At 60.9% G+C, this 56,712-nt stretch carries 55 protein-coding genes and 1 tRNA gene (2 of these 56 only partly in view); 39 read left to right on the top strand and 17 right to left on the bottom strand.

What is annotated here, in order from left to right; translation table 11 throughout:
* The 12 genes from QM694_RS15820 to QM694_RS15765 all read left to right on the top strand — a co-directional run.
* Positions 1-553 carry the final stretch of an FAD-linked oxidase C-terminal domain-containing protein gene (locus QM694_RS15820; RefSeq protein ID WP_415007884.1) on the top strand. Its footprint begins 938 nt before the window's first position, so only the last 553 of its 1,491 coding nucleotides appear in the window; its start codon lies off the left edge, out of view; it ends in the stop codon at positions 551-553.
* Positions 553-1,692, top strand: coding sequence for an FAD-binding protein (locus QM694_RS15815; protein WP_415007883.1), 1,140 nt, complete (start codon positions 553-555; stop codon positions 1,690-1,692). The genes QM694_RS15820 and QM694_RS15815 overlap by 1 nt, the downstream gene beginning before the upstream one ends.
* Entirely contained in the window at positions 1,692-2,975 is a 1,284-nt protein-coding gene (gene glcF / locus QM694_RS15810) for a glycolate oxidase subunit GlcF (protein WP_415007882.1), read from the top strand. The genes QM694_RS15815 and glcF overlap by 1 nt, the downstream gene beginning before the upstream one ends.
* A 1-nt stretch (position 2,976) precedes the next feature.
* Positions 2,977-4,569, top strand: coding sequence for a malate synthase A (aceB, locus tag QM694_RS15805; protein ID WP_415007881.1), 1,593 nt, complete (start codon positions 2,977-2,979; stop codon positions 4,567-4,569).
* Entirely contained in the window at positions 4,566-5,351 is a 786-nt protein-coding gene (locus tag QM694_RS15800) for an urease accessory protein UreD (protein ID WP_415007880.1), read from the top strand. The genes aceB and QM694_RS15800 overlap by 4 nt, the downstream gene beginning before the upstream one ends.
* Positions 5,352-5,360: 9 nt before the next feature.
* Positions 5,361-5,663 (top strand): urease subunit gamma, encoded by a 303-nt coding sequence (locus QM694_RS15795; RefSeq protein WP_415007879.1) that lies wholly within the window; start codon positions 5,361-5,363, stop codon positions 5,661-5,663.
* A 4-nt stretch (positions 5,664-5,667) separates the two neighbouring features.
* A complete protein-coding gene (locus QM694_RS15790) occupies positions 5,668-5,973 on the top strand; it encodes an urease subunit beta (protein ID WP_415007878.1) in 306 nt (101 codons plus the stop codon).
* Positions 5,970-7,676, top strand: a complete 1,707-nt coding sequence (gene ureC, locus QM694_RS15785; protein ID WP_415008646.1) for an urease subunit alpha — start codon at positions 5,970-5,972, stop codon at positions 7,674-7,676. The genes QM694_RS15790 and ureC overlap by 4 nt, the downstream gene beginning before the upstream one ends.
* Entirely contained in the window at positions 7,676-8,119 is a 444-nt protein-coding gene (locus QM694_RS15780) for an urease accessory protein UreE (RefSeq protein WP_415007877.1), read from the top strand. Before ureC ends, QM694_RS15780 begins: the two co-directional genes overlap by 1 nt.
* A complete protein-coding gene (locus tag QM694_RS15775; protein ID WP_415007876.1) occupies positions 8,103-8,870 on the top strand; it encodes an urease accessory protein UreF in 768 nt (255 codons plus the stop codon). The genes QM694_RS15780 and QM694_RS15775 overlap by 17 nt, the downstream gene beginning before the upstream one ends.
* On the top strand, positions 8,867-9,475 hold the full coding sequence (gene ureG / locus QM694_RS15770; protein WP_415007875.1) for an urease accessory protein UreG: 609 nt from the start codon (positions 8,867-8,869) through the stop codon (positions 9,473-9,475). The genes QM694_RS15775 and ureG overlap by 4 nt, the downstream gene beginning before the upstream one ends.
* 134 nt (positions 9,476-9,609) lie before the next feature.
* Entirely contained in the window at positions 9,610-9,870 is a 261-nt protein-coding gene (locus QM694_RS15765) for a hypothetical protein (RefSeq protein WP_415007874.1), read from the top strand.
* On the opposite strand, the gene QM694_RS15760 is transcribed toward QM694_RS15765, so the two are convergent.
* The 4 genes from QM694_RS15760 to QM694_RS15745 form a co-directional block, all read right to left on the bottom strand.
* Positions 9,814-12,537: a caspase family protein gene (locus QM694_RS15760; protein WP_415007873.1), complete on the bottom strand. Its 2,724-nt coding sequence runs from the start codon at positions 12,535-12,537 to the stop codon at positions 9,814-9,816. The two genes, QM694_RS15765 and QM694_RS15760, sit on opposite strands and share 57 nt — an antisense overlap.
* A 95-nt stretch (positions 12,538-12,632) precedes the next feature.
* On the bottom strand, positions 12,633-15,191 hold the full coding sequence (locus tag QM694_RS15755; protein ID WP_415007872.1) for an HWE histidine kinase domain-containing protein: 2,559 nt from the start codon (positions 15,189-15,191) through the stop codon (positions 12,633-12,635).
* Position 15,192: 1 nt separating this feature from the next.
* Positions 15,193-15,735, bottom strand: coding sequence for a biliverdin-producing heme oxygenase (locus tag QM694_RS15750; protein WP_415007871.1), 543 nt, complete (start codon positions 15,733-15,735; stop codon positions 15,193-15,195).
* 71 nt (positions 15,736-15,806) lie between these two features.
* Complete coding sequence (locus tag QM694_RS15745) at positions 15,807-16,670, bottom strand: NAD-dependent epimerase/dehydratase family protein (RefSeq protein WP_415007870.1); 864 nt, start codon at positions 16,668-16,670, stop codon at positions 15,807-15,809.
* A 90-nt stretch (positions 16,671-16,760) separates the two neighbouring features.
* Between QM694_RS15745 and QM694_RS15740 the strand changes: the two genes are divergently transcribed.
* The 4 genes from QM694_RS15740 to QM694_RS15725 all read left to right on the top strand — a co-directional run bounded on the left by QM694_RS15740 (position 16,761) and on the right by QM694_RS15725 (position 19,046).
* A complete protein-coding gene (locus QM694_RS15740; RefSeq protein WP_415007869.1) occupies positions 16,761-17,057 on the top strand; it encodes an XRE family transcriptional regulator in 297 nt (98 codons plus the stop codon).
* A gap of 69 nt (positions 17,058-17,126) precedes the next feature.
* Positions 17,127-18,014, top strand: a complete 888-nt coding sequence (locus QM694_RS15735) for a cation diffusion facilitator family transporter (RefSeq protein WP_415007868.1) — start codon at positions 17,127-17,129, stop codon at positions 18,012-18,014.
* 26 nt (positions 18,015-18,040) lie between these two features.
* Complete coding sequence (locus QM694_RS15730; RefSeq protein ID WP_415007867.1) at positions 18,041-18,610, top strand: NAD(P)H oxidoreductase; 570 nt, start codon at positions 18,041-18,043, stop codon at positions 18,608-18,610.
* Positions 18,611-18,686: 76 nt separating this feature from the next.
* Positions 18,687-19,046, top strand: a complete 360-nt coding sequence (locus QM694_RS15725; protein WP_415007866.1) for a hypothetical protein — start codon at positions 18,687-18,689, stop codon at positions 19,044-19,046.
* A gap of 20 nt (positions 19,047-19,066) precedes the next feature.
* On the opposite strand, the gene QM694_RS15720 is transcribed toward QM694_RS15725, so the two are convergent.
* From QM694_RS15720 to QM694_RS15695, 6 genes are all read right to left on the bottom strand, one after another.
* Entirely contained in the window at positions 19,067-21,046 is a 1,980-nt protein-coding gene (locus QM694_RS15720) for an ABC transporter permease (protein ID WP_415007865.1), read from the bottom strand.
* Positions 21,043-22,122, bottom strand: a complete 1,080-nt coding sequence (locus QM694_RS15715; protein ID WP_415007864.1) for a quaternary amine ABC transporter ATP-binding protein — start codon at positions 22,120-22,122, stop codon at positions 21,043-21,045. Before QM694_RS15715 ends, QM694_RS15720 begins: the two co-directional genes overlap by 4 nt.
* 4 nt (positions 22,123-22,126) lie before the next feature.
* On the bottom strand, positions 22,127-23,095 hold the full coding sequence (locus QM694_RS15710) for an ABC transporter substrate-binding protein (RefSeq protein ID WP_415007863.1): 969 nt from the start codon (positions 23,093-23,095) through the stop codon (positions 22,127-22,129).
* Positions 23,096-23,189: 94 nt separating this feature from the next.
* Positions 23,190-23,417, bottom strand: coding sequence for a hypothetical protein (locus QM694_RS15705; RefSeq protein WP_415007862.1), 228 nt, complete (start codon positions 23,415-23,417; stop codon positions 23,190-23,192).
* Between the two features lie 36 nt (positions 23,418-23,453).
* Positions 23,454-23,530, bottom strand: a tRNA-His gene (locus QM694_RS15700).
* 129 nt (positions 23,531-23,659) lie between these two features.
* Positions 23,660-24,097, bottom strand: coding sequence for a phasin family protein (locus QM694_RS15695; RefSeq protein WP_415007861.1), 438 nt, complete (start codon positions 24,095-24,097; stop codon positions 23,660-23,662).
* A 227-nt stretch (positions 24,098-24,324) separates the two neighbouring features.
* Here QM694_RS15695 and QM694_RS15690 point away from each other — a divergent pair, with 227 nt between their 5' ends.
* The 3 genes from QM694_RS15690 (at position 24,325) to QM694_RS15680 (ending at position 28,582) form a co-directional block, all read left to right on the top strand.
* On the top strand, positions 24,325-26,778 hold the full coding sequence (locus QM694_RS15690) for a PAS domain S-box protein (protein ID WP_415007860.1): 2,454 nt from the start codon (positions 24,325-24,327) through the stop codon (positions 26,776-26,778).
* A gap of 107 nt (positions 26,779-26,885) precedes the next feature.
* Complete coding sequence (locus QM694_RS15685) at positions 26,886-28,079, top strand: MFS transporter (RefSeq protein ID WP_415007859.1); 1,194 nt, start codon at positions 26,886-26,888, stop codon at positions 28,077-28,079.
* A 119-nt stretch (positions 28,080-28,198) separates the two neighbouring features.
* A complete protein-coding gene (locus QM694_RS15680) occupies positions 28,199-28,582 on the top strand; it encodes a VOC family protein (protein WP_415007858.1) in 384 nt (127 codons plus the stop codon).
* Here QM694_RS15680 and QM694_RS15675 read toward each other — a convergent pair.
* Positions 28,572-30,530 (bottom strand): acetoacetate--CoA ligase, encoded by a 1,959-nt coding sequence (locus QM694_RS15675; RefSeq protein ID WP_415007857.1) that lies wholly within the window; start codon positions 30,528-30,530, stop codon positions 28,572-28,574. The genes QM694_RS15680 and QM694_RS15675 overlap by 11 nt on opposite strands.
* Before the next feature lie 98 nt (positions 30,531-30,628).
* On the opposite strand from QM694_RS15675, the gene QM694_RS15670 reads away from it, so the two are divergent.
* From QM694_RS15670 to QM694_RS15645, 6 genes are all read left to right on the top strand, one after another.
* A complete protein-coding gene (locus tag QM694_RS15670; RefSeq protein WP_415007856.1) occupies positions 30,629-32,404 on the top strand; it encodes an AsmA family protein in 1,776 nt (591 codons plus the stop codon).
* A gap of 31 nt (positions 32,405-32,435) precedes the next feature.
* Positions 32,436-32,885, top strand: coding sequence for a molybdenum cofactor biosynthesis protein MoaE (locus tag QM694_RS15665; RefSeq protein WP_415007855.1), 450 nt, complete (start codon positions 32,436-32,438; stop codon positions 32,883-32,885).
* Entirely contained in the window at positions 32,882-33,394 is a 513-nt protein-coding gene (locus QM694_RS15660) for a thermonuclease family protein (RefSeq protein ID WP_415007854.1), read from the top strand. The genes QM694_RS15665 and QM694_RS15660 overlap by 4 nt, the downstream gene beginning before the upstream one ends.
* An 82-nt stretch (positions 33,395-33,476) precedes the next feature.
* Positions 33,477-35,438, top strand: coding sequence for an NAD(P)/FAD-dependent oxidoreductase (locus QM694_RS15655; RefSeq protein ID WP_415007853.1), 1,962 nt, complete (start codon positions 33,477-33,479; stop codon positions 35,436-35,438).
* Positions 35,439-35,566: 128 nt separating this feature from the next.
* Complete coding sequence (phoA, locus tag QM694_RS15650; protein WP_415007852.1) at positions 35,567-36,988, top strand: alkaline phosphatase; 1,422 nt, start codon at positions 35,567-35,569, stop codon at positions 36,986-36,988.
* A gap of 232 nt (positions 36,989-37,220) precedes the next feature.
* Entirely contained in the window at positions 37,221-37,877 is a 657-nt protein-coding gene (locus QM694_RS15645; RefSeq protein ID WP_415007851.1) for a DUF642 domain-containing protein, read from the top strand.
* Here the strand turns inward: QM694_RS15645 and QM694_RS15640 are convergent.
* Genes QM694_RS15640 through QM694_RS15630 form a run of 3 tightly spaced genes read right to left on the bottom strand, consistent with a single transcriptional unit; the run spans position 37,874 to position 40,924 of the window.
* Positions 37,874-38,890, bottom strand: a complete 1,017-nt coding sequence (locus QM694_RS15640; RefSeq protein WP_415007850.1) for a hypothetical protein — start codon at positions 38,888-38,890, stop codon at positions 37,874-37,876. The two genes, QM694_RS15645 and QM694_RS15640, sit on opposite strands and share 4 nt — an antisense overlap.
* Positions 38,854-39,639, bottom strand: coding sequence for a class I SAM-dependent methyltransferase (locus QM694_RS15635; protein ID WP_415007849.1), 786 nt, complete (start codon positions 39,637-39,639; stop codon positions 38,854-38,856). Before QM694_RS15635 ends, QM694_RS15640 begins: the two co-directional genes overlap by 37 nt.
* A gap of 4 nt (positions 39,640-39,643) precedes the next feature.
* The gene (locus tag QM694_RS15630) at positions 39,644-40,924 is read right to left on the bottom strand and encodes a chloride channel protein (protein ID WP_415007848.1); all 1,281 of its coding nucleotides are present in this window, start codon (positions 40,922-40,924) and stop codon (positions 39,644-39,646) included.
* 130 nt (positions 40,925-41,054) lie between these two features.
* Between QM694_RS15630 and QM694_RS15625 the strand changes: the two genes are divergently transcribed.
* Positions 41,055-41,444 carry a YccF domain-containing protein gene (locus QM694_RS15625; protein ID WP_415007847.1) on the top strand — a complete coding sequence of 130 codons (390 nt, stop codon included), beginning with the start codon at positions 41,055-41,057 and terminating at the stop codon, positions 41,442-41,444.
* A 35-nt stretch (positions 41,445-41,479) separates the two neighbouring features.
* Here QM694_RS15625 and QM694_RS15620 read toward each other — a convergent pair whose 3' ends face one another.
* Positions 41,480-42,487 carry a GlxA family transcriptional regulator gene (locus tag QM694_RS15620; protein WP_415007846.1) on the bottom strand — a complete coding sequence of 336 codons (1,008 nt, stop codon included), beginning with the start codon at positions 42,485-42,487 and terminating at the stop codon, positions 41,480-41,482.
* A gap of 123 nt (positions 42,488-42,610) precedes the next feature.
* On the opposite strand from QM694_RS15620, the gene QM694_RS15615 reads away from it, so the two are divergent.
* Together QM694_RS15615 and QM694_RS15610 are read left to right on the top strand one after the other, a co-directional pair.
* Positions 42,611-44,026, top strand: a complete 1,416-nt coding sequence (locus QM694_RS15615; RefSeq protein WP_415007845.1) for an FAD-binding oxidoreductase — start codon at positions 42,611-42,613, stop codon at positions 44,024-44,026.
* Positions 44,027-44,242: 216 nt separating this feature from the next.
* The gene (locus QM694_RS15610) at positions 44,243-44,617 is read left to right on the top strand and encodes a DUF6678 family protein (RefSeq protein WP_415007844.1); all 375 of its coding nucleotides are present in this window, start codon (positions 44,243-44,245) and stop codon (positions 44,615-44,617) included.
* 29 nt (positions 44,618-44,646) lie between these two features.
* On the opposite strand, the gene QM694_RS15605 is transcribed toward QM694_RS15610, so the two are convergent.
* Positions 44,647-45,117: a hypothetical protein gene (locus QM694_RS15605; RefSeq protein WP_415007843.1), complete on the bottom strand. Its 471-nt coding sequence runs from the start codon at positions 45,115-45,117 to the stop codon at positions 44,647-44,649.
* A gap of 262 nt (positions 45,118-45,379) precedes the next feature.
* On the opposite strand from QM694_RS15605, the gene QM694_RS15600 reads away from it, so the two are divergent.
* From QM694_RS15600 to QM694_RS15560, 9 genes are all read left to right on the top strand, one after another.
* The gene (locus QM694_RS15600) at positions 45,380-45,787 is read left to right on the top strand and encodes a VOC family protein (protein ID WP_415007842.1); all 408 of its coding nucleotides are present in this window, start codon (positions 45,380-45,382) and stop codon (positions 45,785-45,787) included.
* A 285-nt stretch (positions 45,788-46,072) separates the two neighbouring features.
* Positions 46,073-47,332 carry a tyrosine-type recombinase/integrase gene (locus QM694_RS15595; protein ID WP_415007841.1) on the top strand — a complete coding sequence of 420 codons (1,260 nt, stop codon included), beginning with the start codon at positions 46,073-46,075 and terminating at the stop codon, positions 47,330-47,332.
* Between the two features lie 65 nt (positions 47,333-47,397).
* On the top strand, positions 47,398-48,483 hold the full coding sequence (locus tag QM694_RS15590) for a hypothetical protein (RefSeq protein WP_415007840.1): 1,086 nt from the start codon (positions 47,398-47,400) through the stop codon (positions 48,481-48,483).
* Between the two features lie 174 nt (positions 48,484-48,657).
* Positions 48,658-48,873 carry a helix-turn-helix domain-containing protein gene (locus QM694_RS15585; protein WP_415007839.1) on the top strand — a complete coding sequence of 72 codons (216 nt, stop codon included), beginning with the start codon at positions 48,658-48,660 and terminating at the stop codon, positions 48,871-48,873.
* A 32-nt stretch (positions 48,874-48,905) separates the two neighbouring features.
* Positions 48,906-49,706, top strand: a complete 801-nt coding sequence (locus QM694_RS15580) for a hypothetical protein (protein ID WP_415007838.1) — start codon at positions 48,906-48,908, stop codon at positions 49,704-49,706.
* A 249-nt stretch (positions 49,707-49,955) separates the two neighbouring features.
* Positions 49,956-50,657, top strand: coding sequence for a hypothetical protein (locus tag QM694_RS15575; RefSeq protein WP_415007837.1), 702 nt, complete (start codon positions 49,956-49,958; stop codon positions 50,655-50,657).
* Between the two features lie 83 nt (positions 50,658-50,740).
* A complete protein-coding gene (locus QM694_RS15570; protein WP_415007836.1) occupies positions 50,741-52,468 on the top strand; it encodes a DUF927 domain-containing protein in 1,728 nt (575 codons plus the stop codon).
* Between the two features lie 304 nt (positions 52,469-52,772).
* On the top strand, positions 52,773-53,060 hold the full coding sequence (locus QM694_RS15565; RefSeq protein WP_415007835.1) for a hypothetical protein: 288 nt from the start codon (positions 52,773-52,775) through the stop codon (positions 53,058-53,060).
* A 67-nt stretch (positions 53,061-53,127) separates the two neighbouring features.
* Positions 53,128-53,775: a thermonuclease family protein gene (locus QM694_RS15560; RefSeq protein WP_415007834.1), complete on the top strand. Its 648-nt coding sequence runs from the start codon at positions 53,128-53,130 to the stop codon at positions 53,773-53,775.
* A 221-nt stretch (positions 53,776-53,996) separates the two neighbouring features.
* On the opposite strand, the gene QM694_RS15555 is transcribed toward QM694_RS15560, so the two are convergent.
* Entirely contained in the window at positions 53,997-54,878 is an 882-nt protein-coding gene (locus QM694_RS15555; protein WP_415007833.1) for a LysR substrate-binding domain-containing protein, read from the bottom strand.
* A gap of 108 nt (positions 54,879-54,986) precedes the next feature.
* Between QM694_RS15555 and QM694_RS15550 the strand changes: the two genes are divergently transcribed.
* Both QM694_RS15550 and QM694_RS15545 read left to right on the top strand, forming a co-directional pair.
* Positions 54,987-56,537 carry an ABC transporter substrate-binding protein gene (locus QM694_RS15550; RefSeq protein WP_415007832.1) on the top strand — a complete coding sequence of 517 codons (1,551 nt, stop codon included), beginning with the start codon at positions 54,987-54,989 and terminating at the stop codon, positions 56,535-56,537.
* Positions 56,525-56,712, top strand: the 5' end (the start) of a protein-coding gene (locus tag QM694_RS15545; protein WP_415007831.1) for a dimethylsulfonioproprionate lyase family protein. It continues 421 nt past the right edge of the window; only the first 188 of its 609 coding nucleotides appear in the window; the start codon lies at positions 56,525-56,527; its stop codon lies beyond the right edge, outside the window. The genes QM694_RS15550 and QM694_RS15545 overlap by 13 nt, the downstream gene beginning before the upstream one ends.

The following is a 56,712-nucleotide window of genomic DNA, read 5'->3' as shown; positions in this document are numbered from 1 at the left end:
TGGCTCAACCACGCTCCGCGTCTCGCAATCGGAAGCCGAGCGGCTGCTGTTCTGGGCCGGGCGGAAGGCTGCCTTTCCGGCGGTGGGGCGCATTTCGCCCGACTATCTCTGCATGGACGGCACCATCCCGCGCAAATGCCTGCCGGAGGTTCTGGCCGGCATGGAGGAGCTTTCCAAATTCTACGGCCTCCGGGTGGCCAATGTCTTTCACGCCGGAGACGGCAACCTGCATCCGCTCATTCTCTATGACGCCAACCAGGCGGATGAGCTCGACCGCGCCGAGCGATTCGGCGCCGATATTCTCAAACTCTGCGTGCGGGTGGGCGGCGTGCTGACGGGCGAACACGGCGTTGGCATCGAGAAGCGCGACCTGATGCCGGAAATGTTTTCGGAAATCGACCTCGCGCAGCAGCAGCGCCTGAAATGCGCCTTCGACGATGAGGGCCTGCTCAATCCCGGCAAGGTGTTCCCCACGCTTCACCGCTGCGCCGAACTGGGCCGCATGCATGTGAAGGCGGGCGCGTTGCCCTTTCCGGACATTCCGAGATTCTGATGGCGCATCTCACGCCTTCAACGCCGCAAGAGCTGGCTGATATGATTGCGCAAGCAACGGGGCCGTTCGAACTCGTGGGCCTTGCCAGCAAGCGCGGGCTTGGCCGCCCGGTACAGGCGGCTCATACGCTCGATCTTTCCGCCTTTTCCGGCATCATCGCCTATGAGCCGGAAGAGCTGATCCTCGAAGCCGGTCCTGCCACGCCGATGCGCGAGATCGATGCGCTGCTCAAGGCGCGCGGGCAGCAACTGGCCTTCGAACCGCCCGATCTTTCGCATCTCCTCGGCACGGACTGCGGATCGCTGGGCGGCGTCATCGCCTGCAATCTCTCAGGGCCACGCCGCCTGAAGGCCGGAGCAGCGCGCGATCATATTCTCGGCGTCTCCGGCGTGACGGGGCGCGGTGACATCGTCAAGGCAGGTGCGCGCGTCGTCAAGAATGTCACCGGCTATGATCTCCCCAAGCTCATCACCGGCAGCTACGGCACGCTGATGGCCATGACCTCGGTGATCGTGAAGGTGCTGCCCGCGCCCGAGACGGAACAGAGCCTGCTGATCGAGGGCCTGTCCGATGCGGAGGCTGTCAAGGCGATGAGCCTTGCCATGCAGTCGCCGTTCGAGGTTTCAGCCGCCGCGCATGTGCCGGGCCAGGGCACGCTGCTGCGGCTGGAAGGCGTTTTGCCTTCGGTGAACAAGCGGCGCGAGGAATTGCTGGCGATCATGCCATCGCGCACGCAGGTGATTGATGCGGAAGCATCATGCGCGCGATGGCTTGCGATCCGCGATGTCGAGATTTTCAAGGACCCCCGGCAGATGTGGCGGCTCTCCGTCACGCCGTCCGAAGCCCCCGCCATCGTGGCCGGGATTGCCGCCAAGGCCGATGCGCGCTGGTTCTATGACTGGGCGGGCGGGCTGATCTGGCTCGATCTTCCATCCACGGAGGATGCGCATGCGGCGCTGGTGCGGGGCGCGCTGACCTCCGGCCATGCGACGCTGGTGCGCGCCGAACCCGGCATCCGCGCGAACGTCGATGTCTTCCAGCCGCAGGCCCCCGCACTCTCCGCACTGGCGGCGCGCGTCAAGGCGTCGTTCGACCCGCAAGGCCTGCTCAATCCCGGCCGCATGGACAGGTCCCGCTGATGCAAACCAATTTTACCGCCGAACAGCTCAGCCTGCCGCGCATCGCAGAGTCCAACACGATCCTGCGCAAATGCGTGCATTGCGGGTTCTGCACCGCCACCTGCCCCACCTATGTGCTGCTGGGTGACGAACTCGACAGCCCGCGGGGCCGCATCTACCTCATCAAGAACATGCTGGAATCGGGCGAGGCCGCGAAGCCCGAAACCGTGAGGCATATCGACCGCTGCCTCTCCTGCCTCTCCTGCATGACCACCTGCCCCTCGGGCGTGAACTACATGCACCTGATCGACGAGGCGCGCGCGCATGTGGAAGAAACCTACACGCGGCCCCTGTTCGAGCGCCTGCTGCGCGGCGTTCTGGCTTTTGTGATGCCAAGGCCATCGCTGTTCCGCCTGTCGCTGATCGGCGCCAGGCTGGGCAAACCTTTTGCCGGGCTGTTGGGCAAGCGCGTGAATGCGCTCTCATCGCTCGTGCCGCCTGACCTGCCGCGCCCGGAACGCTTCGGCGCACCCGGCACCTACGCGGCGGAGGGCAAGGCGCGGGGCCGCGTGGCGCTGCTGATGGGCTGCGTGCAGAGCGTACTGGATCCCGCCATCAACGCTGCCACCATCCGCCTGCTCACGCGGCTGGGCTTCGAGGTTGTCGTGTCGGGGGAAGAATCCTGCTGCGGATCGCTCACCCATCACATGGGCAAAGAGCATGACGCGCTGACGCGGGCGCGCCGCTCCGTCGATCAGTGGACGGACGCCAATGTCGAGGCCGTCATCATCACCGCATCGGGCTGCGGGACGACGGTGAAAGACTACGGCCACATGCTCCGGCTCGATCCGGCCTATGCCGAGAAGGCGAAAGCCATCGCGGCCAAGGCAAAGGACATCACAGAATTTCTCGACACGCTCGAGCTGCCGCAAGGCGCGCAGACGCTGCGCCTCACCTATCATTCTGCCTGCTCGATGCAGCACGGGCAGAAAATCACCCGGCAGCCCTTGTCACTTCTGCGCCGCGCGGGCTTCACCGTGTCGGAAGTGCCGGAGGGCCATCTGTGCTGCGGCTCGGCGGGCACTTACAACATCCTGCAGCCCGACATCGCCTCCCGCCTGCGGGACCGCAAGCTCGCCAACATTGCCACCACGCAGCCGCAAGCGGTCGCCACCGGCAACATCGGCTGCATGGCGCAGCTGGCGCCCAAGCTCGGCGTGCCCATCCTGCATACGGTTGAACTGCTTGACTGGGCCTATGGCGGGCCTATTCCAGACAAACTTGCAACGACGGAGACCATCTGACATGGCGAAGCTGCCCAAGGGCATGACGATCACCGGCAAATCGAAACCCGGCTATGCCCGCGTGCTGAGCCCCGAAGCCCTGGCCTTCCTCGCCACGCTGCACCGCGCCTTTGAAGCCGAGCGGCAGGCGCTGCTGGCTCGGCGCGTGGCGCGCGCCAAGGCCTTTGACAAGGGGGCACTTCCCGATTTCCTGCCCGAGACGGCGGCGATCCGCGCCGGTGACTGGAAAGTCGCTCCCATCCCCGCCGACATTCAGGACCGGCGGGTGGAGATCACCGGGCCGACCGACCGCAAGATGGTGATCAATGCGCTGAACTCGGGTGCCCGCGTGTTCATGACCGATTTCGAGGATTCGAATTCGCCGACCTGGGACAACATGATCCAGGGACAGATCAACCTCATGGACCGCTGGACCAGCGACATGGAGTTTACAGACCCCGCAAGCGGCAAGCGCTATGCGCTGGGCCAGAAGCCCGCGGTTCTGATGGTGCGCCCGCGCGGCTGGCACCTGGACGAGGCCCATGTGAAGGTTGACGGCAAGGCGATGTCTGGCGCGCTGTTCGATTTCGGCCTCTATGTTTTTCACAATGCAAAAACTTCGCTCGCCAAGCGTTCGGGGCCTTACTTTTACCTGCCCAAGATGGAGAGCCATCTCGAGGCGCGGTTATGGAATCAGGCCTTCGTGCTGGCGCAAAGCCTGCTTGGCCTGCCGCTCGGCACCATCAAGGCCACGGTGCTGATCGAAACATTGCCCGCCGCCTTCGAGATGGACGAGATCATCTTCGAGCTCCGCGATCACATGGCGGGGCTCAATTGCGGGCGCTGGGATTATATTTTCTCCTTCATCAAGACGCTCAAGAACAACAAGGCCTATGTGCTGCCCGACCGCGCGCAGGTCGTCATGTCCAAGGCGTTTCTCGCGGCCTACTCCGCTCTGCTCGTCAAGACCTGCCACCGCCGCGGCTGCTTCGCCATGGGCGGCATGGCGGCGCAGATTCCCAACCGCAAGGATCCGGAGGCGAATGAGATCGCCCTCGACAAGGTGAAGGCCGACAAGGAGCGCGAGGCGCGGAACGGCCATGACGGTACATGGGTGGCGCATCCCGATCTTGTTCCGGTCGCCATGACGGTCTTCAACGACATGATGCCGACGCCCAACCAGCTCTATGTCACGCGCGAGGACGTGCAGGTGGGGCAGAAGGAGCTTCTGGAACTCCATCAAGGATCGAAAACCGAAGAAGGCTTCCGCGAAAACATCCGCGTTGGCGTGCAATATATCGAAGCCTGGCTTCGCGGGCGTGGCGCTGTTCCGATCTACAATCTGATGGAAGATGCGGCGACCGCTGAAATCTCGCGCTCGCAGATCTGGCAGTGGCTGCGCTTCGGCGCGAAGCTCGAGAACGGCAAGAAGGTGACGCGCAAATTCTTCGACGATTGTCTGGCAGAAGAAATGGTGCGGGTGCGCGAGGAAGTGACGCCCGCCCTCTATGACAAGGGCCGCTTCAAAGAGGCGATTGCCCTCTTCAAGATCATGTCGACGTCGAAGAATTTCGAGACCTTCCTCACGCTGTCGGCCTACAAGAAAATCGTGTGACGCCGCGCGCCGCCATCCAGCATCAGCGCGCGCGGGGGTCCGTGGCGCTGCGCATGGGGATGCATGGCGTCGAGCGCATCCGCGAGGCGGGGTCGGCCAAGGTGCGGCTGCCGCGCGGCTCGCGCGAGGCCATTCTCATCAACACCGGCGGCGGCCTTGCGGGCGGCGATGAGTTTGCTTTTGACATCGCGGCGGGGGACGGGGCGCAGCTGACCGTCACCACGCAGGCGGCGGAGCGCGCCTACCGGTCGCTGGGCGATGCAGCGCGCGTCTCGGTAACGCTGCATGCCGGAAAGGGTGCGCACCTTCATTGGCTGCCGCAGGAAACCATCCTGTTCGATGGCTCATCCATTGCCCGCACCATCACCGCCGATCTCGATGAAGGCGCGGAATTGCTGGCGGTAGAAAGCGTGATCCTTGGCCGCGAGGCGAGCGGCGAAACGGTGCGGAATGTTTCCTTCCGAGACCGCTGGCGCATCCGCCGGAACGGCAGGCTGGCCTTCGCAGATGACCTTGCCTTTTCCGGCCCGCCGCCCGCTTCCGCCGCCACGCTCAACGGAGCGCGCGCCTTCGCCACTGTGGTTCTCGTCGCTGACGATGCCGAACGCCATCTCGATCAGTTATGTGCAAACGTGGGAGAGGCCGGGAGCGCCAGTGCCTGGACTGGCAAGCTGGTTGCAAGGCTTCTCGCACGGGATGGTTTCGATCTTCGCAAGGCCCTGATTCCGGCGCTCTCGGCGCTTGCTCGGCCTGCGGGATTGCCCGGTGTTTGGTCATTCTGAGGAAAATTCATGCAGCTTACACCGCGTGAAAAAGACAAGCTGCTGGTGGCCATGGCGGCCATCGTGGCGCGCCGGAGACTGGAGCGCGGCGTGAAGCTGAACCATCCGGAGGCCATCGCCCTCATCACCGATTTCGTGGTGGAGGGCGCACGCGATGGCCGCGCCGTGGCCGATCTCATGGAGGAAGCAGCCTACGTCGTCACCCGCCATCAGGTGATGCCAGGCGTGGCCGAAATGATCCATGACGTGCAGGTGGAGGCGACCTTCCCCGATGGCACCAAACTCGTCACCGTCCATCATCCCATCAGGTGAAGCCATGATCCCCGGCGAAGTCATCACACAGGACGGCGAGATCGAACTGAATGCGGGCGCTCCGCGCGTCACGCTGGAGGTGGCCAACACCGGCGACCGTCCGGTGCAGGTGGGCTCGCACTATCATTTCTTCGAAACCAACGAGGCGCTGGCCTTCGACCGTGCAAAGGCGCGCGGCATGCGGCTCGACATCGCGGCAGGCACCGCCGTGCGTTTCGAGCCGGGACAGCGCCGCGAGGTGACGCTGGTGCCCTTGGGCGGCCTCCGCCGTGTCTATGGCTTTCAGCAGAAGATCATGGGGGCGCTCTGATGGCAAAAATCTCCCGCGCCATCTACGCCCAGATGTATGGCCCGACGGTGGGTGACCGCGTGCGCTTGGCCGACACTGACCTTTTCATCGAAGTGGAGAAGGACTTCACCCTCTACGGCGAAGAGGTGAAGTTCGGCGGCGGCAAGGTGATCCGCGACGGCATGGGCCAGTCGCAGATGAGCCGCGCCGCCGGCGCGCTCGACACGGTCATCACCAATGCGCTGATCGTCGATCATTCCGGAATCTATAAAGCAGACGTTGGCCTGCGCGACGGGCGCATCTCCGCCATCGGCAAGGCCGGTAACCCCGACACCCAGCCGGGCGTGACGCTCATCATCGGGCCATCGACGGAAATCATCGCGGGCGAGGGAAAAATCCTCACTGCCGGCGGCATCGACAGTCATATTCATTTCATCGCCCCGCAACAGATCGAGGAGGCGCTCTATTCGGGCGTCACCACCATGCTGGGCGGCGGCACCGGCCCCGCACACGGCACGCTCGCCACCACCTGCACGGGCGCTTGGCACACCATGCGGATGATCGAGGCAGCGGATGCCTTCCCGATGAACCTCGGCTTCATGGGCAAGGGCAATTCCTCTCTTCCGCAGGCGCTGGAAGAAATGATCCTCGCCGGGGCTTGCGGCCTCAAGCTGCATGAAGACTGGGGCACGACGCCGGCGGCAATCGACAATTGCCTTGCCGTGGCGGACGCGCATGACGTGCAGGTGGCGATCCACACCGATACGTTGAACGAGTCAGGCTTCGTGGAAGCCTCGATCGCCGCCTTCAAGGGGCGCACCATTCACACCTTCCACACCGAGGGTGCGGGCGGCGGCCACGCGCCCGACATCATCCGCGTGGCCTCGCTTCCCAATGTGCTGCCGTCCTCCACCAACCCGACCCGGCCCTATACGGTGAACACGGTGGCCGAGCATCTCGACATGCTGATGGTGTGCCATCATCTGAGCACGCAGATTCCGGAAGACATTGCCTTTGCCGAAAGCCGCATCCGCAAGGAAACAATCGCGGCGGAAGACATCCTGCACGACATGGGCGCCTTCTCGATGATTTCCTCCGACAGCCAGGCGATGGGGCGCGTGGGCGAAATCATCATCCGCTGCTGGCAGACCGCCCACAAGATGAAGGTGCAGCGTGGATCGCTTCCCGGAGACGGGACGGCGGATAATGCGCGCGTCAAGCGCTATATCGCCAAATACACCATCAATCCCGCCATCGCGCATGGGCTCTCGCATGAGGTGGGGTCCATCGAGGTGGGCAAGCGCGCCGACCTCGTGCTGTGGAATCCCGCCTTCTTCGGCGTGAAGCCGGAAATGGTGCTGCTCGGCGGCTCCATCGCGGCAGCCCCCATGGGCGATCCCAATGCCTCGATCCCGACGCCGCAGCCCGTGCACTACCGGCCGATGTTCGCGAGCTTCGGCAAGCTCCGCACCAATTCCGCAATCACCTTCGTGAGCCAGGCGGCGCTTGACGCCGATCTCGACAAAAAGCTGGGTGTGAACAAGAAAATGGTGGCGGTGGAAAACACGCGGGGCGGCATTTCCAAGGCATCGATGATCCATAACGGCGCCACGCCCAAGATCGACGTCGATCCCGAAACCTATGAGGTGCGGGCGGACGGTGAACTTCTCACCTGCGAACCTGCCGATGTGCTGCCCATGGCGCAGCGCTATTTCCTGTTCTGATGGCGGCGCGCGTCACATCCTTCCGCCGTGCGGCCTTGCCGGAAGATACGCTCTTTGACCGCGTGGTTCTCGACGCCGATGAGCGCCATCTCCGCCGCAAGCGGATCACGCTTGAAGGCGGAAACGATGTGCTGATCGATTTCGCGGAGCCTGTGAAGCTTCAGCATGGCGACCGTTTGGTGCTGGAAGACGGCCGCGTTGCCGAGGTGGTGGCGGCGGACGAGGATTTGATGGAGGTGCGCGGGCATGATGCGCAGCATCTGGCTCAGATCGCCTGGCATATCGGCAACCGGCATCTGGCCGCGCAAATCGGGGATGATCGCATCCTTATCCGGCAGGACGTGGTGATCGCCCGCATGCTGGAGGGACTTGGAGCAGCCGTGAAGCCCGTGCGCGAACGCTTCACGCCGGAACATGGAGCTTATCATGCCCATGGTCATTGAGGCGCGACAGCTCCTGCTTCTCCTCAACTGGATGTCGCCCGCTTTTCCAACGGGGCAGTTTGCCTATAGCCACGGGCTTGAATGGGCGATTGAAGACCATATTGTTCAGTCAGCGGATGATCTTGAACAATGGATTTCCGATCTCGTCACCCGCGGGTCGGGGTGGAACGATGTGGTGCTGTTTTCCCATTGCTGGGAAGATGATGCACGGGAGTTGAACGAACTCGCGCTGGCGCTCGCTTCATCGCGCGAACGCCACTTGGAAACGGCGCAGTTGGGGCGGGCATTTTCGATTGCGGTGGGTGTATTTCTGCCCTCTCCCATCGCGGGTGAAGGTGGATCGCGCGTTAGCGCGAGACGGATGAGGGGGCGGGCGGCAGGTATCAGCGCGACCCCTCATCCGCCCTCCGGGCACCTTCTCCCGCAAGGGGAGAAGGGCAATGGAGAGGACGAAATCGCCTATCCCATCGCGGCTGGCGTGGCCTGCCATGCGATGGGTATTCCAAAGGAGAACGCGCTGCTGGCGTTTCTGCAGGCCTTCTGCGCCGCGCTCACCTCCGTGGCCGTGCGGCTGGTGCCGATCGGGCAGACGGCGGGGCTCGAGGTGTTGCGCGATCTCATGCCGGTGATCTCAGCAACGGCTGAGCGCGCGGCTTCCTCAACGCTGGATGATCTTGGCAGCATCACGCTTTTCGCCGATGCGGCGGCGATGCGGCATGAGACGCAAACTTCACGGGTGTTCCGCACATGAGCCATGGGCCTTTACGCGTCGGCATCGGCGGGCCGGTTGGTTCCGGCAAGACGACGCTCACCGAAAAGCTGTGCAAGGCGATGCGGGAGAAATATTCCGTCGCCGCCATCACCAATGACATTTACACCAAGGAGGATGCGCTGATCCTCAACCGGCTGCAGGCTTTGCCGGAAGACCGCATCATGGGCGTTGAAACCGGCGGCTGCCCGCACACCGCCATCCGCGAGGATGCCTCGATCAATCTCGCGGCGGTGGACGAGATGGTGAAGCGCCATCCCGGCCTGGATGTGATCTTCATCGAATCGGGCGGCGACAATCTGGCCGCCACCTTCTCGCCCGATCTCGCGGATATTTCGCTCTACGTGATCTCGGTGTGCCAGGGCGAGAAAATTCCGCGCAAGGGCGGCCCCGCCATTACGAAATCTGACCTGCTCATCATCAACAAGGCAGACCTCGCGCCGCATGTCATGGCCGATCTCGATGTGATGGAACGCGATGCCAAAGCGCAGCGGGGATCGCGGCCTTTCGTCTTCACCGATCTGCTGCGGCTGAAGGGCGTGGACGAAGTTGTGTCATTTGTCGAAAAATCGGGCGGCCTCACGTGACGCGCAGGTCAATTTTACTTTCAAAATGTAATGAAATGAAAGTAATTTACCATCCACAGATGGTGAGATTGAAGATCGCTCCAATTCGGACGATGTAGTTCCCGTGAGGACGCAAGGTGTTGCGGGAGGAGGCCATGGGGAAACTGCCATTCCAGGTCGAGCGCAATTTCCAGCGCGGCAAGCCGGTCGCGCGGCAGGCGGTGGAGCGTGGCTATGCGAGCCAGCCCTCGCCCGCCGGCAAAGTGCGGCGGCTCGACCTGGTGTTGCTGGCGATGATGGTGATCACGACCAGCCTGACAGTGTGGACGAAGCCCCATCATCCCCGTACGCCGCTGCATTCACCGGCCGAGTTTTTTCAGACTTTCGTCGAAGGCCATCAATCCCCGCTCAAATGACGCGTCCATGTTGCGGTAGCCCAGCGCCTTGAAGGTGTTCCAGGCCGCGAGCACCGCCGCGCGGCCTTCGCGGATGCGCTTTGCATTCTTCGTCGCCTCGCCCAGATATTTGAGTGTCCAGCCCATATTGTTCTGCGTATTGGCCCAGCCGAGAGGATCTGCTTGGCGGGTGCGGATTTCGAGTGCGGCGCGATAGGCGGCCAGTGCATTGTTCAGGGCATCAATACCTTCAGGAATGCCCGCTCCCGCCTCGGCTTTTCCGAGCACCTGATAGGCATTGCCGAGATTGTTCTGCGTGCTGGCCCAATCGAGCGGAGCAGCTTCGCGCGTCCAGACTTCAAGCGCCGCGCTATAGGCTGTGACTGCCTCCGCCAGATGATTGCCGCCGGGATCATAAAGCGCAAAGCGGGTCTGCATGTTGCCAAGATTATTTTGCGTCGCGGCCCAGTCGAGCGGCACCCGCTCCCGCCTCCGTTCGAGCAGCGCGTTCCTGAGCGCTGTGATGGCATCGGGATAGGAGCGCGGATCGCCGGTCATCTCGGCCAGCTTGCCCAAGGCGATCCCCAGATTGTTCTGCGACAGCGCCCATTGCAGCGGCACCTTCTCGCGTGATTGCACCGAGAGCGCCAGCCGGCTGGCCTCCACCGCCTGCTGCATCATCTCCGCATTGTTTTCGCGCCCGGCGATCACGCGAAGGGCGTTGCCGCGATTGGTCTGGACGCGCGCCCAGGCCAGGGGATCAGCCTCGCGCGTGTAAACGCCAAGCGCCGCCACATCACCCGCCAAGGCTTGCGACAGTTCGTCGGTCCCGCCGCGCCGCTCGCCCAGCGTCTGCAGCACACTGGCGCGGTTGGCTTGCACCATCGCCCATTTCAGCGGATTGGCTTCGCGTGTGTGAACCTCAAGCGCCGCATCATAGGCTGAAACCGCGTTTTCCAGCGCGGCGGTTCCCTGTTGGCGGCCACCGAGAATTTGCAAGACGTCGCCAAGATTATTGTGCGTGGTGGCCCAGAGCGAGGGATCACGGGCGCGGGTATTGTCATCAAGTGCCGCTTGATAGGCTTCGATGGCGCGTTCGAGGTTTTCGGTTCCCGCTTCGCGCTGGCCGATCACTTCATAGGCGATGCCGAGATTGTTCTGAAGTTCCGCCCATTTCGACGGGTCGCTTTCGCGCGGCACCAGTTCCAGCGCCGTCTGATATGCCGCCACTGCGCCATCCAGCGCCGCGCGGTTGCCGCCATATTCGCCATATTGGCTCAGCGCATCGCCTTCGAGACGCTTGTAATGGCGGGCGAGCTTCGCATCCCATTTCTCCACCTGCGCAAAAGCTTCGGCATAGCTCGTGGCAGCCTGCGGGAACTGGAAGTTCAACTCATAGGCCTGCCCCAGCTTCTCCTTCGTTTCGGCGCTGGCGATGCGGCGGTCCTTCAGATTTTGTTCCGCCGTGTCGAGTGCGGCGTCGGCGGCCTTCTGCCGCGCGTCGGCCTCTTCCATGTATCTGACATTGGCAAGCACCGCACCATCGGCCAGCGCCTTGTCGGCAAGAGCGGTGAGCCGCGCCACTTCGGCATCCTGCCCTGTCAAGGCTTGCGCTGCCGCGAGGCGCTTCTGAATGGTTGCGGCCTGCAGCTTCAGGACCTCGGCCAGTTGCGCTGGGTCCTTCGGCGCTTCGGCCCCCAGCGCATGCAAGAGGCCATAGAGCGCATCCATCGGCACGCCGTCCATCTTCGCCGCCTGTTCCACCTGCTTTCGCGTGCCGTCATCAAGGCTGGCGATGGTGAGCAGCACCTGACGGCGTTCCGAGAGGATCGCGCCATCATCGCCCCAAGGCGCTGATTGAGGTGCTCCGAAATAGAGCAGCCTTGTGAGCGTTTCGTTCATCCATGGACGTTGCTGGCCTTCCGTCTTGAGATAGACCTCTTCCGTCACCATGCGCATCACGGTGCCGAATTCCGCCCCCGTGCTGGCGCCCAAATGGCGGAGAAGGGCCGCCGCATAGGGGCTGTTGCCATCGGGTGGGCCATCCAGCGCGGTATGGCCGGGTTCCGCCGCGAAGGCGATGACGGTGCCCAAGCCTTCCGCCGCCGGCGCGTTTCCGGCATCGGTGACGCCTTTGCCCAATCCCATGCCACCGGCGAGGCCGGGCAGTACAGCACCTCCCTTGCGCAACTGCGTTTGCGGCGGGAAGGGATCGGACCGGCAGGCATCGAGAAACAGAAGCGTCAGCGGAACGGTGGATTTGAGCTGGTCCATCACGTCGGAGAGCGGCACCAGCGCCTCCTGCGCATCCAGAATGCCGCCACGCGAGGTATCCACGGGCACCAGCCAGTTTTCACCGCCCGCCTCGATGCCGTGGCCGGAATAATAGATGACCGCCATATCGGCGCCTGCTGCATCATCGGCGAAATTGGCGAGATCGCGCTTCAGGCGCTTGACATCGCGGTCGGTGACGCTGGTAACGGCAAAACCCAGATCGCCGAACAGCCTCGCCATGGCGGCAGCGTCATTAGCGGGGTTCGCGAGAACGGGAAGCTCGCGGTATTTCGATTCACCGATGACGAGGGCGACGCCCTTCAGAGGCTTGGGAGCATCAGCAAAACCCGGCGCGGCAAGCAGCAGGACGGCAAGAAGTGCCGCCACGAAGCGCCGGAATGCCAAAGCCCGCATTGATCCGTCTCCAGCCCCGCTCACATGTGCTGCTCCCTGCGGAGGGCGGAGTTATGTCAGCAAATTGGTGGCGGCGCGGCAAGGGCGGGGCGCGCTCAGTGCCCCGGTGATCCGGCAGCGAAGGCGCGGCGCAATTCCTGCACCAGCGAATCGGCGCTGTAGGGTTTGCGGACGATAGGGACTACGGGGAAGGACGCCGCGATGTTGCCGCCATCGCCATAGCCTGTGGCGAAGACGAAGGGGATATTCAGCTTCTGCAAACGCTCCGCCACGCCAAGCGATGTTCCGTCGCCCAGATTGACATCGAGTATGGCGAGCGAGGGCGGCGCGCGGTCGATCAGTTTCATCGCCTCGGCCGCCGAATTGACGGTGCTTACATTGGCGAAGCCGCGGTCGGCCAGCATGCCCTCAACATCCATGGCGATCAGCATCTGGTCCTCGAGCAGCAACAGCCTGATGTCGAGCGGCACGTCCTGGGGCGTATTCCTACTGGTCTTTTCCTGCATGGAAGCAGCCTGATCCGAGTCTCCCTGCTTGCGCCGCACATGACGGGCGGGAATACGGAAGCTGGCGTTCAAGCCCTCCGGCAAATACTGCACCGTGCTTTCACCGCCCAGATCATAGGGAATGCTGCGGTCGAGCAATGCCGTGCCAAAGCCTTCGCGCGAGGGCGGCGACACTGGCGGGCCGCCACGCTCCACCCAACTGATGAGGCAGTCGCCGTTCTCCGATATATGTGATGTAACGGCCAGCTTGCCGCTTGCGGTTGAAAGCGAGCCATATTTGGCCGCATTGGTGGCCAGTTCATGCAGCACCAGCGCCAGAACCGAATAGGCGCGGCTGTCGATCCACACTTTTTCGACGTCGACCAGAATCTCATTCTGCTTCGTGCGGTAGGGCGAGAGTTCGGCTTTCACCAGTTGCGACAACGCACCCCCGCCTTCGCCGCGCACCACCTGGTCATGCGCGAAACTCAATGCCTGAATGCGGCCCCGGAGAGATGACACATAATCCTCGATGGTTCGCCCCGCCTGCACGGGCTGGCCGACCAGCGACTTGATCACCGACAGGATGTTCTTGACGCGGTGATTGAGTTCCTCATTGAGCATTCGTTGGCGCACATCCGCCTTGCTGCGTTCCTGCTCGAGAAGTTCATTGTGGCGCAGCGCCACCTCGACCAGCGAAGTGCGCGCGACACCGGCAATCTCGCGGTCGCTTTCCGTCCAGGGCTGCGCCTGGCGCTCCACCGTTTCCTTCCAGATGGCGAAACTTTTGCGCGGCGTCAGGCGGTCGCCCAGGGGGCCGGCGGTATAGGATTTGTCGGGATTGCCCGCCCAGTTCAGCGTCTGCACCAGCTCCTTGCGGAAGAAGAAAAGATAATCCCGCGGCGTCTGCGAGAGGGGGATGGCGAGCACGCCCGAGACATCCTGATAATAGGCTTCCGCCGCCGGATAATGATTGACGAGGGAATGGGTGGCCCAGATGCGGTTTTGCGCCACGGTGCCGATGAACTGCGCCAGCGCCGGCCCGTCGGCGGAGGAAGGCGCGGAACCGGCGCTCTTCCAGCGGCCGCCGAAATACAGCGCATAGCCGTCATTGGGAATGAGGTGGCCAATCTGGTCAAGGTTCTCGATCAGCACATCCTCGACGTTCTGGCTGCTTGCCAGTTTCAGCACGCGGTCGAGATAGCTCCGCGCTTCGGTTGCCACGTGAAGCTTCTCGCGCTGCTTCAGGGCATTGAGGTGCAGCGAGAAGAAATCGCCGAACATTTCCGCCGCGGCGCGCAGCGCCATCGGAAGGATGCGGGGCGAATAATGGTGGCAGGCGATCAGACCCCACAGCTCGCCATCGACGATGATCGAAATCGACATCGAGGCGCCAACGCCCATGTTGCGCAGATACTCAAGGTGGATGGGCGAGACGCTGCGCAGGTGCGCAAAGGTCAGATCCAGTGCCTCGCCGCTCAGATCGAACTGCGGAACCAGCGGGATGGGTTCATAGCTGGATGACGAGATGACGCGGATGGCATTCTTGAGATAGAGCGCCCGCGCCTGCTGGGGAATGTCGCTGGCGGGAAAATACTGGCCGAGAAAACTCTCAAGATCCCCGCGCTTCATTTCGGCGATGACCTTGCCCGCGCCATCGCGTTCAAACTGATAGATCATCACGCGGTCGTAGCCCAAAACGCCGCGCACCAGACGCGCGGCCGCCTGGATGAGGCGATCCGAATTGTCGATGCGGCGCAGGCGGTCGATCATCGCCTGCGCCACCTGCAGGGGCTGGTTGGCCGGGTTGCCTGCAGGTTCAAACTCGACAATGACGGAGGACTGATGCCGGTGAACGGCGATATCGAAATGGTTACCGCCGGAAAGCGCGCGGTTGAACAGCAGGGCTGGCCGGGACATCTCGCCCGCCGCGCCCAAGGCATTGCGAAGCGCATGCGTGGTCTCGCCGCCGAGCAACTCATCTGCACGGGCGCCGTTGATCGCGCCAGCCAAGGCCAGCATCTGCGGGGCATTGGCGGAATGGCGGAGGGCCTGGGTGAAGCTCACGTCGAAGGCGATCAACGCCCCATGCGGCTGAATGCTGCCGGGAATGTGAATGGGTTCACGGTCGCAATTGGTGAGATCGGTTTTGCCGATGGTGGCGTCCATCTCAGGCGGCTCCGAAGGCCGTCTGGGCCAACGCAAAGGTGTGCGAGGATGCCTCCAGCGCGGCGGCCAGGTCAAACGGCTCTGCCTGTTCTAGATGCTCCAGGAATCCGCGCCAGTTTTCGACATTGTTGCCGAGCACCGCCAGATGCCGCGCGCCATAGGTTTCCGACAGTCCCAACGCCTGCGCGCGCTGGTACAAGACCTGCGCACCCAGCGCTGAGCCTTCAAGCACATAGAGCGTTCCGAACAGCCCGAGGCCTTCAACCTGAGCGGCGTTTGCGATCTCCGCTTCTATTGCAAGCCCAAGATCGGCGAGATCAGCCAACAGCGCCGTTTCGATGAGGCGTGGACGCCATGCGCCCAGACCAGCGGGCCATGGCGCCGCCGTGATCCGCCTTTCAATTGGGATGCGAAAGGCAGCCGCCGATTTGAGATAGGCTTGGTACTCTTCAAGGGTGCGAAACGCGCCAATGCCGGCGTCCAATGCCGCATGGGCGTGAGCGGTATGCGCTCTCATTGCCCAGCGGCGGCTGTCTTTCTGCATCCCTGCCAATCCCGGCTTTTTTCAATCAGACCTTGCAAAACGCGCCAATTTTGAAAAAGTTCCCATGATGTTCAAGGCTTCCAGTCATACTCCGGCCTATAGCCCAGCACCCGCTTCGCCTTCTCGATGGAGATCAGCGATTCATTGGGCAAAAGCTTGTGCTTGCGCGGCGTGCCGGGGAATACCTCGTCCAGCAGCGCGTCATTGCCGCGCGTCATCACCGAATTGCTGTTGGCGATGCCAAAGACATGCGCGCCCGTGACCTTCGATTCAAGCGCCAGGCGGATCGCCTGGGCGGCGTCGCGCGCGTCGATATAGGTCCACAGGTTGAAATGGCGCGTTTTCGCATCCGCCTGATAGGATGGAAAATTGGCATAGTCCTTTTCTTCCTGCACATTGGAAAAGCGGAGTCCGATGATCTTGGCGGCCTTGTCCCAGCGGGCGAACTGCTCGGCCATCTTCTCGCCCATCAGCTTGCTCAGCGAATAGGACCATTGCGGTTCGGTGATTTCCTCATCGACGGGCACATAGGCCGGGCCTTCCTGATAGGGCACGCCGTAAAGCGTTTCGCTTGACGCCCATACGACATTGCGGATGCCAAGCCGCCGCGCCGCCTCGAAGACATTATAGGTGGAGATGGTGTTGACCTCGAAAATCTCATGATCCGGCGCTTCGCCCGGCGAGGCGATGGCGCCCAGATGCACGATGCCGGTCACCGGCTTTTCCACCCGCCCATTGATGCCGGAGAAGGCCGCCATCACCTGGCCGAAATCGGTGATGTCGGCGCGGGTGAAGTTCACATCCGTGGGCTTCGGCGGATTGGACAGGCCCGCAGGCCGCGCCTGATCGATCGAGGCAATGTCGTATCCCCGTTCCATCAGATGTTTGACTGCCGCCCGCCCCACCTTGCCGCTGCCGCCCGTGACGATAATCATGCTTCACTCCAATCCGGTCATGATCCGGACATCCAGATACGCGATCAACGCGGCCTGGCGAAGGGGGCCTTTCATGCTATGCTCAATTCCATGATCACCGCCGCACAATGCAGGGCCGCGCGCGCCCTGGTTGATCTCACCCAGCAGGCGCTGGCAGACGCATCGGGTGTCGGCCTTGCCACGCTCAAGACATTTGAAGGCGGCGGGGCCGCGACTGCCGCAACGGTTGAGACGCTCAAGACCGCGCTTGCAACGGCAGGCGCGGTGTTCATTCCGGAAGACAGCGTCGGCGGGGCTGGCGTGCGCCTGAAGTTCACCCGCTCGGTTGTCCGCCAGATCGACCGCCTTGAAAACGAAGGCGGCGCCGTGGGCGGCGACGACATCTGATAATCCGCTAAAATATGTGCGCCGCAGCATGGCCCGTGCTAGAAGGCCGTTTCACAACTGATCGTGCCAATGACCACCACTCTCAAGCTTGCCGCCGGAAGCCTTCTCGTGGGCCTGATCGTGCTGGGCCTCAAGGCCCTGGCATGGCGGCTCACAGGCTCCGTGGCGCTGCTGTCGGATGCGCTGGAAAGCACGGTGAATGTGGTCACTGCCGTTGTCGCGCTGATCGCCATCCGGGTGGCGGCGCAGCCTGCCGACGACAACCACCCCTACGGACACCACAAGGCGGAATTCTTCAGCGCCGTGCTGGAAGGCGTGATGATCATCGTGGCGGCGCTGCTCATTCTCAATGAGGCATGGCAGTCCTACCTCGCGCCGCGTGTGCTTGCCGCCTCATACAATGGCCTGCTGATCAACGGCGCCGCCAGCGTCATCAATGCCGTCTGGTGCTGGGTACTGATCAGCCGCGGGCGGCAGCAGCGCTCGCCCGCCCTGGTGGCGGATGGCTATCATTTGCGCTCCGATGTCATTTCCTCGGTAGGGGTGGTGATCGGCGTGGCGCTGGCCATGCTCACCGGCTGGGCTATTCTCGACCCCGCACTGGCCGCCCTTGTCGCCCTCAATATCCTGTGGTCGGGCTGGAAAGTCATGACCTCCTCGCTCAGCGGCCTGATGGACGAGGCTGTGCCGGAAGATGTGCTGAAAACCATTCGCGACACGATTTCGCAGGAGGCGGTGGGGGCGCGCGAGGCGCATGATCTCCGCACCCGCCATGCGGGCCGCGTGACCTTTATCGATTTCCACCTCGTCGTCGACGGGCAGACCACGGTGACGGAGGCCCATGACATCTGCGACCGCATCGAGCGGGCGCTCAAGGCAAATGTCGCGGATTGCCAGATCACCATCCATGTCGAGCCGGAAAACAAGGCCAAGCATACGGGCGTGCTGGTGGTTTGAGCTTCAAGGTCAGAAGGATTTTGCAAATGAATGTTCTGGTTGTCTTCGACCATCCCCGGCGGCAATCCTTCTGCGGGGCGATGCTGGACAACCTTGTAGAGGGGCTCGAAAGCGCCGGGCACAAGGCGGAGATTGCCGATCTGCGCGCCGAGGCTTTCGATCCCCGCCTGCCCGAGGCGGATGAGCCGGACTGGGCCGACGACCGCAAAATCTACAGCCCCGAGGTTTTGAAGGAACAGGCGCGGATCGCCCGCAACGACGCACTGGCCTTCGTGTTTCCCGTCTGGTGGTGGTCGTTTCCAGCCACCACGAAGGGCTGGATCGACCGGGTGTGGAACAATGGCTGGGCCTATGGCAGCGCCAGGCTGCCGCAATCGCGGGCCCTCCTCATCGGCGCCGCCTCAGCCAGCGCCGAAGCCTACAGGAAGCGCGGCTACGATGACGCCATGCGGGTGCAGCTCGTCACCGGCATCATGGATTATTGCGGTATCGCCAAAGCCGGTCTCGAACTCTTCCATGACGTGACCGACAACGCCGAGGCCGGGCATCAGGCGCTCAAGCGGGCGCGGCAGCTTGGGCTTACTTACTTTTCCTGATGACATAAGTTCATTTCTGTCCTTTCGACTCAGGCGATTCGTGTTATCGTTTTCGCCTCACGTCAGGGAGAGAAGAATGGCTAAGAAAGCAGCGAAGAAGAGCGCGGCCAAAAAGAAAACACCGGCGGCAAAGAAAAAATCGGCTGCCAGGGCGGGCGCCAAGCGCGCGGTGAAAGCCACCGCCCGCAAAGCCACGGCAAAGAAGAAACCCATGAAGGCAAAGGCAGCGCCGAAGCGGGTGCCCGCCAAGAAGCCCGCCGCCCGCAAAACGCCGTCCCGTTCGATGCGCAAGGCGAAGGCCAAAATCAGCCATCCCGGCATGATGGGCGATGGCACCGAGGAGCAAAACCTCAATGAGACGGGCGATCCTTCCGCCCGCATCACCCGGAGCGAGGTTGAAGCCGCCTTCAAGCCGGGCGAACCGGAGAATAAATAGAGGCAGGCAGGCCGTTTCACTCAGGCGGCGGCGCCTTGCCTGGCGCGCATGCGGGTGACCCATGCGGTGATCAGCCGGTCGGCGATGATGCCGATGAACGCGATCACCAGCCCCGCTACGAGGCCCCGGCCGGAATCCGCCTTGGAAAGCGCCTTGAATACCTCCTGCCCGAGATCGCGCGTCCCGATCATGGCGCAGATGATGATCATGCTGAGGGCGAGCAGGATGGTCTGGTTGATGCCAAGCATGATTTCCGGCAGCGCCAGCGGCAGCTGGACATGGTGGAACAACTGCCAGCGCGTGCAGCCCGATACCCGTCCCGCCTCGATCAATTGCACCGGCACCTCGCGGATGCCGTGATTGGTGTAGCGGATGGCAGGGACGATGGCGAAGGCAACTGTGGCGATCATCGCCGTCACATCGCCCACGCGGAACAGCATCACCACCGGAATGATGAAGCAGAACGACGGTATGGTCTGCAGCGTGTCGATGACCGGCTTCACGGCAGCCGCAACCCTATCCGAGCGCGAAGCCCACAGGCCGATGGGAATGCCGAGCAGGCAGGCGATCAGCGCCGAAGCGCCGCACAGATAAAGCGTCTGCATGGCCGGCACCCAGAGCCCGGTGGCGGCCGCGAAGAATGTCAGCACACCTACCGTCGCGGCCAGCCCAATGCCGCCCAGCCGCCAGCCCAGCGCGGCGATGATCAGCAGCACGCCAAGCCACGGCAAACCTTCAAACAGCGCCCGCAGCGGGTTGAGAAAATAGAGCAGAACGAAAACCCGCCCCGCCTCGATGGCGTCGAAGAAATTGACGGTGATCCAATCAACCGCGGCTTTCCAGTAGGGAGCCGTTGTCAGCGTCGCCGCCTTCGGCAACTGGTCGAGGGCGGGCACGGCCAGCCCGGCGAGCGTCGTCACGGCGAGGATTGCCAGCGCCAGCAGCAGATTGGCGTGGCGCGCGGCAAAACCTCCCCGGACAGGCGGCTCCGGCCGCTTGCGGGCAATGGCCTGGCTCAGGCGGTCCAGCACGATGGCAATGACCACGATGGCAAGCCCCGCTTCCATCGCCTGCCCGACTTTGAGAGCCCGGAGCGCCAGCAGCACATCATACCCCAGGCCGCCCGCGCCGATCATCGAGGCCACAATCACCATGTTGAGGGCCAGCATGATCACCTGGTTGATGCCGATCATCAGCGACGGCTTGGCGGAGGGAATCTGCACCCGCCACAGCTTCTGCGCCCTGGTGCACCCCGTCATGTCGGCGAAGTCGATGATTTCCTGCGGCACCTTGTTCAGCCCCAGGATGGTCGCGCGCACCATGGGCGGCGTGGCGAACAGGCTGGTGGCCAGCAGTGCCGACACGGGGCTTGATCCGAACAGCAGCAGCATCGGGATCAGATAGGCAAAGGTCGGCATCGTCTGCATGAGGTCGAGCGCGGGAGAAATGAAGAAGCGGTTCACCGCCGGCTGCCGATAGCCCCAGATGCCCACCAGCAATCCCGCCGCCACGCACATCGGCACGCAGATGATGATGAGCGCCAGGGTGAGCATGGCGCTTTCCCAAAGATTGAACAGGGCAAGCGCAAGGAAACCGAGCCCGCACAGCAGGGCGAGCCTCATGCCGCCATAAACCCATCCGGCCAGCGCCATGGCGCAGACGACGCCGGCCCAGGACAGCTTCGGCAGCAGCCAGGCTTCAGGCCCGGTTCCGATCTTGAATCCCTTCGCCAGAAGCCCGAAAGCGAAATTCAGCGGCACGGCCACGATGGCGGTGATCGACCGCGTGGCCCAGGTGAAATTCACCTTGATCCACGTCATCGCCGCGCCCAGCCAGTCCTTGAACGGGATGATGGCCCAGTCGGGATAGGCCGAAAGACCGGGCAACGCGCCGCGCGCCAGATAGAGGATGACCGCCGCCGCAACCGCCAGCGCGACCAGCCAGCGCAGGACTGGCGGCTCCGCGCGGAATGAAGGCCGGGCGAGCGCCAGCTCGCTCATGCAGCCTCTCCCGCCGCACTTCGCCCGGAAAGCAGGTCGATCACCGCCTGGGGAGCGATCTCGCCGATGATGCCGCCGTTCCTGTCGACGACCGCGAAGGGCTTGGGCGATACGACGATGTCGGCGGCAAAGCTCGTCACCTTGGCGGAGGCGTCGATCTGGCGATAGGTTTTGGCGGCAGGCGATTGCGGCGCCATGAGAGCCCGCGCCGAAAGCACCTTGGCGCGGTTCACATCGCGCGTGAACTCGGCCACGTAACCGGTGGCGGGATTCATCACCAGTTCCTCGGGGCTGCCGATCTGGATGATCTCGCCGTCCTTCATGATGGCAATGCGGTCGGCCAGCCGGATCGCCTCGTCGAAATCATGGGTGATGAATACGATGGTCTTCCGCAGCACGCTTTGCAGCCGCAGCAGTTCGGCCTGCATTTCGCGGCGGATCAGCGGATCGAGCGCCGAGAAGGGCTCGTCGAGAAACCAGATTTCGGGTTCGACCGCCAGCGAGCGGGCGATGCCGACGCGCTGCTGCTGGCCACCCGAAAGCTCCGACGGAAAACGCCGCTCGCGGCCCTTGAGCCCGACGAGATCGATCATCGCCTGGGCGCGCGTTTCGCGGCCGGCTTTTGCCACCCCCTGGATCAGCAGCGGAAAGGCGACATTCTCGATCACCGTCAGATGCGGCAGCAGCGCGAAGTGCTGAAATACCATGCCCATCTTGTGGCGGCGGATGTCGATCAGTTCTGCTTCGGTCGCCTTGAGCAAGTCCTTGCCGTCGAAAGCAAGTTCCCCGGCAGTGGGTTCGATCAGCCGCGACAGGCAGCGCACCAAGGTCGACTTGCCGGACCCCGAAAGCCCCATGACGATGAAGATCTCGCCTTGCCGAACCTCGATGCTGGCGCGCCGCACGGCGCCGACCAGATGCGCCTGTTCAAGGTCGGCGGCTGCGGCATCGCCGCCGCGCGCCGCCATGAACGCTTCCGCGCCCGGCCCGAACACCTTCCACAGATTGCGGCAGGAAAGCTTGACCGGGCGCGAATCCTCCGCGCCCGGCCCGTTTTTCAGCGTTTTGGCGCTCACTAGATTACTGCGCCCACGCTTTCCACTTGGCTTCGTTGGCGTCGATCCATGCCTTCGCCACGTCATCGATCGATTTGCCGTCGAGATCGACTTCACCCGACATCTTGTTCAGTTCGTCGGTGTCGATCTGATAGGCCTTGGCGACCTTGTAGGCGACCGGCCACTTGTCCTTCATGCCGCCCCAGGAGAATTTCCATATCTCGCCATGCGGCTTGCCGCAGTCATAGGCCTTGTCCGGGTTCACGCCCCATTTCGGATCGGTGTAGCATTCGGGCGTATATTCCGGAAACTGCACCCACTCGCCCTTGTATTTGGCCGGGGCCCAATGGGGCGAGTAGATCCACAGCATGATCGGCGCCTGGCGCTGATAGGCGGAATCAAGCTCGGCGAACATGGCAGCGTCGGTGCCCGCATGGATCACCGTAAAGGGCAGGTCCAGCGCCACCACGCGCTCGTCGTCAAATCCTTCCCATGTCACCGGGCCGCCGAGATAGCGGCCCTTGGGGGCCGTTTCGGGCGTGGAGAAGGCTTCGGCGCATTTGGGATCCTTGAGCGCTTCCCAGTTCGGCAGGCCCGGGCACTTGGCCTTCATATATTCGGGAAACCACCATTCCTCCTTGGCTTTGGGGCCAAGCATGCCCAGACGCTCCGTCTGCCCCGTGGCCTCCGATGCCTTCATGGCTTCGCCGGCGGTCGTGTCCCAATATTCGACGCCCACCGTGAGATCGCCGTTGGTGAGGCCGGTGGTGAGTGACGACAGATAGTCAGCGGTGGGATATTCGACGGTGTATCCCATGCGCTCCAGAATGCCGCCCAGGATCTTCGCGTTGATGTTGACGCTGGTCCAGTCGAACAGCGCGATCTTGATGGGATCGCTCGACTCGACGGCTTGCGCGGGCAGCGGCGATAAGACCGAAGCCGCGAGCATCGCAGCCCCGAAGGCGGCGGACCGCCAAAAACCATTCCTGATCATCTCTGTTTCCTCTCCTCATGATTTTACTTTGTCACGAGCGGGATCTTTGCCGTCCCGCCTTGGAAAGGAATGTCCGATGAAAAAGCGCGCCCTGTCAATGCGCTGCAATGCACAAATGTGGGAAATTCGCTGACTTGCCCGAGAGAGGCGCGGCATTCTGACCGAATCCGGCCCAAAGCGGCGGCAAACCCAAATCTTCCACCATGAAACTGTTGCACAACCGAATGCAATGCAGAGCTGATTTCTGAAAATCCGTCACCGGATCCGGCGCATTGCGCGGGATTGCAATGCCCTGCCGCCCCGAAGATGAGGCATCGGCCACGGCAAAACAACCCCGACTCTTTTGGCGATTGAAGGATGGTACAGCTGCCCCGGCTCGAACGGGGGACCCCTAGATCCACAATCTAGTGCTCTAACCAACTGAGCTACAGCTGCATCCAATGCGGGCTTCCTAATGGGAAGCGGGCAGGAATTCAAGACAACAAAAAGGCCCGTACCATGTACGGGCCTTCAGCCGGCGGAACGGTCAGGGAGGAGAAGACCGCGCGCCGTAAATTTCGACTCTCAGGCCGCCATCGACTTGGTGAGGTCGCCGAAGGTCTTGGAGAAACCGTCCTGCATGGGCTTCACGGTTTCCTTGGCGAGCAGCACGGAAAGCTCGTTGAGTTCGGCCGCCTGGCGCTGGAAGGCCTCGGCCTGCGCCTTGGCGAAATCCTGGTTGACGGCGAAGAATTCGGTGGGCTCCTTCACCGCGAAAAGCTTGCGGGCGAAGGCAAAGGCCGAGTTCACGTTGATCTGGGTGATTTCCATGGCCTTGAGCTGGATGTCGGCGAGACGGGCCTTGTAGGCGCTCGCAGCGGCATCAAACACCTGGGCATTGCCATGCACCATGTCATTGGCCTTCTCGAAGGCCGCCTGGGCCTGGTCGACGGACTTCTGGGCAAATGCTGTCACTTCAGCCGGAATTTCTGTGTTCATGTCTGTTTTCACCTTCTTTGCCATTGTTGGTCTCCTCGCGGCAGGCCTGGTTGCCCTGCATCTTGTTTAGGCAATATACGTTGGGTCATTGTGCATTGCAACATAAATCTTGCAATGCAGCACCCCTTATGCTGTTTCAAAGGGTTAACGAAAGGTGGACGCGAAAGCTCAAATCCGTCTAATTTGGCACAGAGGTGCCCGGCGGCGTTCTTGCATCGCCCTGCACGGGACTTGTGAGGGTGGGGTATCCGGTGGCCGAGGTGTTGACGCCAACACTGGAAGATTTGCGTGACATTCCAGAGGCCGCGTGGCTGTGGGACAGCGCGCGGGCGCGGATCGTCTGGGCCAACCGGGCGGGCATCGCCTATTTCGGCGGCCAGTCCCTTTTTGACCTGATCGACCGGCCCTTCGATTTTCTGGAACCGGGCGTCGAGCGGATTGCCGAATTGGGACGGAAGCTCCGGCGCGGCCAGGTGGAAAACTGCCTGCTGCATTTTCCCTCGTCGGGGGCAACGGCCCCTCTCGCCTGCAAATGCATGGTTCACGCGCTGCCGGATGGCAGGCCGGGCGTGCTTGCCGCCGCCATACGCAGCGCCGCGGATGCGGACAAGGTCGAGACAGCCGAAATCGCCTCCGCCTTCGATCTCCTGCCCTCGGCGGCCATCCTGATCGGGCGGGACGGCGCATTCCGTCATCTCAATGCGGCGGCGCTTTTGCTGCTGGGCGGCACGCAGCGCGCCAGCCTTTCAGGTTTTTTGGGTGCGGACGCCTCGGACCAGCTTCTGAGCCGCCTGGCACAGGCAGGAACCGTAAGTGAAATCCAGACGCTGGGCGTCAGGCTGGGCCAGCGCGATCTCAGGCTCACCGCGCGCCGTTTCCAGGTTTCGGGCGATGACGGCGCCTATGGCCTACTGCTCCTCGATGACGTGACCGAGCGCCGCGCGCTGGAGCGGCAGATGACCGGAACTGCGTCAGACGATGTGCCCTCCAGCGAGCCCGTAACCCCGACACCTGACAGCGAAGCCGAGGCTTTCAAGAAGCTAGGCGAGGTGTTGAAGCAGGAAACGGCGGATGTTCCGCCGCCCCGGCCGGCAGCCAAGCCGCCCGCCGCGCCGCGCCGCCCGCTGCCGCATATTCCCGATCCGGTGCGGATACCTCTCGATCGCATGGCCGATGCGGTGCTGATCGCCAAGGACGGCAAGCTGCTCTATGCCAATCCCGCCGCCTGCGCGCTCTTGGGGCATGACAGCGCCGAGGATGCGATCAACGACATCGCGCTGCTTGGCCGCTTCGGCCCGCTCGGCCAATCGCTGCCGGTCACCGATGTGGATCTCGATGGCGGGCGCAGCATCACCGTATCGGTGCAGATGGGCATCATCCCGTGGCTCGGCGGCCCGGCACGACAATTCATTCTCAGGAAATCCGACCAGCGTTCGCTGCAACTGGTGCCGCCTTCACCGCAGCCCGAACCGCCACCGCCGAAAGCTGAGGCCGTTGCGCCTGAAACTATAGAACCGCCACCGCCCCTTCCGACAGCCGATGTCATCCCCATGCCTGTACGGGTGCCAGCGTCTGCGCCTGTCGCGGAAGCCGATGACGAGCTGCGCGCCATTCTCGACACGGCGACAGACGGCATCATCACGCTCGACTCTCACGCGCTGATCCACAGTTTCAGCGCCGGGGCGGAAGCGATCTTCGGCTATCGCATCGCCGAGGTGGCGGGAAAGCCCTTCACCGATCTCATCGCCGCCGACAGCCGCAAGACGGTGCGCGATTATCTGGCCGCCCTTCAGGGGCCGGGGCTTGCCAGCGTGTTCAATGACGGGCGCGAGGTTTCAGCCGAGGTCAAGCAGGGCGGCACGGTGCCGCTGTTCCTCACCGTGGGCAAGATCGCCACGCCCAAATCGCCGGCCGCCTTCTGCGCCGTGGTGCGCGACATCACGCAATGGAAGAAAACCGAATCGGAACTGCGCGAAGCCAAGGAGCGCGCCGAGGAGACGAGCCGCCAGAAATCGGAATTCCTTGCCCGCATCAGCCATGAACTCCGGACGCCGCTCAACGCCATCATGGGCTTTTCGGAGGTCATGCGGCTTGAGCGCTTCGGCGAAATCGAGAACGAGAAATACCGCGGCTATGTGAATGACATTCATTCCAGCGGCAGCCATCTCCTGTCGCTCATCAACGACCTGCTGGATTTGTCGAAGGTTGAGGCGGGCAAGCTCGAACTGAATTTCACATCGGTGAGCCTTTCGGATGTCGCCGACCACGCGATGAAGATGCTGCAGGAGGCGGCGACGGCGGCGCGCGTCGTGCTGCGCAAGGCGATGCCGGCCGATCTTCCCAATGTGGTGGCCGATCTCCGCTCGATGCGGCAGATCATGCTGAACCTTCTCTCCAATGCGTTGAAGTTCACCGATCCCGGCGGACAGGTGATCGTCTCGGCGCAGGTCACAGCGGGCGGCGAGTTGAAACTGCGCGTCAAAGACACCGGCATCGGCATGAATGCCGAACAGTTGCAGGATGCGCTGGAGCCGTTCCGCCGCGTGACCACGGATGGCCGTGATGCGCCGGGCTCCGGGCTTGGGCTTCCTCTCACGAAAGCATTGGCGGAAGCCAACCGCACGCAATTCGCGATCTCCAGCGAACCGCGCAAGGGCACGCTGGTCGAAATCACCTTCCCCACCACCCGCGTCCTGGCGTCCTGAATCCGCCACGCCTTGCGCAGGGCAAATGGCCCTCATCACGTTTACGCATTTGCGAAATTACATGCTGCACCGCACTATGGTGGTTTGATTTCAGCCTGGATTCCCGCATGCCGTTTGATAGCCGTTCCGCAACGCCTCTGGCGCAAGCCCGCATCGCCGAACTGGCGCTGGCCATTGGCAGCTTCGCCATCGGCACGGGCGAGTTCGCGGCCATGGGGTTTCTGCCCAGCGTGGCCACGGGGCTTGGCGTCACGGTTCCGCAGGCCGGGCATATCATCAGCGCCTATGCGCTGGGGGTAGTCATCGGCGCGCCTGTCTTCGCAGTGCTGGGGGCGAGGCTCTCGCGCCACCGCCTGCTGCTTCTGCTGATGATGATTTTCGGACTGGGCAATCTGGTCAGCGCGCTCGCGCCCTCTTTCGCCAGTCTCACCGTTCTCCGCTTTGCCACCGGCCTGCCGCATGGCGCCTATTTCGGCGTGGCGGCCCTGGTTGCCGCCGGCATGGCGGGACCGGATGCCAGGGCCCGCGCGGTGGGCCGGGTGATGCTGGGCCTCACCATTGCCACGCTGCTCGGCACGCCCGCCGCCACCTGGGCGGGACAGGTTCTGGGATGGCGCGTGGCCTTCGCCTTCGTCGGCGCGCTCGGCCTTCTCACCGTGGCGCTGGTGTGGTTTTTCGTACCACGCGATGTGCCGGACCGGCTCGCCAGCCCGCTCCGGGAACTCACCGCGCTCCGTGAGCCGCAGGTGTGGCTGACGCTGGCCATTGGCGCCGTCGGGTTCGGCGGCATGTTCGCGGTGTTCAGCTACATCACGCCGACCCTCGTGAATGTCTCAAACGTTCCGCTTGCCATGGTGCCCTTGGTGATCGCCATTTTCGGCGCCGGCATGATTGCCGGAAATCTGGTCGGCCCGCGCTTTGCCGATGCGGCGCTTCTGCCGACCATCGGCGGCATGATCCTGTGGAACGTCGCCATCATGGTTCTGTTCGCCAGCTTCGCGCAGGTTACATGGGCGGCGGTGCTGCTGGTGTTCTGCGTCGGCACCGGCTTCGCTGTCATGCCGGCGCTGCAGACGCGCCTCATGGATGTGGGCCGCGATGCGCAGACGCTCGCCGCGGCGCTCAACCATTCGGCACTCAACATCGCCAACGCGGTGGGCGCGTGGCTGGGAGGTGCTGCGATTGCCGCTGGCCATGGCTGGGCCTCCACCGGCTGGGTGGGCGCGATCCTGGGCATTATGGGCCTCTGCGTGTTCGGCCTGTCGCTGATCACGCCCGAGCCCAAGCCCAGATTTGCCTGAGCGCCCGCCGCGCGCTATCCTTTCAGCGTGGGCACCGTCCCGCCAGATCACAACAGGAGCCAGCAGCGCGCGGAGCACCGTCTCCCAGCGTGTGATGCTCCCAACGCAAAGGTCTCGCGATGACAGACGCTTCCCATCCCGCCATCGGCTTCGGGCGCATTGCCTGCATGTTACCCGTCAAGGACATCAACACGGCGTATGACTTCTACGCCGGCGTTCTTGGCTTCACCAAGACATTCCAGAACGGCAATCCCGTCGGCTTCATGATCCTGAAGAACGGTGGCGCGGAACTGCATCTCACCCTGCAGCCCAAACACAAGGCGGCGGATTTCAATATCGCGCACATGATGGTTGACAATGTCGATGCCCTTCACGCGCTCTGCCAGCGCCATGGGCTCCGCATCATCAAGAGCCTGCAGAACAAGGACTATGGCCTCCGCGCCTTCGTGTTTGAAGATCCGGACGGCAACCGCATCGACGTGGGCCAGCCGATCAGGCCCTGAGTTCGGGCAAATCCTTGTAGAGGTCGAGAGCCTCGGGGTTGGCGAGGGCTTCCTTGTTCTTCACCACCCGTCCATGCACCACGTCGCGCACCGCGAGCTCGGTGATCTTGCCGGACTTGGTGCGCGGAATATCGGCGATGGCGACGATCTTCGCCGGCACATGGCGGGGCGAAGCGCCATCGCGGATCTTCTTCTTGATGCGCGCCGCCAGCGCATCGTCCAACACGGCGCCGGGTTTCAGCTTCACGAACAGCACCACGCGCACGTCATTGTCCCAGTCCTGGCCGATGGCCAGCGCCTCGATGACTTCCGGCACCTGCTCCACCTGGGCATAGATTTCTGCCGTGCCGATGCGCACGCCGCCGGGGTTGAGCGTGGCGTCGGAGCGGCCATGGATGATCATCCCGCCATGCGGGGTGATCTCGGCGAAATCGCCATGGCACCAGATGTTCTCGAAGCGGGCGAAATAGGCGTTGTGATATTTCGATCCGTCGGGATCGTTCCAGAACATCACGGGCATGGACGGGAAAGGCCGTGTACAGACGAGTTCACCCTTCTCGCCGCGCACCGGCTTTCCGCTGTCGTCAAACACGTCCATGGCCATGCCCATCATTGGCCCCTGGATTTCACCGCGCCACACCGGCGAGAGCGGATTGCCGCCCACGAAGCAGCCGCAAATGTCGGTGCCGCCGGAGATCGAGGCCAAATGCAGGTCGGGCTTGATGGATTTGTAAACATAATCGAAACTCTCCGCCGCCAGTGGCGAGCCCGTTGAAAGCATGGCGCGCAGGGAAGAGAGATCATGCGAGGTGCGCGGCGTCGCGCCGCTCTTCTTCACCGCATCGATATATTTGGCCGAGGTGCCGAAGATCGTCATCTTCTCCTGCTCGGCATAATCGAAGAGCGCGTGCTCCGAGGGATGGAAAGGCGAGCCGTCGAACAGCAGCAGCGTCGCGCCCGTCGCCAGCCCCGAGACCAGCCAGTTCCACATCATCCAGCCGCAGGTCGAGAAATAGAACAGCCGGTCGGAGGCGCGCGTGTCGGTGTTCAGCACATGCTCGGAAAGATGCTTCAGGAGAATGCCGCCCGCCCGGTGCACGATGCATTTCGGGATACCCGTCGTGCCCGATGAATAGAGAATATAGAGCGGGTGATCGAAGGGAAGCTGGGCAAAGCGCGGCGGCGCATCGCCCTGGCCTGAGAGAAACGCCGCATAGCTTGCGGCATGGGGCAAAGCTTTCGCCGTGCCGTCCGCATCGCCGATATAATCAATCACCACGGTATGCTGCACGGACGGCAGATGCGCCAGAACCGCAGCGATCTTTTCACGCAGCGCAATGGTCTTGCCGGCATAATAATAGCCGTCACAGGTGATCATCACCTTGGGCTCGATCTGGCCGAAGCGGTCGAGGATGCCGCGCTCGCCGAAATCGGGCGAGCACGACGACCAGATGGCGCCGATCGCCGAGACGGCCAGGAAGCTCACGATGGTTTCCGGCATGTTGGGAACGACGGCGCACACCCGGTCGCCCGCCACGACGCCGGCCTCCTCGAGCGCGCGCTGCATCCGCCCCACATCGCGGTTCAAGTCCGCCCAGGAGAGGCTGCGCTTCACCTTGTCCTCGCCACGGAAGATCAGCGCCGGAGTCGCATCATTCTTCACCAGCAGGTTTTCGGCGTAGTTCAGACTGGCCTCGGGAAAGAAGCGCCCGCCCGGCATCTTGTCGCCATCAATGAGCACGCGGGTGCCGCGCGCCGCCGCCTTCACGCCGCAGAAGTCCCAAAGCTCCGACCAGAAATTCTCCGGCTGCTCCACCGAGAAGGCGTGAATGGCCGCATAGCCTTCCATTGCCAGCCCGAAGCGGGCATTGATCGCCTGCGTGAAGCGGTGAAGATTCGAGGCGGCCTGGCGCTCGGCGCTGGGGGTCCACAGGGGCTTGGCGGTCATTCGGGTCGTCTCCGGTCGGGTGGGAGACGCCCCATAGCCCACGTCACGAAAGGGCCGCAAGTGCCGCAGAGAAGCAGGCAAATTGCCCGGGAGAGAGAATGCGCAAGGGTTTGATATGGGCGGGCGGAAGCCTGCTGGTTCTGGCGATGCTGGCCGCTGTGGTGTGGTTCGGCCTGCAGCCGGGCTGGGCCATTGCCATGCTACAGGAACGGACCCAGCAAGTCCTGGGCCGCGCCATGTTAGTCAAGGGCGGCGCGCATCTCGAACTCTCACCCACGCTCGCCATCCGTTTCGACGACGTGGCGCTGCCGGCCCCTTCGGGCTTTGATGATGCGCTGCTCACCGCATCGTCGATCCGCGTTCCCGTGACATTCTCCAGCCTGCTGTCGCACCGGCTTGAGGCAACACCGCTTAGCCTCGACGGGGCCGACATCAACATGGTGATCAACGAAATGGGCCAGGTGAACTGGCCCTCCACGCTGCCGCGCGATGGCGCCACGCTGAGCCTGCTGTTCAACGACGCCAGCATCAGCTTCCGCGACGGCCGCAGCGGCCAGACCCTCTCCGCAACGCGCGCCAATCTCGCCATTGATACCACCGCCGCCGGTGAAATGACGCTGAACGGCACGGCGGTCATCAACGAGCAGTTGGCGAAGCTTCAGGGCTATGTGAAAGACCCGTCGCGCGTCATCACCGATGGCTCTCCCGCCGAATTCACGCTGGACTCGCCGCCCCTGACGCTCGCCTTCAACGGGCGGCTGTCGACGGTGGGCGGCGTAGGCCTCGCCGGCACACTCACCGCATCAGGCCCCAACCTCCGCAATGCGCTGGCGTGGACGGGGGCGCCGTTGCAAGGCAGCCTTGGACTCAAGAGCTTTTCCGCCAGCGGCGCCCTTGATGCAACGGGCCGCGCGCTGGGGCTTCACCGCGCCACCGTGGCGCTTGATGATCTCACTCTCACCGGTGACCTGACGCTCGACTATCGCGCCGATGTGCCGAAGCTTCAGGCCATCCTCACCGCCGAGCAAATCGATCTCGACCGCTACATTCCCGCAGCCGGCGCAACAGCGGACAACTGGGGCCGCACGCCTTTCAATTTCTCCGTCCTGCGCGGCCTCGACGGTGCGGTGACGCTTGATGCCAAGGCGCTGACCTACGGCGGCGCGGCGCTGGGGCCAACCCGCATCGACGCGCAACTGGCGGGCGGCACACTACAGGCGACGATCGCATCGTCCACGGCGCTCACCACCAAAGTGACGCTCGATGGGTCCGGCGACGGCAATGTGCTGTCGCTCGGCATTGTGGGAACGTCAGCGCCCGTCACCGCCGAACTGGCGCCGCTGCTCGGGCGGACCATCATCACCGGAACGGGGGACTACGCACTGTCCCTCACAACCAGCGGGGCCACGCAGGAGGAGATGATGTCCAGCCTCAAGGGCACGGGGCGCATGTCGCTTCGTGATGGCGCGCTGGTCGGGCTCGACGTGGTGAAATCCCTCACGGCGGTGAGCCGCGAGGTGCAGGATGGCTGGCCCGCCGTTGGCCAAACATCTTTTTCCTCTCTCACCGCCGAGGCCGATTTTGCCGATGGCATCGCGACGCTGAAGAACGCGAAAATGGAAAGCCCTGCCCTCGTCATGTCCGCCACCGGCACGATCGACATGCTGCGCCGCGCGGTTGACCTTCGCGCCGATCCGCGCCTGGTGACTAATAACAATGGTGAATTGGCGGGGCTGCCGGTGGCGGTTGTCGTCAAAGGCGATTGGGCCGCCCCGCGCATCTATCCCGACATGGCGGACATTCTCACCAATCCCAAGACCGCCTATGAGCAGCTGAAGGCTGCGGGCCTTCCGCCCGCGCTCACCGGCAATTGATGAAAGCCGCCAAGAAGCGCATCATTGTCCCATGATCCGCATTCAGGAACAGCCCTTCGATATCGGCGATGAACTCAAGAGCCTGCGCGGCGGCAATCATGCCATTGGCGGCACGGTTGTCTTCGCCGGCAGCGTGCGCGATCTCTCGGACGGCCAATCGGTGAGCGCCATGACGCTCGAACATTATCCCGGCATGACGGAGAAGGCGCTGGAAGAGATCGAGCAGGAGGCAATGCGGCGCTGGCCGCTCGAAGCCTCGCTGATCATCCACCGCGTGGGCCGCATGGAACCCGGCGAGGACATCGTTCTCGTCATCACCGCATCGCCGCACCGCGAGGCCGCATTCGAGGCGTGCCATTTCCTGATCGACTGGCTGAAAACCAGGGCACCGTTCTGGAAGCTGGAAGAAAATGCTCAAGGCTCGGCGTGGGTCGAGGCCAAGGCCAGCGATGATGAGGCGGCCTCGCGCTGGGCGCGATGAGGGCTTCGCAGGGCGACTGGATCATCGTCATCGCCACCGTCGCGCTGTTTGCGGTGGGCGTTTATGAAGGCTGGTGGATGCAGCCTCAGTCCGGCGATTTCACTGCCATCGACGGCGATTCACTGCGAAAGGATGGTAACGATACACGGCTGTTCGGCATCGACGCGCCCGAGCTGCACCAATTTTGCGCCGCGCGTGATGGAAAGAGCTATGCGTGCGGACAGGATGCAAAACTTGCACTGCAGAAACTGGTGCGCGGCAAAACCCTCACATGCCGTCCCGTCGATACCGACCGCTATGGCCGCACAGTTGCGGTGTGCCGGGATGGCGGTCTCGACATCGGCCGCGAGATGGTGCGGCAGGGCTTCGCTATCGCCTATCTCCGCCACAGCATGGATTATGCGGGTGAAGAAGCGGACGCGCGCGCCGCGAAACGCGGCATCTGGCAAGGGGCGTTTGAAGACCCCGAGGACTGGCGCGCCGAACACCGGAGCGGCATCGGCGGCTAGGCCTTACAACAAAGTCATTGTCAGCCCGCGCAAAACAACTCTAACCTAGAGGCAACGAAAAACCGATATGGGAGAGTTGCACATGGCACCGCGCAAACAGGTTCGGGCTGGAGCGAAAAAGGGTCCAGCCAAAAAGGCTCGCGCCGCCAAGAGGCAGCCTCCCCCCGCCAAAGCCAAGCTGCCGCCGCGCGCCGCACGCCGGGCTGCAGCCGTCAAGGCGGCGAAGAAAGGGGCGCGCGCACCCGCCGCAGCGCCCCGCAATCCCACGCAGATCGCGCGCGCCTGGCTCAACCGTTTTTCACGCGCGCTCACGGCCGGGAACGGCAAGGCGGCAGCCAATTGTTTCGTGGCCGATTGCTACTGGCGCGACCTCGTGGCCTTCACCTGGAACATCAAGACCATGGAAGGCCATGACGCCATCGCGAAGATGGTGAATGCGCGCGCCGCAGAGGTGAAGCCCTCCAAATGGGCCGTCGAAGGCCAGGCCAAGCGCGGCGACGGCGTCATTGAGGCGTGGATCACCTTTGAAACCGCGGTGGCGCGCGGGCGCGGCCATCTGCGCCTGATGGGCGGCAAATGCTGGACGCTGCTCACCACCATGGTCGAACTCAAGGGCCATGAGGAGCCATCGGGAACCCGGCGCGTGATGGGTGCCGAACATGGCGCAACGCATGACCGCCGCAACTGGCTGGAGAAGCGCAAGGCGGAGGAGGAAAGCCTCGGCATCACCAAAGATCCCTATGTGCTGATCATCGGCGGCGGTCAGGGCGGCCTCGGGCTTGGCGCGCGCCTCAAGCGGCTTGGCGTTCCCACCCTCATCATCGAAAAGAATGCGAAGCCCGGCGACAGTTGGCGCAAGCGCTACAAGTCGCTCTGCCTGCATGACCCGGTGTGGTACGATCACATGCCCTACCTGCCCTTCCCCGATCACTGGCCGGTGTTTTCGCCCAAGGACAAGATCGGCGACTGGCTGGAAATGTATGCAAAAGTGATGGAGCTGAATTTCTGGGGCTCCACCACCTGCGACAGCGCCTCCTACGATGAAGAGAAGAAGCGGTGGACGGTGCATGTCACGCGCAACGGCCAGCCGGTGACATTGCATCCCACCCATCTGGTGCTCGCCACGGGGCAGGCCTCCGTTCCCGTCATGCCGAGTTATCCCGGCATGGAAACATTCGAAGGCGAGCAGCATCATTCCAGCGCCCATCCAGGTCCCGATGCCTATGCGGGCAAGAAGGTGATCGTCATCGGCTCCAACAATTCGGCGCATGATATTTGCGGCGCATTGGCGGAAGCGGGCGCCGATGTCACCATGGTGCAGCGCTCATCCACCCATGTGGTGAAATCAAACACGCTTATGGATGTGGGGCTTGGCGCGCTTTATTCCGAACAGGCGGTGAAGAACGGCATTGACCACAATACCGCCGATCTCATCTTCGCGTCGCTTCCCTACAAGGTGCTGCCGCAGGTGCAGATTCCGGCGTACAAGGAAATGGCCCGCCGCGATGCGGATTTTTACGAGCGGCTGAAAATGCGCGGTTTCATGCTGGACTGGGGCGATGACGGCTCGGGCCTGTTCATGAAATATCTCAGGCGCGGCTCTGGCTACTATATCGATGTCGGCGCGTCGGAAATGATCGCCGATGGCACCATCAAGCTGAAAAGCGGCGTCTCCGTGAAGGAGATCAGGCCGCATTCCGTTGTCTTCTCCGATGGCAGCGAACTTCCCGCCGATCTCATTGTCTATGCCACCGGCTATTCCTCGATGAATGGCTGGGCAGCAAAACTCATCTCGCAGGAAGTTGCCGACAAGGTGGGCAAGGTGTGGGGCCTGGGCTCCAACACCACCAAGGATCCGGGTCCGTGGGAAGGCGAACTCCGCAACATGTGGAAGCCGACGAAGCAGGAGAACCTGTGGTTCCACGGCGGCAATCTGCACCAGTCGCGCCATTATTCGCAGTTCCTGGCCCTGCAATTGAAGGCGCGCAAGGAAGGCATTCCGACGCCGGTCTATGGGCCGGCGGAGGTCTATCACAAGAGCTGACGCGCACGGGATTGGGCGGCGGCTGTCTGGTGCGGCCGCTGCCTTCGTTTCATTGTCAGCTTTCTGTCATGCGCCGGTAACGACCCGTCCGCAGAAACCCTCCGTTCCCATCATTCAGGAGGTTTCCGATGTTCCGGTCATTCCGTTTTTCCATTCTTGCAACAGCGGCGCTCACAGCGTTTTCATGCGCCGCCTCAGCCGATGACGCCTACCTCACACGCTCCGCTGCTGGCGATCTGAGCCAGCCCGGCGGCGCACGGCGTCTCGCTGGCGATGCAACGAAGGCTTTCCGCAGCCTCATTCAGGGCGGCGACGTCAAGAACGTCATCCTGCTGATCGGCGATGGCATGGGCGATTCCGAAATCACCGTGGCGCGCAACTATGCCGAAGGCGCGGGCGGCTTCTTCAAGGGCATTGACGCGCTGCCGGTCACCGGCCAGTACACGCACTATTCGCTCGAGAAGGATGGCAAGCCCAGCTACGTGACGGACTCCGCCGCTTCCGGCACGGCGTGGGCCACGGGCGTCAAGACCTATAACAACGCCATCGGTGTCGATATTCATGAAGCGCCGCACAAAACGCTGATCGAACTCGCCAAGGCCAAGGGCCTCGCCACCGGCGACATCACCACGTCTGAAATTCAGGACGCCACGCCTGCCGTGCAGGTGGCCCATGTGTCGCTGCGTTCCTGCTACGGGCCTGAAGCTACATCTGCCAAGTGCCCGAAGAATGCGCTGGAGAACGATGGGCTGGGCTCGATCAGCGAGCAGCTTCTCAACACCCGCGCCGACATCACCATGGGCGGCGGCATGAAGACCTTTGGCGAAACGGCGAAGGCCGGTGAGTGGAAAGACAAGACGCTTCTCGAGCAGGCCAAGGCGCGCGGCTTCACCGTCGTCACCAACGCGGATGAACTTGCCGCCGTCGCATCGGCCGATCAGACAAAACCGCTGCTTGGCCTCTTCGCGGCGGGCAACATGCCGGTCAGCCTTATCGGCCCCAAGGCCAGCTATCACGGCAATCTGGATCAGCCGCCGGTCACCTGTACTGCCAATCCCGACCGGCCCGCCACGCAGCCCGCGCTTGCCGCCATGACGGCCAAGACCATCGATCTCCTCAAAGCCAATCCCAATGGCTTCTTCCTGCAGGTCGAAGGCGCATCCATCGACAAGCAGGATCATGCCGCCAACCCCTGCGGCCAGATCGGAGAGACGGTCGATCTCGATGCCGCCGTGCAGGTGGCGCTGGCCTTCGCCAAGGCGGACGGCAAGACGCTGGTGATCGTCACCGCCGATCATGCCCATTCCAGCCAGATCGTCGAAAATGACACCAAGGCGCCCGGCCTCACCGAGGCGCTGCTCACCAGGGATGGCGCGGTGATGTCGGTCAGCTACGGCAATTCCGAAACCGACTCGCAAGGGCATACCGGCGCGCAGCTCAGGATCGCCGCCTATGGGCCGTGGGCGGCAAACTTTGCCGGCCTCACCGACCAGACGGATATGTTCTACACCATCCGCGACGCGCTGAAGCTCGAAGCCGCGACCCAGTAACGTCCCAAACCAGCGGAGCCCCGCCCCGTGGGGCTCCGTTTTCATGATAAGTAAATTCAATTGTTCCGATTTTACGCATTGCACCAACCATGTTGGCCTGCCGCTATGGTTTTCAGGAACTTGCCTTTAACCGCACAAAGAGAAGAGCCGAAACCGGAAAGGCTTTTTATTCACTTCGCGTCTATCTGGTTCTCATTCACAACGCCCAGACTTCACGCAACCGGGACATCACATGCCGAACCTCAAACAGATCGCCTTCCTTGTCCTGGCGCTCTTTGCAGCGAGCGGTTCCGCGCATGCAAACCTCATTTCCAACGGCAGCTTTGAAACGGTCGACAGCCGCGTGGGCAACCTCAACGGCATCGCCCTCGACCAGCTCGCCACCGGCAACCGCTGGGACATTTATACCTCGCTCCCCGGCGGATGGACCACCGTGTCCGGCTATCACGGCATCGAGGTGCAGAACAACACCGTCACTTCTGCGGCCGATGGCACCAAATATCTCGAGCTTGAAAGCGACGGCATCAGTTCGATCACCCAAAGCTTCACGGCCACCTTCACGGGAAAATATCTGCTGCAATTCTTCTATCAGCCGCGCACCAGCACGGCGGGCGACAATCTCGTCCACGCGACAATCGACGGCGTGACGGTGTCCACGTCGAATGGCGTTGCATCCGCCGGATGGTCGCTCGTCTCGGTGATCGTGACGCTGAATGCCGGCACGCACACGCTTGGCTTTGACGCCATCGGCGCCATCGACAATTCCGTGGGCGGCTTCATCGACAACGTCTCCATCACCGCCGTTCCCCTGCCGCCACCCGCCCTGCTGCTGATGAGCGGCATTGTGGGGATCGGCTATCTCGGCCGAAGAAGCCGGAAGCTTGCCTAAGACGCCAGCGCGTGGGTTTTCTCGACAAGAGCCCGCGCAACGATATCGAAGGCGCCGGTCTGGTCGATCATCTCGCGCCGTCCCAGTTCAAGCGCCAGCTTGCGGCCGTTCTTCTTTTCATCGCCGAGGATCAGCCTGATCTTGATGCCGCCCTCCTGCAGCGACGAAAAGTGCCAGGTGTTGCCGCCGGGGTTGCATTCCAGAAAATAGGGCAGCCCGGTGCGCGCCTCTTTGATGATGTCAACTGCCATCATGGGAATTTCCGCGAAGGTTTTGCCAACTGCCTTCGCCATCTCCATCACATCATCATCGACGCCCCAGCGGCGCTGCAATCCCATGCCCTGCACCGAGATGGTCGTAGTCTCGAGAACGTCATCCGGTGAATCGAGCGGCGGGCGGAGAGACGTATGCCCGCCATTGGCGGCATAGATCGGCTCGCCCAGGAAAGTTAGCAGCCGGTTGAAGGTGACGTGATCGCCGGTATCGATATAGCGCTGGACGATATAGCCTTCCGGATCATTGCGGATGGGATGATCCACGGGAAAATCGCGCGGGTGGATTTGCCCGGCCCGCGCCCGCCTGAAGAGATGCACGCCCTTGCCCGTCGAGGTCAGGGTCATGGGTTTCAAAATCACGAAAGGCCCGAAAAGGATCGGATCGATCATCATGCCGAATTTGAACGGCAGCGTGTAGGGCACGCGAATGCCGGCCCTCCGGGCGCGTTCGGTTTGCGTAAGCTTGGGGATGGCAAAGTTGCGCAGGATGGTGCCGCGCCTGATCTTGAGACGAAACTTGTCCTGGAGCGCCACCACCAGCGTGGGCCTTTGCCACGCGGCGGGATTCAAATCGTCCGTGGCCTGAACAGAACAATAATAGACGCGGATCGCGTCATCGAGATCGACGACCTTCTGGGCAATCTCGCGGAAATCGCGCTCATACTCCGGGCCTCTGTGAATGAGGATGAGCGTGTAGCGGATCATCTTGAGCTGGCGAAGCTCAGCACCGGGCAGCATTCGGCCAGATCATAGGTTCCGCAAGCGGTGAAGCTGATGTCTTTTGCGTCTGGGGGAATGCAGCTCAAGAATTCGGCGCGGTTGGGAAAACAATAGACAAGCGGCGATCCGCGATAGACGCCGATCGTGTCGATCGCCCGGCGCGGCCAGCCGGTTCTTTCGCTCAGCGCATCGCGATCCGGAAACAGCCGATCGAAATGGTGAAGGATTGCGGTCACCGGCAATGTCGCGCCATGGTCCTCGGCAATGCGCATCGCCAGCTGCCATTTGAAGGCGTGAAAATTCACGGTGGCGGGCCGCGTCCCTGCGGCAGCGAGATCATCCCATGAGAGGGGATCAGGGGGCCGCTCGAACAGGCGGCAGGCAAAGCGTGCGCCCGGGCGCAACAGCCTCAGCGCCTGCCGCATCAGCAGGCTCACCTCATCGGGCCATGCGACGTTGTTGAGGCTGCCGTCACCCACCACCGCCGCAAAACTTTGCGATGGCTCGCCGATCTCCAGCCAATCACCCACCACCGCCTTCTTCTCCGCCGTGTCGCCCGGCCACACCCGCCTCACCATGTCCGGACTCTTGTCCACACCGAGGACGCGCGGGAAAGCGTCCGCCAGTTCCGGCGTGACGCCCAGCAGCAGCACGCGTCCCAAAGGATGGCCCGTCAAGTCCTGCATGAGGGACACCACCTCGGGGCTTGTGCGGAGCGGCGGTCCCACCGTGTTCCATTGCGCCGGATAATTCTGCCAGTGGCTCATGGCGTCAGCCTTGCACCGCATGTGGCGGCAGATAGGCGGTCATCAGGCTGTGATAGAGGCTGCGCGGGTGGATGGCCTTTGACACCATGTCGGCGATCAGCGCGCAGGCCAGCAGCGGCACCACCATTGCGTGGTTGTCGGTCATCTCGGCCATGATGACGGTCGAGGTAATGGGCGATTGCAGCACGCCCGTCAGATAGGCCGCCATGCCAAGCAGCGCGAACTGCGTGGCGCTGCTCACGGGCATGACCTGCGCCACCAGCGAGCCGGTCTCCGCCCCCACCGACAGCGACGGCGCGAACAGCCCGCCGGGAATGCCGCTCAGGCTCGACACCCAGGTGGCGATCATCTTGAGCGGTACGGAGACCCATGATGCAAGGTGATGTTCGTGAATAATGCCATAGGCCTCGCGGTAGCCGGTGCCATAGGTGGTGCCGCCCGAGAGCCAGCCGCATCCCGCCACCACAATTCCGCAGCCCAGCGCGAACAGCAGCGGGCGTTTCGTCCGGCCCAGTTTCTCCTGCAGGGCCTTGTTCGCCGAGAAGGCGATCATCGCTTTTGCAAAGCAGCCGCCCAGAAGGCCGCACAGGAGGCCGGTAACCAGCAGCGCCGCCCAGTCGGCGACGCTTCCCAGTTCACCCGAGGCATAACCAAAATAGGCGTAGTTGCCGCCAAGCTGCGTGGCCGCGAGGCCGGCCAGGATGGTCGCCGTGAGAATGAGGCCACTGGTCTTTGACTCGAAGGCCCGGCTCAACTCCTCAATGGTGAAGACGATGCCGGCCAAGGGCGCATTGAAAGCAGCAGCGATGCCGGCGGCGGAACCTGCGAGGATGAGGCCGCGATGTTCCGCCTTCACCACCCGGCCGATCACCAGCATGAGCGAAGCGCCCACCTGCACCGTCGGCCCCTCGCGCCCGATTGACGCCCCGCACAGAAGGCCCAGCAGGGTCAGCACGATCTTGCCAAACGCAACGCGGAGCGAGAGCAGCCTGTTGCGCAGGCCCTCATCCTGCATCTCCATGGCGGCGATGCATTGCGGAATGCCGCTGCCCGCCGTGTTGGGAAACACATGCTTGGCCAGGAATGCGCAGAGCACGAAGCCAAGCGGCGTGATGATCCACACCGCAAGCGGATAAGGGTCAGCAAGGCGATGGAACAGCGCCTGCGCCTGATCCGCCAGTTCCGCAAAGCCCCAGGCCGCGACGCCAATGGCAAGCCCGCCCGCGATATAGGCGGTGCGCTGGTGAAACTGGCGGGTCGTCTGGATGAAGCGGCGGAAGGGCATTGTACTACGGTTACTACAACCAAATATGCGCGGTGAAGCAAGGTTTTCCGGCAAGCACCCGAAAGAGCGTGCTTGCGGCGCGGGCTCCGGTCTCCCATATGACGGCAGGCTTTGAGACCGGAGGAACGCCATGTCGCTCATCCTGAATATTCTGTGGCTGGTGTTCGGCGGCATCTGGATGGCGGCGGGCTGGGTGGTTGCCGCCGTTATCATGGCCCTCACCATCATCGGCCTGCCCTGGGCGCGCTCGGCCCTGGAAATCGCCCATTACACGCTGCTGCCCTTCGGCAACCGCGTGGTGCCGCGCGAGGATGCGGGCCTTGCCACCGGCCCTCTTGGCGTCATCGGCAATCTGCTATGGCTGGTGTTCGCCGGCTGGTGGCTGGCGCTTGCCCATCTGCTGACGGCGGTCATGTGGGCCATCACCATCATCGGCCTTCCCTTCGCGTGGGCGCATCTCAAACTCGCAGGCCTGGCGCTGTGGCCCATGGGGCGGACGGTGGTGCCCGCGGTAGGGTGAGCAATGCGGGAGGATGCGCGCGCTGACCTTTGCCGCTAGACCAACCGCGAGAAGCGGCGGCGGTAGTTGGCGGGCGTTATGCCGCAAAGCTTGCGGAAAGTACGGCGAAAGGCTGCGGAGTCCTGATAGCCCACTTCGGCCGAGATATCTTCGATAGCGGAGGAAGAGGTTTCCAGCATTTGCTTTGCCTCTTCGATGCGCAGGGCCTGCACATAATTGATCGGGCTGCGGCCGGTCGCGGATTGAAACCGCCGCGCGAATGTGCGGGACGGCAGGCCGGAAAGGCCGGTCATCGCCTGCACCGGGTTTGGCGCCGCGTAGTTGACGGCAATCCATTCCTGGCAGCGCGTGATGACCCCGTCACTCGGATCGACCCGGCGGTTGATGGCGGCAAAGGGCAACTGGCCTTGTTCATGCCCTGACAGGAGATGCACCTTGGCGGTCTGCAACGCCGCCTCGGTCCCGCAAAACCGCGCGATGATATAGAGCGCAAGTTCCTGCCACGACGTAACGCCGCCTGCGGTGACGATGCGGTCTTTCTCTTCGGTGACGCACAGGATGCTGCCGCGCTGCAGAGAAACACGCGGATATTCCTTGGCGAAAAGCTCAGCGTAAGCCCAGTGCGAAGCGGCCTTGCGGTTGTCCAGCAGCCCCGCCTCGGCCAGCACCAGCGTCCCGGAGCAGACCGAAGTCACCATGCTGCCTCCGGCATATCTTTGCCTCAGCCAATCAGAATAGATGGCATATTCCGCCCGTGGCGGCCGGTCGATAGGGCTGTAGGAGTCACAGACAACAAGCAGATCGCAATGCGTCACTGCCGACATGCCGGCATGCGGTTCGACGGGGATGCCGCCAAAACAGTGAAACGGCTTGCCGTCTTTCGAGACAATCCGGACATCCAGGGCTTCGGAACCCGGTATGCCGATGGTCATATCGGCAAAGATTGCACCGACTGAAAAGAGCACATCATATAGTCCATAAAGCACGGCCGACGACGTGCCTTCTCCGGCGAGCAGGACGATTGAGGGGCGTGACGGAGACATCTGTTTCCTCTGCCGCGTATTTTGCAAATCAGTTGGCCGATAAAGACCGTTTCTGTCAATTCTGGCACTCGGCAGGCGCGCATATTTCCTTGATGGTTGAGCAAGATTGATTGGGAGACCGCCATGAACATGCTGCCTTCTGCCAAGACTTCAGATTTTGAAGGCCCGTTTGACGGCACGATGCTGTTGCCCGGAACCGCAGGTTACGAGGATGCGCGCGGCGTTTGGAACGGCATGATCCAGCGCCATCCCGCGGCTATCCTGCGCTGCGCTTCGGTTCAGGACATCATTGCCGGTGTGCAACTGGCCGCCCGCCACGGCCTGCCGGTGTCGGTCAAGGCCGGCGGGCATAACGTGGCCGGGCATGCCGTGGGCGAAGGGGCCTTGATGCTCGACCTGTCGGCCCTCCGCAAGGTCGAGGTTGACGCGGCCAAGCGGACAGCGTGGGTCGAGGGCGGAGCGCTTTGGTCCGATGTCGATGTTGCAACCCAGGCGTTTGGCCTGGCAACGCCGGGCGGGCTGGTTTCCGAAACGGGTGTGGCCGGCCTCACGCTTTCGGGAGGCGTTGGCTGGCTGCGCGCAAAATATGGGCTCAGCATCGACAACCTGCTGGCGGCGGAGGTCGTCACGGCTTCGGGGAAGTTGCTTCGCGCCAGCAAAGACGAGAATGCCGATCTCTTCTGGGCCTTGCGCGGCGGCGGCGGGAATTTCGGTGTCGTCACGCGATTCCTCTTTGCCCTGCACCCGGTTGGGCCAGAGGTCATGTTCTGCCTGCCCATCTATCCCATATCGGCTGGCGTCGGCCCCATCCGGTTCTGGCGGGACTTTGTAGCCGGCAAATCGGACAGCATAGGCTCCATCCTCGAATTTTCGACCGTCCCCGAAAGCCCGGACTTCCCGCAGGCGTTCTGGGGCCAGCGCTGTTATACGATTGGGGCCATCTATTCAGGAGATGCGGCGGAAGGCGAACGCCTGATGGAACCGCTTCGCCAACTTGGCCCCAAGGTGGCCGACCTCTCCGGCCGGATGACTTACGTCGATGCGCAGAAGCTCCTCGACCCGATGTTTCCACGCGGCCAATACCGCTGCTATTGGAAAAGCCATCTGCTCAGCGTTCTCAGCGACGAAATGATCGCCGAAGGATTAGACAACGCGATCGCCTCGCCTTCCGACCGCTCAATCAGTTCGTTCTGGAATTTTGGCGGCGCGACAGCGCGTGTTCCGGCATCGGAAACCGCCTTTGGCGACCGCAGCTTCGGATGGATGTATTCGATCGATTCGGTCTGGGAGCGCGCGGAGGACGATGCCAAAATCATCGCATGGAGCCGCAATGCCTGGGAACGGTTCCGGCGCCACGCGCATGAGCGTAGGCTTTATCTCAATTTCGCCGGACAGGATGAAGACAGTGCGGCCCTGACCCAGGACGCCTTTGGCAGGAACTTCACCCGGCTTTCCCAGATCAAGGCGAAATACGATCCAACAAATATGTTCCGCTTCAACCAGAACATCCCGCCGCTGCCCGAACCAAGCAAATTATAGGGTTGTTTTTTCAGAGACGGAGCGGCTGCTGAGCTCCGGCCTGCGTCATCCAAGATTTAGATGGCGTCGACATTGTTGTCCTGAAAACGAGAACCGCGCTTCCACAATTCTCAAACTCAAATCCCGCTGTATAGGTGTCTTCAAGATCTTCCACGGGCAATCAATTCAGGTTAAGCGTAGTTGAGAAGGTGCGGGCAGACGCGGAATTTTGGTAATATGACAAAAGGCGGGCATTTTCAGAAGGTTTCATTTCACGAGGTTGTGCCTCCCAACCCCGCTATTCACGCGGTCATGAACAACACCAAGTGGAATGAACTTCGTCTTGCCATGTATAATATCGAGCCCGCGCCGCGGTGGAGCACGCTTGCCACGAACGGCTTTCAAAGTTCACCGGACAGGGAATGGTTTTATCACTTCCGAAATGGTAGATACGAAGGTATCGTGCACGTCGATATTTTTGCTGACAATCCGCAACACGGAGACATGATACTGGCTGCGCTTCGAAAGATACATGTGCCCGGTGAAAAGACACCTGACGGGTTCCGCGTCTACGGATACCGGAGAGACGGACAGACCATCGGCTATGTCTAGCCAGCGACATCCATTTCCTGTGGGACTCTTTATTCTTGCATATCCGTGCGCAGGCTTGCCGTCTCCAGGCACTTGCGCAGCTCGGCCAACGTGACGTCCTTTTGCGCAACGCACTTGGCGGTCAAATCAAGTGAAATGCGCAACGAACACTCTTTCCCGCAATCGGCAATCATGTCGGTTCTGTTTTCGCTCGAGGCCGTGAGAATTGTGCCAAATGAAACTTGTTCGATTTGAACCGGCCGGGGTTTTACGAGGTCCCTGAAAACGGCAAGGGATATGGCGTCGACATTGCTGTCCTGAAGAATGAAGATCAGGCTCCCGCAATCCTCAAGTTCAAGGCCCGCCGTATCGGTGTCTTCAAGACCCTCCATGGGCAGCCAATTCGGGGCAAGCGTGATCGAGAAGGTGCGGCCCCCGATCTCAAATCGCCTTGTCTCGGCTACGGCGGATGCCTGGGCCATCAACGCTATTGTGGCACAGATGGCAAAAAATCTCATCATGACTTGCTCTTCCCGTTCATTATCTCCCTTACCACGGAGTACTCTACCACTGAGCTACGGCTGTATCGGCGTTTAAGCGCGCGTATCTCAAACTCGCGGGCCTCGCGCTCTGGCCCATGGTGCCTGCGTGAGCTCGAGTCGGCTGCAGGGCTCAGAGAGCTTTGTGATAAATCTCACAGACTTCGCAAGCCCCTTGGGTCAGGATCTATCGGGAGCCGGTGGCGGACCGGGATCGAAGAGTTCCTGCCACAGCGAGGGTCTGATGGATTTGGCAATCCACCATGTTTCGGTACCAGTCCGCGATTTGCTCGCGGCCTCTCAGTTCTACGAAGGGGTTCTCGGCTTCCAGCGATTGCCCCGCCCGTCATTCCCTGTCGCCGGACTCTGGTACAAGGTTGGAGACCGGCAGATTCATCTGGTCGTTCACCCCGGCGCAAATTTCAGGAATGGCAAGCCCGTGGACAATGACGACGTTCATTTCGCGCTCAATACAGCGGATTTTGAGGGTGCATACGCTCACCTCAAGCTCAATGGGTACAGCGAAGACCTTCCCGGCGGGCATCCCAAGCGGCTTATTCTGAAACGGACGGGCGCGGCAGGCTTCGCTCAGGTCTTTTTCATGGACCCTGATTTCAACATCATCGAGATCAACACCGCGCCATTTTGCTGATCGCCGCCGGGCCAAACGCAAATATTCGGGCGCGCGGAAGGGCCTTCCACGAGACCCGCCGAATCAACGCTCAAATCTGATCTGGAATGGTGCTGCCAGGGGGAATCGAACCCACGACCTCTCCCTTACCAAGGGAGTTCTCATCAGTTCACGGCTATTCGTCTATTTCCGCAAACTCTTTACTTTTCAGTCTATTACGCTATTGACGGTTCATCAATAATCGCTACTGTTCGCCTCAATTCTCATAAGAACGGCACCCCACGAGACACCCCATTAATTGCTCCGATGGCATTATCCGATAGCAAGCTGCGTAACTTGAGACCCAACGGCAAGAGATTCGAGCTGCCGGATAGAGATGGGCTGTCGATACGAGTTTCTCAGCGCGGTGTAATGAGTTGGACCGTCACATACCGAATTCGCGGTGCTGGAGAAGATGTGGGGTCACGGCGCACGAAGCTGGCGGGGAAAAAGACGCGGCTGACGCTGGGAGAATACCCCACTATGAGCCTAGCGGATGCTCGACAAGAAGCTGCACGCATAAAACTGCAAGCTCGAGCAGGAAAACCTATACGTCAAGACGCGGACACTTCCCCCGAGGAACTGACAGTCAAAGAACTGTTTTTGCGTTTTCAAAATGAGCACATTGTAAGACGCCATCGTGCGAATTCGAGTGTCGCCGGCGTATTGCAACGCCACATGTTGCCACTTCTCGCAAATCGCCTGATCTCCTCCCTTCGCCGCGACGACTTGGTTGTTGTATTGGAGTCGGCTAGACTTCCGCGGCTAATGAAAGTAGAGGGGAAGAACAAAAAAGCTGTCACCGTCACTCGTGGAGGAGTTGGTGCTGCCGCACATGTGCGCAAGTGGACTGTGGCCATGTTTCAATTCGCCGTCGAAAGTGGTCTTTTGGCCAGCAATCCATTCAGCGGAGTTCGAAATAGAGATAGGCAAATTTCTCGCGACCGAGTATTGAGTATGATGGAGTTGCGTTCCGTTTGGCGCGCAGCTACCGCCATGAAATATCCTTGGGGGCCATTTTTTCAGCTGCTCATGCTCACGGGAGACCGGCGCGGTGAATGGGCAAATGCTCAAATGCATTGGCTGGACGAAAGATTTTCACAACTCGAAATCCCTTCTTCGAGCTATAAGACGGGCAAAACTCACATCGTTCCACTCAGTCATCAAGCCTCTCATATTATTCGATCTCTGCCTAAACAAGAACATGGACCGTTCATCTTTTCGACCACGGCAGGCATCCGTCCGGTATCTGGCTTTAGCAAAGCGAAAATTGAGCTCGACGGACTCGTAGGCCGAATTTCTGGCGCGGCAATAAAGCCTTGGGTGGTTCATGATCTTCGCCGCTCAATGGCAACTCATATGGAACGCCTTGGCATTGAGCCGCATGTGGTCGAGGTATGCCTTGGCCACGCACTCAAAGGTATTGCTAGCGTTTATCGCCACTACAGCTATCTACCTGAAAAACGAGCTGCGCTTCAACTCTGGGCTGACGAACTGATGACAGAGTCAACGGCGCTCAGTTCATGACGGGCACTACCGTCACGGGGTGATTGGGCAAGGGATAATTTAAGCGCATCAAGAGGAGCTCGCGAATGAAGACGCCAACTCATCCGGTCAGGCATGCGCCTATTAGACAATTCTTGGAACAGGTCGCTCGTGACATGTTCAACGTGTCATTAGCTTCGCAAATAGCGGAACTGGCTAGCTCCACTCCCGACGCCTCTACAGTCGATTCAATTACTCAGCGAGCACGCTACGAGCTATTTATGGTCGTTGAACACGTTTCGTTTCTATTGCAAACAAAAAAGGTCATCGCCCAACTCTGCCCTGTCAGACCTGGGGATCATACACTCATTTTAAATAAGATTGAGAAGTGGGCATGGGACAGGCAAAAAAAAGCTGTGCAATCACAAGTTAGAATGCGCCGCCTCAAGCGTCGCCGTCACCCGGAATTTGGAATTGCCGACTACGAAGAAGAAGAAGAAGAAGAAGAAGAAGACATCGACTTCGATTACAAGCACAGCAATGAGATCATCGAGTACACGAAAGGAGCTCACTATAAGCCACGTCACTTTGACAGCAAGATTGCTTTGAAAATCTGCAACACATACTGGGAGAACGAAGATGCGGTGCTGCATCTTTATAGGCCCACTCCAACCGTCGCGCTTCCATCAAGCGCGCTTATGCTGGATGCCGACGGCGGGAGTCCGTTTAAACCCGCAATGGAGTTGGCGGGCATTGATATTGGACTTTCCCGCGTGCAGGGCTGGCTCCAAGTTCGTAACCCCTCCGACGCAATTGACGATTGCCATCCGCCAGTTAGCGAAGTCGCCGGTTGGGGAGCTACTTACAAAAACTATGAGCGCGTTTTTTGGCCCGAAATCATCGCCTGGATCTGGCGTAACATAGCGGTAAATCAACGGACTATCAAACACGGCATCGGGCAAGCCATTTTCCGCGACCTTGATGCCTATTTTGACTATGGCATTGCCCATGGCGCCTTTTCCGACAACGTCAGGCCGAGCGCGAAAACCCTGCAAGAGGTGATTTCGCGCATTGTTGAACAGTGGGAGGGTGGCACGAAGAGCAATTCCCTGCCTGTTCTAGTGAATTCGGGAAATCGACAACTTCAATTTCGAAATTCGGCTCTCAAACCGCGACAAAGGCGTTCGAAATAGCGACATTTCGCTTTCGAAACGACACAAGCCCTCCGCAAAAAAAAGGGATTTAGAACTTTTTCTTATTTTTCAATTACTTCGTTGATTGTTTTTTTGAGTAAACGCCAATTCCGAGAATATTTCCAAAAACGGTAACGGGTTAATCTTTTCGCCGCCTCCTCCTAATTGGGGTGAATGGAAGCAACAAGTCATCCCAACCTCATCAGCGTAGCCGCTGCAATTGCGCGGCTGAACTGTGGCCGCACCCGTTTCTACGAAATCGTGAATTCGGGCCAGCTGCCGATGGTCAAGTGCGGCCGCCGCAGCTTTGTGCGTAGCGATGACCTCGATACCTACATCTCTTGCCTGCCACCCTATGTCCCCGTTCGAGTGCGGGCGACGACTGCTTAGTAGACCGCTCAACGCAAACTCGGAGTCACTCTATGCGGCACATTCTTGATTCTTCACCTTTCGGACTTAAAGAGAACAAATGCGCGATGCCGGACATTTCTTCTTCGGCGCCTCATCACACCGCGCCAACCAGCAGTGTCGACATCTTCATCACTAATGTCGGCTCATCCGAATTAGTGGATTCGCCGTCGGAATCAAAAGGTGCGGACGTTCCAAGCTTTTTGGAACGCATGTCCCCAGCGCTTTCCTTTAAAGAAGCGCTCGATGAAGCATGTCAGTGGAACGGTGGTGCCGGCTTGTTCATGGGCTGGCGCGACAAGTTGGCCGGTCCGCTCACCCTCTCATACCGCCTCTTTCTCGCCTTGCTCAATAGTGGCGACGAAGCGATGGCATGCGCTCTCAAGCATTCCTATTTCGCCGAACATCGCAAGCGGCTGCCGAAAATCCCCAATAAGGCTTTGGTGGCCGTGCAACTCGTGGCAAAGCCGTTCGAACGCAGGGACATGGCCGCCTGCTCCGACTATGCGAAATTCCTGTGGGAAGCATTCAATAATGAAATTGAGCCCCACGAATTCGCCGAAAAAATGTCCGGCGTTCCCCTGAAGCCTCGCCAAGCTGCAGGCAAACCGAGCTTGCGCGTCTCGGACCAGCAGATGCTGGAAGTACCTGAACATTCTAAAGCCGCTGCAAATTTCAAAGAGGAGTTCACCGCGGCTCTCTGTGGCGACACGTCGGTACTTTCTCACCATGCCGCCACGCGAGCCCTTGTCGAGATCGCAGCCTCTGCCAAAGGCGTGTGGACCGTCAAGGTCATCGCCAAGCTGAACGACTAGCGACAGCGAGGCGCTGGCTGGCCGTGAGGCCGGCCAGCAAGCCAAAAATACTCACCTTCATGAGGACGTTTTCGTCCCGACCACACTGGGATCAATCCGATGCCTACTTTGACAAGGTCGCCTCTGGCGACTCACGCTTTCGATCCGACTCGGATCTCTTCTCCTAAGCCGAAACACGATCTGGAGAAATGGAATCCTCCATACGGAAGGCATGGATTCGAGACATTTACGAGCTCGCAGAAGCAGGACATGACGCGAGCGCGGCGGCTCAGCAGGTCCAGCGATCCCGACGCACGAGTTCTCGGCAAATGGCTAGACGCCGCCACAAAAGAGGCTCTTTTGCCCATGTCGGTTGCCAGTTCGGTGTATATGCGCACGGCACGCCGCAATTTGCTGGGTGCCCTAATGGCCCGCCTGGAGAAAGACGGCTGGCAAGAATCAAGCATTGTTGCCGTTACGATAATCCACCCGAAGTGGTACTTTCGGGCTGGCGCTCTGCACGAAGCCGATCCCAGGAATATCAAAAAGCAGCTGCAAAACTCCCTCGAGAGGTTTGGCGTTACTGCGGAAGAGGGCATTTTTTGGGCCGCACTCGATGGAGAGTTTGACGGCGACGGCTACCAGCTCCATTTCCATGGAATTGCGACTGGACCCAAAGCCAATCTGATCCGGTGCATGAGTGGCCGTGTGGGTTTTACATCCACTTCGACCATCCAACGGCCCATTGAGTGCAGTAACGTGAGCGACCTTCGCGGCTGGCTGAGTTATAGCCTCAAAAGCTATTGGATAGAGAGACGCCGCTACTTGAATAGCCATGGCAAGCCGCGTCGCACCAGCAAGCGTGCTTTGGGAACGCCGCAAACCCAAGAAGTTTTGATGTGGCTAGCCGCCCAGCATTTGGAGTCCCTCATGATTCATAGCGGCCTTGGATCGAATCCTTGGGGAGCTTGAGGAAAGCCAATTTGTAGCGTGAGGATGGGTTTCTCGTTCGTTCAACCCATTCCAAGGTATCAATCAGCACGGTAGGTGAAAAAATGCCGAATACTATCGGCACGAAAAAGATTAGCTTGGCGCGATCCAAAGGCACTGGGGATTTTGGGGATTCTGGGGAGGCAAAAATCAGCACCAACGCCTCTTTTCCGCAAGTCATCGCGGGTATCGTGGACCAGTTCAATCGGCACTGGTTCAAGATCGGCCATGGACCCCATGAATGCTGGCTGAACACTCTTGATTTGGCGCAAAATGGTCACATCGCGACAAGGAAGCTCGAGAGTGCCGGCATTATTCAAATCATGCCCCGGTCACTTCGTAAACTTGCACAGCAAGCTGAGGGATGGTCCCAGTTCGGTAGCGGATTCGTTATGGACCGAGCTGGATGGTACCATGGCTCTTACCTGCACGGCGGCGGGATGCTGATTACCGCCGGGCAAGCTGTAGAGCAGCCGATTATCGTGATGAATGCCGCCGCCAAGTTTGCTTCCAGCGGCAGTCACACTGACTGGAAAATGGCTTTTACGCCATTTCTCAAGGGGCAAGACGTTCTGTTAGTTGCCCTTGGTTATGGCCTTCTTGGCCCTCTTCTCGATGTGATTCATGGCACGTCATTGGCAATCGCAAACCCGATTGCCGAATGGTGTGGAGCCTCATCGACTGGAAAGACTACAGGCGTCATCAAATTGCCGGGCTCGTTGTGGGGTTATAGCCATGGCAGCGAGATCGGCTTTGGAGAGACTTGGCATGCCACCGCCGGCGGCATCTCATTGCTGATCGAGCATCACAATTGCGGTTTCCTCGGCCTTGACGAGGCGCACCTTGCGAGTGACGAAGTGCGCCAGCGCGCGAAAATTATAGCGAATGCTGTTCACATCATTGAGAAAGGAAAGCCGAAGACGACACAAATTACTGGCGTTGTTGATCGAGCCCATGATGTGGTTTGCGTCAGCACCAGCAATGATGCTCTCAGGGCGTATTTAGATGGCACCGCCGAGAGCAAAGACTCCGTGGTGGCACGCTTGGTGACGTTCAATGTTCCCAAACGCCCACATGGCATTCTCAAGATTGTTCCCGACGGCTACACGTCATCAGGCGAGGCAGTCGATGCGATCAATCGTGCTGTCACGGCATACTACGGCGCTTCATCGATCTACTATCTTCGGCAGCTGGTTGAAATGCGCAAAAATGATCACCAGCGCTTGTTGGGGATTCTCGAGAGGAGGCAATTTGAGCTGCTTCGCCGGCTCGGCATCGACCCCAATGACGGCATAGCCTATCGCCGCGCCAAGCCTTACGCCTTGGCATATGCGGCGACCCATCTTGGGCGGCTATGGGGAGTTTTGCCGAAGAAGGGTGAGGTGGGAAGCTACCTCAAGGCTTTTGAGGATGTATGGGAATGGACGAAGCCGCAATCAGCCGGAAAGCGCTTGACGCCTTCAGATGCGTTGCGCGCCTACGTTGCCCAGCATCGTAGAAAATTCCAGCAGGCATCCGCTGAGATCAAGCTTTCAGATGCCGAATTTGAGGCTTGCCCAGGCTTTCTTCACTCCAGCAGGAAAGGGAAGGAGTTGCTTATTGCTCCAACTCGCTTCCAAAAAGCACTGGGGTTCACAAAGGCCGAGACGGTTGAGCTCAAGCGAATGGGGGTGTTAATTGGGGAGGCTGGAAAGGTGGAGAGAATCGACACAAAGCGCCTCGTGAGGCGGAAGCCCAGAGGAGTTGGCGGAGCGGACCGCGTGATCGTGCTTCGATTGGAAATGATGGAATAAGGCGCTGGAGCTTATTTTTACGCGAGCCTCTTCGGTTGGCCGGCCGAGTTTTTCAGTGCCGGCCATGATCTTGCGTCGCCGCGGTTTCGATTCTTGTTTTTTTGGCGGCTCACGTGGCATTTGGGCACTAATGCCACATTGGCGCGGCAACCATTTTTTCGGTTTTTCCCGATAGGCGCCGCCACGGCCCCAGTTTCGATACCCGCTATATTGCGTGCTCGGCAATCAGCCGGTTCTTAACCGTGGTCATGTATGCAGTTTCCTCAAAACCCGATCACATGTCACACGAGAGGCTGGTGAGGCCATGCCGTTCAATACCACTAAGGGCACTCGAGCAACGGCGATCATTCTTTTTGCCGCAGTCATGCTGCATCCCGCGCTGGCGTGGGCTCACTGCGATGACGACACGATAGATGTTGTTTCTCCTAACGGCGATCTGGTTATTCTGTATTCCGGCGAGACGTACAACGTCGATTCAGGCGATGAGGTCACAGCGGCTGGTTGGATGGAAAATGAGGATGTGCTGGTGTGCGGCGACGTGATGATCAATAGGGATGAGTCAGGTGAGCGCGTCGGTATCTCGCCCCACTAGAGCCAAAACTCACACAGCAGCTGCATTGAGTGTTCATTTGGTTTCCTCCCTAGACTTGGGCCGGTCCGTGGCCTTCCTTGCCGCCCTCGCGCTGGCGGCCATCCCCGCCCATTCCGAAACCGTCTCAGGCCCAGCCTATGTGATCGACGGTGACACGCTCGACGTGTCCGGGGTCAGAGTCAGGCTCTATGGCATCGACGCCGCCGAATCCCGGCAGCGCTGCGTTGCGCCCGGCCGGAAATTTGTCAGGCCTGGTGATCAGGCCATTGCCCAGATCGGGCGCATGGCAAAGGGTGGCATTGCCTGCCAAGGCTCGGAACACGACCAATACGGGCGGCTGCTAGCGGTCTGCGTTACGGCGCAGGGCGAGGACATCAACCGGGCGCTGGTGCGGCAGGGTTTCGCCTGGGCCTTCGTGAGATACTCCACCACCTATCTCGCGGAACAGAAGCAGGCGCAGGCCGAAGGGCTGGGCATCTGGCAAATGGCCTGTGATACGCCATGGGACTTCCGGGAGAAGCGCTGGGAAGCCACGGCGCAGAAGGCGGTGGAGGGCTGTCCCATCAAGGGCAACATCTCCGGCAACGGGCGCATCTATCACATGCCATGGGACCGGTTTTACGCCAGCACCAAGATCGACACGTCGAAGGGCGAGCGCTGGTTCTGCAACGAGGCGGAGGCGCAGGCCGCTGGCTGGCGGAGGGCAAGGCAATGAAGCCAATGCCAGATCCTTGAGAAACTTGCGATTGAGTCGTCTCGCTGTCGGGATGCAGTCGGCTTGTGTTTCCCAAACCGTTTGAAAGATAATTCACGCTGTGTGAAGCTGAAAAGCGTACATCTTCGTTAAACGATTTGCATGAGCGTGCCGTTGTGTTTGCCGAGGTGGATACTCATTCCGACCGCACCTGAGCAGTAGCGTAGCATGTTTAAGTGGTATTAAGCAGCGATCTGGTCCTTTAGCCATTTACGAAAGGCAATGACGCTCTTGTCGAACTTCCTTGCGTTGGAATAGGCAAGATACCATTGCCCCAATTGCGGTACCGTCCGCCCAAATGGGGTGACCAACAATCCCGCCGTAATGTCGTCACGAACGATGAAATCAGGCACGACGAGGACTCCAAGGCCTTGTCGAGCGGCTTCGACCGCGAGTACCAGACTATCGAATTGCAACGTATTGGCAAATGTGATCCCAGCACACCGATTGTGCTGCTGCCAGATTTCCCAGTCCAGTGGTGCGCCCGGTACTTCAATTTTCGTACATTTCGAAAGGGCAGAACGCGATAGTGGTGCCGAAGCTAAAGCCTTACTGCAGACCAAGACTAGGCCGGCTCTCAGAATGGCAGCATACTCAACTCCATCACGTTTTGGACTGATCGTATAAATAAAGCCCAAATCCGCGTGATTGGGATCGAAATCCCAGTCCATGATCGTGGTGTCGAGGCGGACTTCAATGTGTGGGAATGCATCTCTGAAGTCCGCCAGCCTGGACACGAGCCAACGTACCGCAATTGTTATGTAGACCTGTAGTCGAAGCGTTTGGGGGCGCGTGCCATCGGCCATGACCAATGACTTCCCCTGTTCAATGCTATTGAAGGCTGCAGTGATGTAAGGTTTGAGTGTCTCACCATCGTGAGTAAGCAGTAGGCCTTGGGGTGTTCTCTGAAACAACCTCGTCCCAAGAGCTTCTTCCATTCCTGCGATTTGATGACTGACTGCAGACGGGGTTAAGGCCAGTTCCCCAGCAGCAGCCGTGAAGCTCAGCAGTCGTGCTGCGCTTTCGAACACTCGGAAGCCGGATAGGCTTACATTTCTTTTCATGGCACTCCCCAATGCTTGTGATTTTGATTCATAGCAGTATGAGAAACCATACTTTGACCGTAACCGCAAACAGCAGAACAGTCGGAACACAACGTAGGGGAGGATGACATGAAGCGTTCCAATGGTTTGTCGCGCAGGGGCATGCTGCAAGCGAGCATTGGAGCGGCACTTATGGCCGTAGGTTCAAAACCCGGTCGTGCAGCGACACCAAAGCGGGGCGGAACACTCAGGGCAGGTCTTTCGCATGGCTCGACCACAGACGTGACCGACCCAGCGAAATGCTCGAACGGGTTCACCCAAACTTTAGGCTATGCGTTGTTCAACGGACTGACGGAGGCGGGACCAGACGGCAACCTAGTTCCAGCTCTCGCGGAAACATGGGAAGCCAGACCTGGCGCCGACACGTGGCACTTCGCGCTACGCAAGGACGTCACGTTTCATAATGGAAAGACACTGACATCCGAGGACGTAATTGCATCGATGAATCGCCACAGAGGCGATGGCAGTTCCTCGGGAGCAAAAGGCATTTTGTCGAACATCAAGGATATTCAGGCAGACGGAGAACATAATGTGGTGTTCGCCCTTAACTCGCCGAGCGCCGACTTTCCATTTATTCTGTCCGATTTTCATCTGGGGATATTGCCCGCGAAAGACGGTGCAGTTGACCCTGCTTCTACTGTCGGCACTGGCAGCTATGAATTGGCTGAATTTAACCCAGGTGTAAAGGCAGTGTTAAGGCGTAGTGGATCGCATTGGCGTAGTGACCGAGGGTTTTTCTCGGATGTTGAATTGCTGACCATTGCCGATTCCACGGCCCGCACGAACGCCTTATTGGCCGGCGAGATCGACGTCATGAATAGCTGCGATCTTAAAACCATCGACTATCTAAAAGCAAATGCCGCAATCGCAGTAGAGGAAACCCAAGGCACGCAGCACTATTGCTTTGCCATGCAGACCGATCAGGCGCCGTTCAAGGACAACAATGTGCGGCTGGCGCTGAAATATGCAATTGATCGCCAGGAACTCGTTCAAAAAATTCTAGGCGGCTTTGGCTACGAAGGAAACGATCATCCCATTGGGCGATCAAATCGCTATTTCGCAAAGTCTCTTGAACAACGGACCTATGATCCTGATCGAGCGCGTCACTATTTGAAACAAGCGGGGCTTGAAAACCTTCGGGTTTCACTGAGCGTAGCCAACGCAGCATTTGAAGGGGCGATCGACTCAGGGTTACTCTATTCAGCGAGCGCAAAGAAGGCAGGTATCGATTTGAATGTCGTTCGCGAGCCCGATGATGGCTATTGGTCCAATGTATGGCTTAAGAAGCCATGGGCAGCCTCTTATTGGGGAGGCAGACCGACTGAAGATTGGATGTTTTCAACAGCCTATGCTGCTGGCGTCCCTTGGAATGAAACGCACTGGGACAATGCCGCGTTCAATCGGCTTTTGCTAGCCGCGCGCGGAGAGCTTGACGACGCCAAGCGCCGCGACATGTACGTTGAAATGCAGCGGCTGGTAAGCGATGACGGAGGTGCATTGATCCCCATGTTTGCCAGCTATGTCTTCGCGCGCAATAATCAGGTCGAACGCCCGGAGGTGATCGCCGCAGATTGGGAGTTGGATGGTTTGCGTTTCTTCGAGCGTTGGTGGTTTGCCTGACAGCCGTGGAATTATCGCAGCTTGTGGAACGCGCTTGCCTTGGGTTGGCGTCATTGTTCGAGGACACAGGTGATGAACGCTGTGCTGCCGCAATAGCCTGTTTGCGGAGTCCAGTTCAGGAACAGTGCATTCCAGCTGGCGAATGCCCTCCTCTTGCCCACGCATTGTGCGAAGC

This window comes from Aestuariivirga sp. (assembly GCF_047602625.1).
Lineage (GTDB): Bacteria > Pseudomonadota > Alphaproteobacteria > Rhizobiales > Aestuariivirgaceae > Aestuariivirga.
The sequence above is the reverse complement of the archived record's forward strand: the minus strand, read 5'-3'. Positions and strand labels throughout refer to the sequence as shown.

Excerpts from the sequence above, each read along its gene's own strand:
- QM694_RS15760 (WP_415007873.1), bottom strand. The coding sequence starts at position 12,537 with ATGCGGGCTTTGGCATTCCGGCGCTTCGTGGCGGCACTTCTTGCCGTC.
- QM694_RS15550 (WP_415007832.1), top strand. The coding sequence starts at position 54,987 with ATGAAGCGTTCCAATGGTTTGTCGCGCAGGGGCATGCTGCAAGCGAGC.
- QM694_RS15730 (WP_415007867.1), top strand. The coding sequence starts at position 18,041 with ATGAATGTTCTGGTTGTCTTCGACCATCCCCGGCGGCAATCCTTCTGC.
- QM694_RS15590 (WP_415007840.1), top strand. The coding sequence starts at position 47,398 with ATGAAGACGCCAACTCATCCGGTCAGGCATGCGCCTATTAGACAATTC.
- QM694_RS15735 (WP_415007868.1), top strand. The coding sequence starts at position 17,127 with ATGACCACCACTCTCAAGCTTGCCGCCGGAAGCCTTCTCGTGGGCCTG.
- QM694_RS15645 (WP_415007851.1), top strand. The coding sequence starts at position 37,221 with ATGCCGAACCTCAAACAGATCGCCTTCCTTGTCCTGGCGCTCTTTGCA.
- QM694_RS15695 (WP_415007861.1), bottom strand. The coding sequence starts at position 24,097 with ATGGCAAAGAAGGTGAAAACAGACATGAACACAGAAATTCCGGCTGAA.
- phoA (WP_415007852.1), top strand. The coding sequence starts at position 35,567 with ATGTTCCGGTCATTCCGTTTTTCCATTCTTGCAACAGCGGCGCTCACA.
- QM694_RS15585 (WP_415007839.1), top strand. The coding sequence starts at position 48,658 with ATGGAAGCAACAAGTCATCCCAACCTCATCAGCGTAGCCGCTGCAATT.
- QM694_RS15610 (WP_415007844.1), top strand. The coding sequence starts at position 44,243 with ATGACAAAAGGCGGGCATTTTCAGAAGGTTTCATTTCACGAGGTTGTG.
- QM694_RS15710 (WP_415007863.1), bottom strand. The coding sequence starts at position 23,095 with ATGATCAGGAATGGTTTTTGGCGGTCCGCCGCCTTCGGGGCTGCGATG.
- QM694_RS15685 (WP_415007859.1), top strand. The coding sequence starts at position 26,886 with ATGCCGTTTGATAGCCGTTCCGCAACGCCTCTGGCGCAAGCCCGCATC.
- QM694_RS15555 (WP_415007833.1), bottom strand. The coding sequence starts at position 54,878 with ATGAAAAGAAATGTAAGCCTATCCGGCTTCCGAGTGTTCGAAAGCGCA.
- QM694_RS15580 (WP_415007838.1), top strand. The coding sequence starts at position 48,906 with ATGCGGCACATTCTTGATTCTTCACCTTTCGGACTTAAAGAGAACAAA.
- QM694_RS15765 (WP_415007874.1), top strand. The coding sequence starts at position 9,610 with ATGGGGAAACTGCCATTCCAGGTCGAGCGCAATTTCCAGCGCGGCAAG.
- QM694_RS15780 (WP_415007877.1), top strand. The coding sequence starts at position 7,676 with ATGGCGGCGCGCGTCACATCCTTCCGCCGTGCGGCCTTGCCGGAAGAT.
- QM694_RS15570 (WP_415007836.1), top strand. The coding sequence starts at position 50,741 with ATGCCGAATACTATCGGCACGAAAAAGATTAGCTTGGCGCGATCCAAA.
- QM694_RS15750 (WP_415007871.1), bottom strand. The coding sequence starts at position 15,735 with ATGCAGAAAGACAGCCGCCGCTGGGCAATGAGAGCGCATACCGCTCAC.
- QM694_RS15725 (WP_415007866.1), top strand. The coding sequence starts at position 18,687 with ATGGCTAAGAAAGCAGCGAAGAAGAGCGCGGCCAAAAAGAAAACACCG.
- QM694_RS15660 (WP_415007854.1), top strand. The coding sequence starts at position 32,882 with ATGAGGGCTTCGCAGGGCGACTGGATCATCGTCATCGCCACCGTCGCG.
- QM694_RS15615 (WP_415007845.1), top strand. The coding sequence starts at position 42,611 with ATGAACATGCTGCCTTCTGCCAAGACTTCAGATTTTGAAGGCCCGTTT.
- ureG (WP_415007875.1), top strand. The coding sequence starts at position 8,867 with ATGAGCCATGGGCCTTTACGCGTCGGCATCGGCGGGCCGGTTGGTTCC.
- QM694_RS15795 (WP_415007879.1), top strand. The coding sequence starts at position 5,361 with ATGCAGCTTACACCGCGTGAAAAAGACAAGCTGCTGGTGGCCATGGCG.
- glcF (WP_415007882.1), top strand. The coding sequence starts at position 1,692 with ATGCAAACCAATTTTACCGCCGAACAGCTCAGCCTGCCGCGCATCGCA.
- QM694_RS15740 (WP_415007869.1), top strand. The coding sequence starts at position 16,761 with ATGATCACCGCCGCACAATGCAGGGCCGCGCGCGCCCTGGTTGATCTC.
- QM694_RS15680 (WP_415007858.1), top strand. The coding sequence starts at position 28,199 with ATGACAGACGCTTCCCATCCCGCCATCGGCTTCGGGCGCATTGCCTGC.
- QM694_RS15605 (WP_415007843.1), bottom strand. The coding sequence starts at position 45,117 with ATGATGAGATTTTTTGCCATCTGTGCCACAATAGCGTTGATGGCCCAG.
- QM694_RS15595 (WP_415007841.1), top strand. The coding sequence starts at position 46,073 with ATGGCATTATCCGATAGCAAGCTGCGTAACTTGAGACCCAACGGCAAG.
- QM694_RS15675 (WP_415007857.1), bottom strand. The coding sequence starts at position 30,530 with ATGACCGCCAAGCCCCTGTGGACCCCCAGCGCCGAGCGCCAGGCCGCC.
- QM694_RS15665 (WP_415007855.1), top strand. The coding sequence starts at position 32,436 with ATGATCCGCATTCAGGAACAGCCCTTCGATATCGGCGATGAACTCAAG.
- QM694_RS15575 (WP_415007837.1), top strand. The coding sequence starts at position 49,956 with ATGACGCGAGCGCGGCGGCTCAGCAGGTCCAGCGATCCCGACGCACGA.
- QM694_RS15620 (WP_415007846.1), bottom strand. The coding sequence starts at position 42,487 with ATGTCTCCGTCACGCCCCTCAATCGTCCTGCTCGCCGGAGAAGGCACG.
- aceB (WP_415007881.1), top strand. The coding sequence starts at position 2,977 with ATGGCGAAGCTGCCCAAGGGCATGACGATCACCGGCAAATCGAAACCC.
- QM694_RS15635 (WP_415007849.1), bottom strand. The coding sequence starts at position 39,639 with ATGAGCCACTGGCAGAATTATCCGGCGCAATGGAACACGGTGGGACCG.
- QM694_RS15600 (WP_415007842.1), top strand. The coding sequence starts at position 45,380 with ATGGATTTGGCAATCCACCATGTTTCGGTACCAGTCCGCGATTTGCTC.
- QM694_RS15815 (WP_415007883.1), top strand. The coding sequence starts at position 553 with ATGGCGCATCTCACGCCTTCAACGCCGCAAGAGCTGGCTGATATGATT.
- QM694_RS15655 (WP_415007853.1), top strand. The coding sequence starts at position 33,477 with ATGGCACCGCGCAAACAGGTTCGGGCTGGAGCGAAAAAGGGTCCAGCC.
- QM694_RS15745 (WP_415007870.1), bottom strand. The coding sequence starts at position 16,670 with ATGATTATCGTCACGGGCGGCAGCGGCAAGGTGGGGCGGGCGGCAGTC.
- QM694_RS15565 (WP_415007835.1), top strand. The coding sequence starts at position 52,773 with ATGCCGTTCAATACCACTAAGGGCACTCGAGCAACGGCGATCATTCTT.
- QM694_RS15640 (WP_415007850.1), bottom strand. The coding sequence starts at position 38,890 with ATGCTGCCCGGTGCTGAGCTTCGCCAGCTCAAGATGATCCGCTACACG.
- QM694_RS15720 (WP_415007865.1), bottom strand. The coding sequence starts at position 21,046 with ATGAGCGAGCTGGCGCTCGCCCGGCCTTCATTCCGCGCGGAGCCGCCA.
- QM694_RS15625 (WP_415007847.1), top strand. The coding sequence starts at position 41,055 with ATGTCGCTCATCCTGAATATTCTGTGGCTGGTGTTCGGCGGCATCTGG.
- QM694_RS15670 (WP_415007856.1), top strand. The coding sequence starts at position 30,629 with ATGCGCAAGGGTTTGATATGGGCGGGCGGAAGCCTGCTGGTTCTGGCG.
- QM694_RS15755 (WP_415007872.1), bottom strand. The coding sequence starts at position 15,191 with ATGGACGCCACCATCGGCAAAACCGATCTCACCAATTGCGACCGTGAA.
- QM694_RS15790 (WP_415007878.1), top strand. The coding sequence starts at position 5,668 with ATGATCCCCGGCGAAGTCATCACACAGGACGGCGAGATCGAACTGAAT.
- QM694_RS15775 (WP_415007876.1), top strand. The coding sequence starts at position 8,103 with ATGCCCATGGTCATTGAGGCGCGACAGCTCCTGCTTCTCCTCAACTGG.
- QM694_RS15630 (WP_415007848.1), bottom strand. The coding sequence starts at position 40,924 with ATGCCCTTCCGCCGCTTCATCCAGACGACCCGCCAGTTTCACCAGCGC.